Raw genomic sequence first — 55505 nt, 5'->3', positions numbered from 1 at the left:
GGTGTCTGGGCGGGCGGCCTCGTCGACGGCGTGCGGATACGGCCCTCGCGCGGCACCCATCTCGTCCTGCGCCCCGAGAGCCTCGGGCCGCTGACCGCGGGCCTGCACATCCCGATCCCCGGGGAGAGCAACCGCTTCGTCCTCGTCCTGCCCCAGGAGGACGGCCGGGTCTACGTCGGCCTCACCGACGAACCCGTGGACGGAGACGTCCCCGACGTCCCGGAGGCACCGGAGACGGACATCGGCTTCCTCCTCGACGTCCTCTGCTCCGTCCTGCACCTCCCGGTCCACCGTGCCGACGTCGTCGGCGCCTTCGCCGGGCTGCGTCCCCTGCTGGACACCACGGCGGAGCACGCGGACGCGGCTCCGAGGACCGCCGACCTCTCACGCCGGCACGCGGTGCTCACCTCCCCGGAGGGCGTCATCACGGTCGTCGGCGGCAAGCTCACCACGTACCGGCGCATGGCCGAGGACGCCGTCGACGCCGCCGTCCGCGTCCGCGGGCTGGCGGCCGGCCCGTCCCCCACCGCGTCCCTGCCCCTGGTGGGCGCCGCACCGCCGCACGTCCTCGCCGCCCTCCCCGCGCCCCGCCGGCTCGTGCGGCTGTACGGCACCGAGGCACCGGCCGTCCAGGCCCTCGCCGCGCGGGACCCCCGGCTCGGGGAACCGGTCCTGCCCGGATATCCGGTCACCGGCGCCGAACTGCTCTGGGCCCTGCGCCACGAGGGAGCGCTCGACGAGGAGGACGTACTCGACCGCCGCACCCGCATCGGGCTCGTCCCCGCCGACCGGGCCAGGGCCCTGGACGCGGTCCGCACGCTCCTGGACGGGGCGTTGTCACAGGGTGGTTGAACGGCGCCGGGTCACCGTCCGTGGACACCGACCTCGTGGAGCGAGTAGCCCCACTCGGTCCCCCGGTCCAGGAACCGCACGCGCAGGTGGCGGGCGGGTGACGGGGTGAACACGGCCGTGTCCAGGCCGCCGTCGCCGGAGGCGGTGGACCAGGCGGTGCGCCAGTCGGTGCCGTCGGTGGACAGCTCGATGCGGTACGACCTCCCGTACGCGCGTTCCCAGTCCAGGGTGACGCGCCCGACCCGGTGGACGGCGCCGAGGTCGATGCCCAGCCACTGGTCGTCGCTCCAGTCACTGGCCCACCGGGTTCCCCGGTCGCCGTCCACGGCGCGACCGGGCGCGTAGCTGGTGAACGGGTTCCATTCCGCCGAACTGGCCGTGGCCGCGGCGCCCTCGGCGAGGTTCGCCGCGGCCCGGTGCCGTTCGGAGGCTCCCCACGTGTCCAGGTAGGACTCGGCACCCCGGAAGAGGTCGTCCACCACGTCCTGCCCGCCGACCCGCCGGATGTCCTCGATCCAGTCGGGGACGAGGCCGTAATGCGCGGCACCGTCGGTGTTCAGGTCCCAGGTGCGCTCGCCGGTGCTCTGCCGGTCGAGGACGGAGCCGCCGTCGACGCTGCGGAAGGGGTAGGTGACCGGGTTCGGGGCGTTCGCGCCGCGCGGGGCCGGCCAGCCGCCGACGCCGTTCATGTCCGTGCCGTAGCCGTAGCCCACGCCGTACTTGTCGCGCAGCGCCCCGGTGCGGTCCGCCTCGGCGACGAAGCCTTCCGAGCCGTGCATGTACTGGGCGACGAACCCGCCCAGGCCGTAGACCCGTTCGGTCCAGTCCAGGTCCATCCAGCTGTGCGAGGAGAGGACACCCGGGTACGACTCGGCCTCGAAGATGTCGAGCACCCTGCCGGTGGCCTTGACGCTCATGTGGTCGATCTCGAGCATCATGTTGCGTTCCATCATGCCGCGCACGGCGTACTCGCCGAGTGCGCTGAGCCCGCGGGTGTTGCACCGCGCGTCCTCGTCGTACGCGGGGACCGACACGCCCTCCGGCAGCCTCTTCTCGGCGCCGGGCGCGGAGGCGAGACCGATGGGGTTGTCGTGCTGGGGACCAGCGCACCTCTCCGTGCGCCAGAAGGTGCCGGTGGACAGGAACTGCCCGACGTTGATCGCCGTACCGAGCGCCCCCGAGTCGAAGCGCACCCCGCACAGCGCGTTGTCGAACTTGTGGCACAGGAACATGCTGCGCACACCCAGCGCGTGCAGCTCGTCGAGTCCGGCGTCGATGTCGGCCCTGTCGCACTGCGCGACGTCCAGGATCTGCTTGCACCCGAAGGGTTCGGAGGTCTCGACTCCGAGGACGACCGCGAGCTTGCCCCGCGCGACGACGTCCCGGGCCTGGGCGCTGTCGGTGACGATCCGGAACCAGCCCTTTCCCGGTCCGCCGTACATCCCGTCGATGTATGCCTGCATGTCGTAGGTGAGCTTCGCCTGGAGCCGGATCGACGTCATCTCGTCGCAGTCGCGGTCCTTGAAGAAGTACACGGAGCAGATCACGCCGTTGGTGACGAGGTCGTTCACCAGCACCCGCTGGCCGCCGCGCCAGGCCCGTTCGATCCAGGCGTAGTAGTTCTGCTGGTGGGTCAGTGAGTCGTGTGCGGGCCAGTCCTCGAACGTGGGCCAGCCGACGGGGTCGTGTCTGCCGTCACCGCCGTTGGTGATGAAGTCGAAGACCGCGAGCGAGCCGTCGGGGTAGTGCTCGGGGCAGTCCTTGAGCGCGTCGGCGATCCCCTTGGCGGAGAACGCCTTGCCGCAGATGAGCCGGCCGCCGAAGGCCTCGTTGGACATGATGTGGTTGTGCGCGTCGACGAACCCGCGTACCTCACCGGAGGAGCCGGTTCCCCTGAACGGCTCGCCGGTGACGCCGATGGCCGAGTCGGGCGCGGGCCGGGCGACCGGATCCCACCAGTCGCCGTCGGCCGCCGAGCTGGGTGTCGGGCCCAGGGCCGCGGCCAGCACGAGGAGGAGCAGTGTGACGACCCCGAGGTGTCGTCGTGTGCGGTACGTCGTCATCACGCACGTCCCTCCGTCGCGGAGTTGACATGACCGGCACAAAGGCGTTGGGGCGAGGATCGCTACTGGCGCGTAAGGCGTCAAGGGTGCGCGCACCCGTCCGCCGGCCCCCGAGCGCCCGAGACCCACGCCAACGGCGGCCGCAAGGCCGTGTACCGGGACACCGGCGGGAACGAACTCGGCTTCGGCGGGGCACCCGCCCGAGCCGGGACGACCGCCGGCGGGAAGGGCGCGGGGACCCGCCGGTCCGTGCGCCCTTCCCCCACCGGACCCCGGCCCTACGCCATGAGCCGCGCGTCCGCCCTGTCGGCGTGGTCGGAGTCGACGCCGTCCCCGCCGTCCGTGACCCGGAGGGTCAGCCGCTCGACGCCGGTGACGTCGACGTCGATCCGCCGGGCCGCACCGGTGCCGTCGAGCACCTCCGTGGTCAGCACGCTCCTGCCGTCGGCGAGGACCTCGAAGGACACGCCGCCCTTGCCGCCGACCTCGTCGTCCACGCCCACGGCGGCGGTGCCGTCGGCGGGGTCGAGGCGGACGACCGCGGTGACGCCGTCCCGAAGTGGGCGGGGTTGGCGCACGGTTCCGCTTCCCCCGTCGTGACCGGCGGCGTGCGCCGGTGCGGCGAGGATACCGGCGGCGAGCACGAGGCCGAGAAGGAGGGCGAGGCAGGCGGGCAGCAAGGTCTGACGCGGGCCGCCTGACGACGTACGCGACGATCTGAGCACGGAAGGCCTCCGTCCAGGGGATGTGACATCGTTGTCACTCCATGTGAGATCCCTCCCCTGCCGGGGATCCTTCAACCGTGGCCTGTACAGGGGCAGCTGCCCGGGACTAACCCTTCCCGCCGGTCTCGTAGTGCAGGGAGATGGAGCGCAGGACGTCGGCGGAGGACACGTCGGTGCGGCCCTCGTCGTGGATCTCGGCGAGCTGGACGAAGGCGAAGGTGAGCGCGGACGTGATCTGCACGATGGCGGGGCCCAGCTTCTCGGTGACGATGTCCGCCACCTCGCGCGCGCTCGCGTCGGCCGGCAACTGGACGTGCGGCAGCATCTCCTCCAGGAGCGTGGCGACCGCCCCGTTCCCGGTCACGTCGGCGTCCGGGTTCTCACGCAGTCGCCGCCGCATCTCCAGGGCTTCGGTGAGGATGCCGACGCTCCGCTGCATGATCTCCCGCTGTTCCATGCGCACAGCCTAGACAGGTCCGGTGACGGGGCGGGCCGGAACGCGGGTGCCGCGGGGCGGCGGCTCCGGAGGGGACGCGACTGGCCCGGCCGTCCCCCGGCTGGATATCATCCGTTTCATATATGAACACCCGCTTCGCCCCCATGGGCGGACACCACGCGTGAGTGTCCTCGCCCGAGTGAGTGATCCATGTCCCGCACCGGCTCCACGGACGACGGCGACGAGCTTCTGGTCAGGCTCAGGACGCTGACGGCTCAGGCACGTGCGCAGGCGGAAGTGCAGCGCTCCCGGGTGGAACTGGCCATCGCCCTGCAGCGCGGCATGCTGCCGCGGGGGCTGCCGGTCGCCGACGGTGTGCGGCTGGCGGTGCGCTACGCGCCCGCGTACCAGGGTCTCAACGTGGGCGGCGACTGGTACGACGCGTTCACCATGTCCGACGGCCGGATCGGCCTGTCCATCGGTGACGTACAGGGGCACAACATCGAGGCGGCCGCCTTCATGGGACAGGTCCGGGTCGGCCTGCGGGCACTGGCCTCCGTCGACAGCGATCCTGGGGAGCTCCTCGCCCGGACGAACGAACTCCTGCTGTCCCTGAGCTCCGATCTGTTCGCCACCTGCACCTTCATGCGCCTCGACCCGGGGACCCGGCTGCTGGAGAGCGCCCGGGCCGGGCATCTGCCGTGCGTGTGGGCCACCGCGGACGGCCGGTCCGGGGTGACCCGGGACGAGGGAGGTCCGCCGCTGGGGATCCAGTCCGGCGCGGTCTACCCCGTCACCCGCTACCGGCTCGACACCGGCGGGGTGTTCGTGATGCTCACCGACGGGGTGGTCGAGGGCCCGTCCATGCCGCTCGACGAGGGCCTCGACCAGGTGGCGCGGCTGGCGGGCATCGCGGCCGTCGCCTGCCTGGACGCCGACGCGCTCGCCGCGGCCGTCATCAAGGGCGCGGAGCGGGTGGGACACGAGGACGACGCGGCCGTCCTCGTGATCGGGCACGACAGACTGGACAGTCCTCCATAGGGCCGACAGGACCGCTCGCCTCGCCTCGCCGTCGCGGTGGGGCCGGTGTGTGATGGCTTGTGTGGTGGCTCGCCAGGAACTTCGTACACCGGCCGTCTTCGTGCTCGAGACGCTGGCCGTCGCCGCCTGCTACTACGCCGGAGGGCGACTGGGGCTGCTGCGCGAACTGACCGTCGCGGGTGCGGTGGTCTCACCCGTCTGGCCGCCGACCGGGGTGGCCGTCGCCTGTCTGCTGGTCTTCGGGCTGCGCTGCTGGGTGGGGATCGCGCTGGGCGCCCTGTTCGTCCTCGCGCACCTCACCTCCCTGCATCCCGCCTCGGTGGGCGTCCTCGCCGGCAACACCGCGGCGCCGGTGTGCGGGTACCTCCTGCTGCGCGGGGTGGGCTTCCGCACCGACCTCGCCCGCTTACGGGACTGTCTCGCGCTGGTGTTCCTCGGCGCCTTCTCGGCCATGCTGATCAGCTCGTCCGTCGGCGCCGGCCTGCTGGTCGCCACGGGTGATCTCCCCGGGAGGAGCTTCTGGGGGGTGTGGCTGGCCTGGTGGGTCGGCGACGCGATGGGCGTCCTGCTCATCACCCCCGTGCTGCTCATGCTCCTCGGCGTGCGCGCCCCGCTGGACTGGTCGCGGTGGAAGGAGGCGGTGGGTCTGGCGGTGATCGCGGGCTGTGTCGTGCCGGTGGCCACGCGCAGCCCGGCGAGTCTGCTGTTCGCCATCTACCCGCTGCTGATCTGGGCGGCTCTGCGGTTCCAGCTGCCCGGCAGCATGCTGTGCGCCCTGTTCGCCTCCGTCATGGCCACCATCGCCGCGACCGACCGTCTCGGGCCCTTCGCGCACATGTCGGAGGTGGAGGTCATGGTCAATCTGCAGTCGTTCAACGGGGCGATGGCTCTGACGTCCTTGCTGCTGTCCGCGGTGATCACCGAGCAGCGCAACACCAGACGCTCCGTGGAGCGTGCCTGTCAGGAGCTGGTCGAGGTGCTGGAGCACCTGACGGCGGGGGAATCCGCGACCGGCCGGCCCCCGCGCGACGACGGCGGACGGTCGCGGAGCGCCGGCTGACTCCGCCCGGACCGCCTTCGTCGAGCACGAGGCGGCCCACCGCGACACGCCAGGGTGCCCACCCCACCGGGACCGCCACCCGGTGCCGACGTTCACCGGCGGGCGCGGGCACAGCGCGCTGAGCACGTCCGAGTACGCCGGATCCCTCGCCGCCCTGACCCGTTGTGCCCCTACCGCGACCGGCCGACGCCCCGGTCGCTCGCCGCCTCCCGCGCCGCGTTCGGCCGTGCGCAGGACACCGGATGCTTCCACGACCCGGAGCACCGGCCTCGGTCGTACGCCTCACCTGCTCAGGGACGCGGAGTCTCCCATGACGACCACCGGGTGCCGGTCGGGGTCGAGGGCCCGCAGGAGTTCCTTCATGTGGCGCTCGTGGAGGCTGACGCAGCCCTGTGTGGGCCCCTCGTGGTCGACGTGCAGCCAGATGCCGCCGCCCCTGTCGGCCCCGCGCGGACGGGTCAGGTCCAGCGGGGTGGTGCCCGGTTCGCGGTTGTAGTCGATGGCGATGACGTAGTCGAAGGACCCCTCCAGCGGCTCCCCCGCGAATCCCGTGCCGCTGACGCTGAACCCGTCCGACCGGTCGTAGGGCAGCTCGGTGCCGGGATCGGGCAGCAGTCCCCCGGCGTCGGTGAGGGTGAACACGCCGATCGGGGAGCGGAGATCGCCCGCCCAGTGGTCGTCGGTCCAGCCCTTCAGGGCGTTGCGTGCGGGCCACGCCGGACCCGCCTCCCAGCCGGAGCCGGTGTGCTCGTACAGCACCGCCTCGGAGCGGTTGGCGTCCCTGCCCCGGCCGGTGACGACGAGGACCTGGCGGGCGTTGCCGGGGATCCACGCCAGCGTCCGGGGGCCGAGGCCGGGGATCCTGGCGGGCGGTTGCGTCTCCGTCCCGGCGCCGGCCCGGCCCTGGGCGGTGTCCGCGGTGCCCGGCGGCCCGGCCGCCGGGAGGGTGGCGGCGGGAACGTCACGCGTCGTGGTACCGGTTCCCGTCCCGCACGCCGTCAGGGCGGCCGCGACGGCGACCAGGACGACGGCCGGCAACGACACACGGCCGCGTGCTCGGACGGGGACGCCGGTCCACCGCGCGGCCCGGGGCGGAGCGGGGGGACGCGGACGGTGCGGGCGGTCGATCGATGAAGCCATGCCCTCAGCCTGACTTCGACTCGCCGGATTCGCCTCAGCTCCCCGCGCGAGTCCCGTGAAGTCCCCCGTCCGCGTGCCCCCGTGAGGGAATCGTTCCGCGCGGAAAGCCACCCGCGCGGGTGACGGGCGCGCACCCCGCGTGGAGTACGGGTCCGCCGGACGGAGTACCGCGCGGGCGTGGTGCTACCGGTGGATCACGAGGGGCGAGCCGGGTTCGATCTCCACGTCCCCTTCGGCGGAACCGGTGACGGTGACGTCCGTCGGAGTGGCGCCGCCGCGGGCGCCGCCCATGGCGAGGAGGCCGGAGCCGTTGCTGGACCTGTCGGTGGTGACACCCGTGATCCGGGCGTCCGGCACCGCTCCGCCGCCCGGCTTGAACCGGATGCCGTCGTAGGTGGAGTCGTGGACGTCAAGGGCAGCGGGTCGTGGTCGGTCGCCGGCATGATGCCGTGACGGCGATGTCCGGGATCCGGGTGTTGTCGTCGATGCCGAGGACGAAGTTGCCCCAGGCGGAGCCGGGGCCGGGCCTGACGACGACACCGCTGAGGTCGGCGTCGGCGCCCGGCCCGACGGTGAGGTCGGCGGGATGGCCGTGGGACTCCCCGTAGGTGCCGGGGACCGTCGTTGGCGTTGGCCGCCACGAACGAGTGAATCGTGGAGGAGGCTTCGACGGGTTCGCCGCGTGCCGGGTCGGTGCCTTGGACGGGCAGTTCCTCCGGGTTGCCGCCGTGGACCTCGATCTGCGACAGCTGGGCGGCGTTCCAGCCGGTGTCGGCGCTCACCCGGACACGGATGTGGCGCACGTCCCGGGCCGTGAAGTCCACGGTGACGGTGCTGCCGCCGTCGGGATCGAACCGGTGGGGGCGGAAGGGAAGAGGCTGGTGACGGAGGAGCCGTCGGTGCTCCCCTCGACGGCGAGGGTCTGGGTGCGGGCCTCCCAGGTGGTGGGCGGCTTGAGCGCGACCTGATCGGCCTCCACGGAGCCGCCCGGGTCGACGCGGACCGACTGCGGGGACGCCCCGGCGGGCCCTTCCCGGTAGCTCAGTCGGCGTCCGCCGGTGATGTTCGCGGCGGGATGGCCGGCGTGGGAACCGCCGGCCGTGACGCTCTTGCCGAGCACCGGATCGGGGCCGCGGACCACTGTGCCTGCGGCGGTTGTCAATGGCATGCGCACAACGTCCTTGTCGGGGCGCCGGCCTCCCCGGCACCGCGGACGGACGTCAACCGGGGCCGCACAGAAGAAACGGTCAACCGCATGCGGCCGTACCATGGCTGGCCACCAGGGGAACCAACGGCCAGAAAAGAGACACCGTCATGTCCGAGAACTCGACCACCGCCACGGACCTCGCGTCGCAGTACACCGCTCAGGTCGCCGACGACCTCGAGCGCAACGTCAAGGAGCAGGAGCGGGTCACCGCGGAGATCGCCGCGCTGCAGGAGCAGTTGACCGTGCTTCGGCACGACCACGCGATCCTGGTGAACATGCAGCAGGCGCTGGGACTCGTCCCGGCGCCCGCCGAGCCCGCGGGCGCGCCCGACAGCGCGGACGCCACCGGGGCCGGGGCGGCGCCCGGCGGTGCGACCGTCCCGGCACCGCGCGGCAGGAGCGGTGCCAAGTCGGGCACGGACAAGCCGAAGCGGGCGAAGAAGGCGGCCGCGCGCACCGCGCCCGGCAAGCAGACGCGCAAGCCGTCCGCGGCGAAGGCGGAGCGGCCCGCGGCGCGGGCGGCCAAGGCATCGGACACCAAGGCGCGGGAGACCACGGCGCAGGAAGCACAGGAAACCAAGGCGCAGGAAAGCAAGGCACGGACGGCCGGGGCGGACGGGCCCAAGCTGGTGGAACTCGTCCGCCGGCATCTGAGCGAGCAGAGCGAGCCGCGTTCGGCCGCGGAGGTGGCGGGTGCGCTCACGGAGGCGCACCCGGAGCGCACCATCAAGACCACGGTGGTGCGCAGCACTCTGGAGGGTCTCGTCGCCCGCAACCAGGTCCAGCGCACCAAGCAGGGCTCGTCGGTCTTCTACACCCCCTCCGACGCCGCCGAGCAGGCGCCGAAGGTGGACGGCGACGGGTCCTGACGCCGCCTCACCTGCTCACCGCTCCGTGTGAGGCACCTCCACGGGCTCGAAGGTGATCCGGGTGCGGGCCCTGCCGCCGGCCCAGACGACCTCGACCGCCCCGCCGTCCACCAGCACGTGCTCGACGGCCTCCGGCAGGGGCGCGGTGTCGGGGTCCTCGGTGAGCGGCGCCGGGGCGACATGCACGGAGGTGCGCGGCTTCCGGTGAGACGCGGCACCCGGGCCCAGGTGGTCCAGGCCGTTCCCCGAGGGGCGCGGACGAGCACCGGGGACGGTTCGTCCCAGCCGTGCGCCCTGTACAGGGCGGACGTCAGGGACTCCTCGGGGCCGGTGGCCCAGCCGGTGTGGGTGACACGGGATCCCGCGGGCGCCCCCACCACCCGGTGCGCCCGCAGTTCGTACCGGCCGCGCGCCAGGTGACGCTCTCCACCCGCAGGCCCGGCACCATCGGCGGGCCTCCGGCGAACACGGGCCGGTGCCACGAGGCGGCCCGGCCCCAGCCGTCGCCCAGCAGGGCGCAGCGGGGGGTGCTCCAGCGCCGGGCCGCGGCGAGGAGTCCGTCCGCGACGGCCTCCGAGCGGGCGCGGGTGCAGCCGGTGCGGGGGCTGACGCCGAGGTCGTCGGCGGGCGGTTCGAACGGGATGCTCATGCCAGGTAGGCCAGCCTTTCGCGTCGGACGGGGTGGAGGAAGCCCTCGCCGGAGGCCCAGCGCGCGATCTCGGCGAGGGCCAGATCGGCCAGCCGGCGCCATTCGTTGCCCTGGGAGCCCGCGAGATGAGGGGTGAGCAGGACGTTGTCGCACTGCCACAACGGGTGTGAGGACGGCAGGACGTCGGGGTCGGTCACGTCGAGCACGGCGCGGATGCGGCCGGCCAGCAGCGCGTCGGTGAGAGCCTCCTGGTCGAGCACCGCGCCGCGCGCCGTGTTGATCAGTACGGCGTCGGGGCGCATGGCGTCGATCAGCTCACGGCCGACCAGCCCGCGGGTCTCGGGCAGCAGCGGAGTGTGCACGCTCACGGTGTCGCTGCGCCGGAACAGCTCCGCCGGACCGACCCGCTCCACGCCCAGTTCCCGGGCCCCGCCGTCGTCGACGAACGGATCGTGCAGCAGTACCTCGACGTCGTGCGGGCGCAGCAGGTCGATGACCCGGCGGCCGATGAGGGACGCCGACAGGATGCCGACCGTGCGGTGGTGGTTGCCGACCGTGCGGGGGGTGCGCAGCCAGTCCGGCTCGGTGCGCGAGGCACGGTACTCGCGCGCGGAATCCAGCACGCGTTTGCCGGTGAGCAGGATCATCGCGAGGGTGTACTCGGCGACCGGCACGGCGTTGGCCGCGGCGGCCGAGGACACCTCGATGCCGCGATCCCAGCAGGCGTCGGTGACGTGGCCGCGTACGCTGCCCGCGGTGTGCACGACGGCCCGCAGCCGGGGCGCCGCCCGCAGCACGTCCGCGTCGAGGGGCGGGCAGCCCCAGCCGGTGACCAGCAGGTCGACGTCGGCGAGCGCGGCGCGGGCCCGGGGCGTGGTCAGGTCGTCCAGCGCCGGGAGCGGGGCGAGGTCGCACAGCGCGGCGAGCGCGGCCAGGGAATCGGTGTCGAGGACGGCCGCGGCGGTGTCCGGGGACATGGCCAGTGCGGCGCGGGGGCGGGGACCGGGCGTGGACGCGGTCATGGCGGCGGGGACCTCCTGGTGCGTGCGGGGCCGCTTCACTGCGCCGGCGGTCGGACCGCGTGCCGGAGGCGCTGGAGGCGGGGAGGGGCGGCGGTACGGCGGGCAGTGACCCCATGATGACCACGGGGCGGTACCCGGGCGGGAGCGACGCGAAGCCGTCCCACGCGTACGGGCCGAAACCCGGCGGAAGGTCGACGGGTACCGGCTGGTGGTGCCGCTCGCGAGGCAGGCCCGCCGGGGGCGGGGCGGGAGTCCTGCCGCGCGATGCACTCGGCCGGCGGCCGTCCTTGGTGCGCGCCCCGGGCATCATGACCGCGGACGGCCGTCCCGTGTGCCTCCGGCATCCGAGGGAGCGGGCACGCCGGCTCGGGCCACGTGACACAACCGACAGGGCCGTCCGGGCCGTTCAGCCGCCGGCCGTCACCTCGACGGCGAGGTCGTTGTCGACGGTGTAGTGAGGGCGCAGGACGGATCCCCCGACGGTGACCCGCGGATACACGAAGACCCCCTTGCGGTCCGCCAGGTCGTCGAGGAGGCGGCAGACCCTGATCAGTGGGGCGTCGGCGGCGGGGCGGAGGAAGACGCCCCAGACCCGGGCGCCGCCGTCCTCGGCCACGAGTTCCCCGAAGGCGACGGTGAAGGAGAAACCGCCCCCGGCCCGCCGCACCGGGAAGCCGCGCACCGTGTCCTTGTCACCGCGCAGCCGCAGCACCCCCGCGGCCCCTTCGGAGAGCACGGCGCCGTGCAGGCGCGCGTGGACCGTCATCGTGCCGTCGGCGATGTCGACGCGGCTCGCCTCGGGGTGGGCGGTGCGCAGCCAGGCCCGTACCGCGAGGAACCCGTCGGTGGTGGCGTACGGCACCCTGACGGCCAGCGGCGACGGCCGGTCGCGCAGGCCGCCGTCGACGAGCGCGCGGACGTCCCGCAGGCCGGGGCGCAGCCGCTCGCGTTCGGCGTCGGGCCCGCGCAGCAGATACACGTCCCAGCGGCCCTCCGCGAGCGGGGGTGCCGGTTCCAGCACGGCGCGGACCTCGCCGTCGGAACCGGCGGGCTCGAGGGTGAGCGTGCGGCTCTCCTGCTCGGGGCGGCCCTTGGCGTGGCGCCGTGCCAGCAGCAGCCGCGCCCGCGTGGGCGACGGGAGCCGCAGCCGGAAGGTGATCCGGCCGTCGGCGTCGGCGGTGCAGTCGGTGCGCGGGTCCACGGCGCTCTCGGTGCTCATCGGCGTCCCTTCCGTACGGTGCGCAGCGCGCTGGTGGCGGCGGCGCGGGCGAGGTCACGGGCGGCGTGGCCCCCGGTGCGCAGGGTGTGCGCGAGCCCGCTGTGCGCGGGTGCGCCGCGGCCGCCGCCGCTCCTGGCTTCGACGGCCTCCCGGAAGAGGGCTTCGGCCCGGGCGACGACCGGTGCGGGGGCGAACCGGCGCGCGTTGCCGAGGGCCGCCCCGCCCATGCGGCGGCGCCGCCCGTCGTCGCGGACCAGGCCGAGGAGGGCGGCGCCGAAGGCCGCGGTGTCCCCGGCCGGCACCAGCCGGCCGTCCTCGCCGTCCTTGATGATCTCGCCGGGTCCGTAGGGGCAGTCGGTGCTCACCACGGGCAGTCCGCAGCGCATGGCCTCGACGATGGTCATGCCGAACGGCTCGAAGTCGGAGGCGGAGACGCCGATGGAGCCCTTGACCCACTCGGCTTCCATGGGGGTCGCCGCTCCCATGAGGAAGACGTTGTTCCACAGGCCGAGCGTCTCGATCCGGGTGCGCAGCCGGCCCTTCTCCTCCCCTCTGCCGTAGATGCGCAGCTGCCAGTCGGGGTGCTCGGCGACGACCCGGGCGAACGCGTCGATGATCAGGTCGTAGCGCTTGACCGGGACCAGCCGGCCGGCCGCGATCACGATCCTGCCGGAGCCGTCGGCCGCGGGCAGCGTGGGGTCGGGGACGCTGTTGGGGAGGGCTTCGACCCGCACACCGGGGAGCCGCATCTTGCGCCGGTAGGATTCCGCGTCCGCCTGCGTGACGGTGGTGATCAGGTCGAGCCGGCGGTAGGCGCGCCGCAGCACGGTGCGCAGCCCGGCGTGGTGGTTGTCGAGGGTGAGGTGTTCCTGGCCGACGCGTATCACGCGGTCCGGGGCCTGGAGGGCGAGGTGCACGTTGAGGCCCGGCCGGGTGCCGACGACGACGTCGGCGTCGATCGCCTCCAGGTACGCGCCGATCCGCCGGTCCGTCAGTTCGCTGTACTGGCCGTGGCGGTACTCGGCGGCGGGGAACACCTTGGCCGGTCTGCCGTGCAGGGGGTGGTCCTTCTCGTGCCGCAGATCCACCAGCGCCCGCAGCCGCACCCGGGGGTGCGGGGTGAGGCTGGGACGCTCCCGGTTCCGTAACACCGAGACGATCTCCACGTCATGCCGTTCGGCCAGCGCGCCGGCCAGGTTGAACGTGGTGGCGACCGTGCCTCCGATCGCATAGGCGTTGTGGATCAGGAATGAGATCTTCATGGCGGACTAGACCGCACGGAGCGTTCAGGCGTTGTCCGTTGTTATCACTCTGTGGCCGTGGCGGACACATGTGTTCAACTGCCGGGCCTCCGGCTCTGGATCGTCATGCCGGGGCGGCGGCGGTGCACGGTGAGGTAGGTCAGCCCCTCGGCACCGGCGGCGAGGCTCCGGGTGGAGCCGTGCGGGAGCCAGGTCAGGGAGCCGGCGGGGAGGGGGTGGGGGCCGTCGGGGGCGGTGAGGGTGCCGTGGCCGGCGAGGACGAGCAGGAGGACGTCGAGGTCGGGCTCGCGGTGGGTGTCGACCCGGTGCCCGGGCGGGAGGCGTACGACGTTGGCGTCGAGCTGCCGGCCGGACTCCGCGAGCCGCCACAGGGCGCCGGCGGACGCGTCGTCGACGGCGGCCAGCGCGGCCGTGTCGCACAGGATCCGCGGGAGCGGGACGTCATCCCCCGCAGTGCCGCCGGTCTCTGACGTCATGAGTGTCACCGTCCCCTGCGCGTGGACGCGCCGGCCGTCCGCGGTCGCTTTCCAAATGGGAATCTAACATGCCTATTTGGGCAGCGCGGTGAGCCAGTCCGTGAGGATGCGACCGGTCTCGGCGGGGCGTTCCTGCTGGAGCCAGTGGCCGCAGCCCTCGAGGATGTGGGAGGACACCAGTCCGGGGAGCGTGACGGGGAAGGCGCCGATCGCGTCGGCCATCCAGGTGGTGGACGCGTCGAGTGCGCCGCCGATGAACAGGGACGGCTGGGTGACGGGCGCGCCGTCGAGGCCGGCGAGGTCCTCCCAGTCACGGTCCATGGTGCGGTAACGGGCCAGCGCCCCGCTCATCCCGGTGCGTTCGAACTCCCCGGCGAAGACGTCGAGGTCCGTCTCGTTCAGCCAGGCGGGGAGCCCGCCGGTGGGGAACCGGTCGCGGAGCGTTCCACCCGGGCTGACGAAGTGGGGCAGGGGCGCGCCGGGTGCGGGCATCGTGTCGGCGGACAGCGCCGCGTACAACCCGGCGAGCCAGCCGCGTACGTCTGGCTCGATCTCGGCCTCGGCGCGGCCGGGTTCCTGGAAGTAGGAGACGTAGAACTCCTCGTCACCGCCCATCGAGGCGAAGACGGTGCTCGGCCTCGGGCCGCCGCGCGGTGCGTACGGGACGCTGAGCATGGCCACCGCGCGGAAGACGTCCGGGCGGATCAGTGCCGCGTTGGCCGCGACGGCCGATCCCCAGTCGTGGCCGACGACGACGGCGGTCCGCTCGCCCAGGGCGTGCACCACCGCGGCGGCGTCCGCCACGAGTTCCCGCATGCGGTAGGCCTCCGGTGCGGCCGGCCGGGAGGAGCGGCCGTAGCCGCGCACGTCGATTGCCGCCGCCCGGTAGCCGGCCGCCGCCAGGACAGGCAGCTGGTGGCGCCAGGAGTACCAGGACTCGGGGAATCCGTGGACGAGCAGCACCAGGGGGCCGCTGCCCTGCTCCACCACGTGGGTCCGGCCTGCGGGCGAGGGGACGAGCCGGTGCGTGAGATCGTTCGCCGGGTGTTGTGACATACGCGCTCCAGGGTGGTCCGGGGTCTCCGGGCTCTCCCGTCCGCACGGCGCCGGAGACCGTCCGTCGAGCATGGCCGCGGCGGCCCCGTCGGGACGAGTGATGTTGCCGGTCCGGCAAATAAGAGGGCGCGGCCGCTCACCTGCCGTGGGCGCCGGATCCTTCCACCGCCCAGCCGAGCGGGTACGGTTCCGGTTCGCCGGCGGGTGGCTCGCCGCCGGCCTCGTTGAAGGCGGTGAGCGCGTTGACCAGGGCCGCGCGCTGTCGCGGGGCCAGCCGCTCGACGATCGCCGCGATGTCGGTCCGGCGGCGCGCGGTGACCTCCTCGACCGTGCGGCGGCCCTCGTCGGTGAGCCGCAGCAGCGTCTCCCTGCGGTTGGCGGGGTTGGTCTGCCGGTCGGCGAGCCCGGCCGCTATCAGCCGGTCGACCATGCGCATCGCGGTGGACGGGGCGACGTGGAGCAGGTCGGCGAGCGCGACCAGCTTGGTGGCACCGCGGGTGGAGAGCACCATCAGCATCCGGAACTGCGGCAGCGTCACCCGTTCCTCGACGGCGGCGAGGGACTGCGCGGAGACGGCCACCAGCAGCCGTGAGGCGGTCAGCACCGCGCGGGTGACCGCCTCGACGTCGTCCATGGTCCCGTCGGGGGCCTCACGCTCCGGCATGTGTTCTTTGTACCTCTCCCGGGCCCGCCCACTCATCCGGTGGACGCGGGTCCGGGGTCCTGGTGCCGGTGGTAGCGGAGCAGGAGCATCGCGGCGTCGTCACCGGGCGGCCCTCCCGTGTGCCGGACCAGGTCCTGGCGCAGGGCCTCCAGGGCGCGGTGCGCGTCGGGTTCCTTCAGCAGGTGCGTGCGCTCGCCCAGCGGGTAGAAGCGCCCCTCCCGGTCGCGGGCCTCGGTGACGCCGTCGGTGTAGAGCAGCAGTTGCTCCCCCGGGGCGAACGCCACCCGGTAGGGCTCCGGCCCGTCGGCCCCGGGCGCGGACAGCCCCAGCGGCAGCGCGAACTCCGGCGGCTCCGGGAAGTCGGTGCTGCCGTCGCGGCGTACGAGCATGGGGGCCGGGTGACCGTAGTTGAGGAGGGTGACCTCCTGGTCGGAGCCGATCTCCGCGAGGACGGCGGTGACGAACCGTTCGCCCTCCAGCTCCCGGGCCACGCTGCGCTCCACCCGCTCGCCCAGCCCGACCAGGTCGGGCTCGTCGTAGGCGGCCTCCCGGAACGCGCCGAGCACCACGGCGGCCGTCTCCACCGCGGCCAGGCCCTTGCCCTGCACGTCGCCGAGGATGACGCGGACGCCGTGCGGCGAGGCCACCACCTCGTAGAGATCGCCGCCGATGCGGGCCTGTGCGACGGCGGACGTGTACGACACGGCCGCCTGAAGGGGGCCGGCGGTCAGCGGCACCGGCCGCAGCAGCACCCGCTGGGCGACCTCGGCGATCGACCGCACGCTCGCCAGCTCCGCCTCCCGGCGCGACCGGGCCACGGCGGCCGCGATGCCGACGCCGGTCACTCCGGCCACCGACGCCATGGCGGTGTAGCCGCGGGGCTTCACGAAAAGCCCGTTGTACAGACCCAGGCCGACGCAGAGCAGCAGTGCCAGCGCGCCGATCACCGCGGTGCGGCGCCAGCCGCCGGCCAGTCCGGCGAAGGCCGGCCCGAGGGACACCAGCGGCAGCAGACCGATCCCCGGGCCCGCCATGACGTCGACGACCGCGATCACCGCCATCACGGCCATGGGTGTCCAGGCCAGGATCCTCGGGCCCGATGGCGGTTCGTCGTCGGTCATCTTCCTGCTCCAGCGGTGTCGGGGGCACGCGAGGGCCGCCCCTGCCCTCCGCGGACGCCCCTCCCCGATCTTTAGACTATGCAAAGGTCGGGCAGGGGTCGTGTCCCCCGCAGCGGACCTTTATCCAATCGAGTCCCCGTGAATCAGGTGTGAACTGCGGCCCGGCCCCCTGTCGTTCCGTTTTTGCGCTGTGCAATGATCCTGGCGGGACCCCGGCGAGTCGGCCGAGAGGCCGTCGCGGGCTCCCGCACACGAGAGGAAGAACCCACGTGACCGCGCAGAGCCCGGACGCCGGCGGACCGCCGGACGAGCACGACGGTGCGCCGCCCGTGCCCGAGGACGTCTGGCAGCGGTTCCTCACCGACACCGAGCACGCCATCAGGGCCACCGCCCCCAAGGAGCCCTCCGCGCGCCAGCGGACCTCCGGCGCACGGCCTGAGCCCTTCGCCCGGCCCGATGCGCCGCGGACGGACGCCGGGGCCGCGTCGGTCGGTGATCTGTGGCGTCCCGACGATCCGTGGGAGGGTCCGTCCTGGCGTGACATGGACCGCCGCGCCAGACTGCGCCGCGTCGGACGCGTGGCGGGTACGGCGGCCGCGATCGCGCTGGCCCTCGGCGCGTGGTCGCAGTTGTCCACCGGGGCGGGCACCCCGGTGGAGGGGCCCGGCGGCGACAGCGTCCTGCAGCAGTCGGAGGTGGCTCCGGCGGACCTGCCCACGGCGACGTCCGAGCCGCCCGGGCCCGCCTCGCCGATCCCCTCCGGCCCCGCCGTCCAGGCCGGCTGAGGCGTCCCGGCCGTCCTGCCGGACGACCGGGACGTTCCCGTGCGCGGCGGAGCGGCTCAGCCGCCCAGTGCCGCGAGGACCACGGACCGGGCCTCCTCCTGCACCCGGTGGAGGTGGCCGGGTCCCTGGAAGGACTCGGCGTAGATCTTGTAGACGTCCTCGGTCCCGGAGGGACGGGCGGCGAACCAGGCGCTGTCCGTGGTCACCTTGATGCCCCCGATGGGCGCGCCGTTGCCCGGCGCCTCGGTGAGCACCGAGGTGACCGCCTCGCCGGCCAGGGTGTCGGCGGTGACCTGGGCCGGGGAGAGCTTCGACAGGCGGGCCTTCTCCTCGCGGGTGGCCGGGGCGTCGATGCGCTCGTAGGCGGGCTCGCCGAAGCGGGCGGTGAGCGCGGCGTAGTGCTCGGAGGGCGTCTTCCCGGTGACGGCCGTGATCTCGGAGGCGAGGAGCGCCAGGATGATGCCGTCCTTGTCGGTGGTCCACACCGAGCCGTCCCGGCGCAGGAAGGAGGCGCCGGCGGACTCCTCACCGCCGAAGCCGAGGGTCCCGTCGGCGAGTCCGTCCACGAACCACTTGAACCCGACGGGGACCTCGACCAGTTCGCGCTTCAGGTCGGCGGCGACCCGGTCGATCATCGCGGAGGACACCAGTGTCTTGCCGATCCCGGCCCCCGGCGGCCACTGCTCGCGGTGCGCGTAGAGGTAGCCGATCGCCGTGGCGAGGTAGTGGTTGGGGTTCATCAGCCCGGCGTCCGGGGTGACGATGCCGTGCCGGTCGGCGTCCGCGTCGTTGCCGGTGGCGATGTCGAAGCGGTCGCGCTGCCGGATGAGGGACGCCATGGCGTGCGGCGAGGAGCAGTCCATCCGGATCCTGCCGTCCCAGTCCAGCGTCATGAACCGCCAGGTGGGGTCGGTGAGCGGGTTGACCACGGTGAGGTCGAGCCGGTGCTGTTCGGCGATCCGGCCCCAGTAGGCGACGGACGCCCCGCCCAGCGGGTCGGCGCCGATCCGCACGCCGGCCGCGCGGATCGCGTCCAGGTCCAGCACCTGCGGCAGGTCCGCGACGTAGGTGCCGAGGAAGTCGTACCGGCCGGTTCCGGGTGCGGCGAGGGCGCGGGCGTACGGCATGCGGCGGACGTCCTTGAGGCCGCCGCGAATGAGGTCGTTGGCCCGGTCCTGGATCCATCCGGTCGCGTCCGAGCCCGCCGGGCCACCGCTCGGCGGGTTGTACTTGAACCCGCCGTCACCGGGCGGATTGTGGGACGGGGTGACGACGACACCGTCCGCGAGGCCCGTGGTGCGGCCCCGGTTGTGGGTGAGGATGGCGTGCGAGACCGCCGGGGTCGGGGTGTAGCCGTCCGCGCTGTCGATGAGCACCGTGACCCCGTTGGCCGCGAACACCTCCAGGGCGGTGACCCGGGCGGGCTCGGACAGCGCGTGGGTGTCGGCACCGAGGAAGAGCGGGCCGTCGGTCCCCCGGCCGGCGCGGTACTCGCAGATGGCCTGGCTGGTCGCGGCGATGTGGTCCTCGTTGAACGCGGCCGTCAGAGACGAACCGCGGTGTCCCGACGTCCCGAACGTGACGCGCTGCCCCGGATCATCGAGGTCCGGGTGCAGTGCGTAGTACGCCGTGACCAGCCGAGCGACGTCGACGAGATCCTCGGGGCCGGCCGGGCCGCCCGCTCGCTCGTGCTGCATGTGCCCACTCCTCCGCATGGGTTGATTCTTCGCTTGCGGAGACATCTTTGCCCGTCGGGGCCGAACCGCGCGAGTGGGCCCGGCGCCGCCCGGCCGCCCGGGGTCAGATCCGTCCGCCGGTCATCCTCGTGAGGGGGCCGTGGGTGTGGCGTTCCGCGCGACGGCCCACCGCGTACGAGGCGGCGGTCAGCGCGGTCAGGCCGGCCGCGGCACCGGCGGCGACGAGCCGGCGGTTGGCGATGACCGTCCAGGCCGTCTTGGCGCCGGCCGCGACCTGTCCCGAGGTGGCGACGACCGCGCGGCGGCCCGCCTCGACGCCCTTGGCGGCGGTCTGCGCGGCGCCGCTCGCCGCCTGGGCCGCGCGCCCGGCACCCGACGCGGCCGCTGACGTCGCGTCACCCGCCTTGCCTGCGGCACCGCGAGCCGCGTCCCCGGTGGAAGCGGTCGCCTTGTCCGTGGCCTCCCGGGCCTTGGCCGCGGCGGTACGGGTGGACGTGGTCTTCCGGTTCGCGTTCTTGTTCTCTTCGCTCATGGACACCGCATTGCCGCAGACTCCCGCGCCAAACACGCCCCATCAGGCGGCCCGGCCCCCGGCGCCGGGGGCCGGCCGGTCGGCGCTTCCGCTCCGTGCCCGGCCGGGCGCGGCGGTCGGCGCTTCCGTCCGCCGGCTGCGAGCGGGGACAGTGGGAGGGGCCCCGGCGGGCCCGGCAGCCGTCCGGGCGGACGCAGTCGGTGGTGGTCGTCGGGCGACCCGGGAAGGGGGTGTGGACGTGCGGCCCGGGAGCCGAGGGGTACGAGCCGTCGAGATGAGACCTGACCCCCCGCCCGCAGGGCTGAGTCCGCCCGCCGGGGGTAGGCGGAGTAGGGCAGGCACCAGAGCGGACATCCGCGGAAAGGAGCACCCATGCCGAGCATGGTGGAGCGCATCAAACAGTTCGCCAGGAGCCCTCAGGGGCGGCGTACGGCCGAGCAGGTGCGGCGGGCCGCCGCCGATCCCCGGCGCCGGGGCCAGGCACAGCGTCTGCTGGGCAAACTCCGCGGCGGTGGCCACCGTTGAGCCCCGGCACTCCCCCGCGCGCGGCCCGGCGACCGGCCGGGCCGCGCGACCGTGACCAGGAAGGACCACCATGACCGGATCGTCGGTCCGCGCAGTGGGCTGGGCGCGCTCGCTGCCGCTGGACAGCGAGGTGAAGGCGGCCCGGGACTGGGCACGCGGGCATCTCGACGCGGTGGGCTGGACCACCACCGCCCCCGAAACGGTGGACGCCGTGCTGCTGACCGTGTCGGAGCTGGTCACCAACGCCCACCGGCACGCCCACAGCAGCGCACAGTTGATCATGACCTGGGACCAGCAGTGTCTGCACATCTCGGTGCACGACACCTCGGCCGCCCTGCCGGCACCCCGGGGGCCGAGCACCGAACGCCTCGGCGGGCGCGGCATGCTCCTGGTGGACGCCCTGGCCGACGAGTGGGAGGCCCACCCCTGCCCCCACGGCAAGACCGTCACCGCCTGCTTCCGCGGGCCCCGGCCGGAGAAGCCGCGGGACTGAACGGCCCTCGTGCGGGAGGGGGCGGTCGCGCGGCCGTAGGATCGGCCGGTCCGAGCCTGCAAGGAGCCCCGCCCGGTGACCGCCGTCCTCCCGCCGCCCCGTACCTCCCCCCAGCTGCCGCCTCCGCGGGCCCTGACCCGGGTCGAGGGCGGTGAACGGCTGCACGCGCTGCTCTGGGTGGCGGGTCCCGGCCGGAGGATGATCAGCAGTGCGGTGCTCGGCGGGGGCATCGGCGAGCGGGCCTGGGTGCTCAACGCCCAGGTGGCCCACGGCTACCGGCGCACCGACCCGGACCGGCACCTCGCGGGCCTCGCCGCCGCCGCGGGCGCGCGGGGGCCGGGAGTGGGGCTGATGACGGCGGCGGACGTGTCGGCGTACGCCCACGCGCACGACGAGGGCGCGGACGCCTTCGTCACGGCCGGCATCGACGTGCGCGGCTGGGCCGCCGTGCCCGGCGCGGGCACGGGCGGGCCGCAGGCGCCGGGCACGATCAACATCGTCGCCGCCGTGCCGGTCCCGCTGAGCGACGCGGCCCTGGTCAACGCGGTGGCCACGGTCACGGAGGCGAAGGTGCAGGCTCTCGTGGGGGCGGGCCACGACTGTTCCGGGACTCCCACCGACGCGGTGTGCGTGATTTCCCACATTCCGGGCCCCGGCGAGAGGGAATACGCCTTCGCCGGGCCCCGCTCCCTGTGGGGAGCGCGACTGGCCCGTGCCGTCCACGGCGCCGTCCGCGCGGCCGTACCGGCGGCATGAGTACCGCACCCGTCCGCACGGCGCCGGTACCCGGGCCGGCGGCACGTGCGGGGATGGGACTCGTGCCTCGGGGTACGCAGCCGACCAGTGGGCACGGCGTCGTCGCCCGGCCCGGTTGCTTTCGCAGGTAAGGATGGGAGACCGTGACAGTTGAGTCCAGTCCCCCCGGCAGAGAGGTGGTGGGGTGCGCGCGACGCGTGCCTGCGCTTGTGATTCCTTCCCGCGGCTCACCCGCCCGACCGCGTGACACGGACATCCGTGTCGGTCCGACCTGGAAGGACGCTCCCTGCCCGGTGCTCGTTCTGGACGCGAACGGCACGCTCGTGGACCTGAACCCGCCGGCCCGTCCGATGATGACGGACCGCCGCGACTCGGGCACCGCACGGGACATGGTGCCGTCCTGGCTGGCGGCCGCGCACCTGCGCCTCACCGACGAGACCGGCGTCACGCCGGAGGGCCCGTCGGCCGCCGGGGAGATCGGTGACCGGTTCTTCGAGGCGTATCCCAGCCCGGCGGACGGGGGCGTCGCATGGTGGCTCGTCGACGGTACCGGCCGCCGTCGGGCGGAAGCATCCCTGCGGAGGGCCCGGCAGCAGGCGGAGGTCCGCGCCATGGTCTTCAGCACCCTGTTGTCGTCACTCAATGTGCCGCGCTGCGCGGAGGTCGCGGCACGGCTGGCGGCGGAACACCTCGCCGACGCCGCGCTGATCGTCCTGCCGCCCGTCGGGCGCCGCTGCACCGTGACCCATGCCCTGCGTGGCGAGCCCGTCGTGCCCACGTCGCTTCAACTCGATCCACGCGGCGTTCCGGGGCTGGTCGAGGCCCTCCAGGGGTTCCCGCCCGTGCCCGCGCGCTGGATCGACCCCGCGGCCCTTCCCGAGTGGGCCGTCCCGGCGGGCTTCGGCGGGCCGGTCGGTTCCGCCCTCGTCACGTCGCTTCCCGGCCACGGCGTGTCCGCCGGTGCGCTGATCCTGCTCCGCTCCAGTCCGGAAGGCACGTTCACCCAGGACGAGGAGGCGTTCGCCCGGCTCTTCGCCGCACGCGCGGGTGCCGCGCTGTCGGCCGCACACCTGTACAGCGAGCAGAGTGCGATCACCACCACGCTCATGCGGGACCTGCTGCCGCCGACACTGGAGAGCATCCACGGGGTGGAATACGCGGGCCGCTACCGCGCCGCCAGCGACCACGAGCGGATCGGTGGTGACTTCTACGACGTCCACCCCGGATGCGATGCTTCTCGGGAGACCTTCGTGGTGCTGGGCGACGTGGCCGGCAAAGGGCTGGAAGCCGCGGTCCTGACCGGGAAGATCCGCAACACGCTGCACGCGCTGCTGCCGCTGGCGTCCGACCACGAGCAGGTCCTCACCCTGCTCAACGGGGCGCTGCTCAGCTCGCACCACACTCGCTTCGCCACCCTGGTGCTGGCATCCGTCCGGCGGGAGGCGCGCCAGGTGCGTCTCCGGCTGACCAGCGCCGGGCACATGCCGCCGCTCATCGTCCGGGCCGACGGCCGCGTCGAAGAGGCGGCCACCCACGGCACCCTCGTCGGAGCGCTGCCCTCGCTCACGGTGCAGTCGGCCGAGGAAGTGCTCGCGCCCGGGGAGACCTGCCTGCTGTACACCGACGGCATCACGGAGGCCCGCGGCGGACCGCTGGGTGACGAACTGTTCGGGGAAGACCGACTGCGGCAGGCGTTGGTGGAGTGCGCCGGTATGCCGGGGGAGGCGATCGTGGAGCGGGTGCAGATGCTGGCCGCACAGTGGCTGAGGTCCGGCGGCCACGACGACATGGCCACCCTGGCCATCAGCGCGCCGCGCACGGCCCCGCCGGTGGGGGCGCACCCCAGCGCGGGCGGACATCCGGGGAGGACGGACTGAACGGGACCCGCCCGCCGGCCGATGTCCTGCGCGACAGGCTCTGGCGGGCGGTGCTCGAGGGCAGCGAGTACGACGCCGTCGACGTGGTGCGTACGGGGCTCGGCGCGGGCTGGGACGAGGAGGGCCTGCTGCTCGACGTCGTCGCGGCGGTGCAGGAGAAGATCGGTGTCGAATGGGCCGCCGACCGGATCACTGTCGCCCAGGAACATGCCGCCACGTCCATCAACGAGCGCGTGATCGCCGCTCTCGCCCACGGTCCCGCGGCCGGCAGACCCGTACCCCCGTACCGCGGCCGGGTGACGGTCACCTGCGTCGACGGCGAATGGCACGCCTTCCCGGCCCGGCTCGTCGCGGAGGTGCTGCGGCTGCGGGGCTGGCAGGTGGACTATCTGGGCGCCCAGACGCCGACGCCCCATCTCGTCGCCCACCAGCATCACACCAACTCCGACGCCGTCCTGCTCTCGGGGTCGATCCCCACGCATCTCCCGGCGGCGCACGCGGCCATCACCGCCTGCCAGGCGGTCGGGGTGCCCGTGTTGGCCGGCGGCAGGGCCTTCGGTGCGGACGGCCGGTTCGCGCGGGCACTGGGCGCCGACGCGTGGGCCCCGGACGCCCGCGGCGCGGCCGCCGTGCTGGAGGCCGGTCTGCCGCGTCACCCGGCGGTCCGGCAGGTGGTCGACGACCTTCCGCACCTGGCGGACCAGGAGTACACGAGGGTGGTCCAGTCCCGCAGCCGCCTGATCAGGCAGGTGCTGGCGGGCCTGGAGAATCGTGTTCCCGCGACGCGCGGGTACAACGACGCGCAGCGGGAGCGGACCGCGGAGGATCTGGTCCACATCCTCGACTTCCTGGCCACCGCGCTGTACATGGACGACGCCGAGGTGTTCACCGGATTCCTGGAATGGACCTCCCAGGTGCTCGCGGCGCGCGGTGTTCCGGTACACACCCTGGTGACGGGACTCGACATTCTCGCGGAGCAGTTGCACGACTTCCCCCGGGGCCTGCGTCTGGTCCGCGAGGGAGTGGCCTGTCTCCGCGGCCCGGCGGCCGATGCCGTGGTTCCCGGCACCCCTGTATGAGCGCGCCCCACCACCCCCGGCGTGCATCCCGCCGTCGCCGTCGTGGCGGCGCACCTCGGTGGGCCGGAGCCGCCGCGTGCCGTGCGGCTGGACTTCCGCGAGCCGCAGGGCGTCGACCCGCTGGGCCTGGCCGCGCTGCTCCTGCTCCTGCTCCTGCTCCTGCTCCTGCTCCTGCTCCTGCTCCACCGTCACACCAGTGCCGCGGGCGCGCTCCTGTTCCTGGACAACCGGCCGCAGATCCTCGAACGCCTCCTGCGGCAGACCAACGTCCTCGACCACCTCACCGGGCGGGGGCCGGCCTGCCGGCATCCGGCGACTGACGCCGGACCCCGGCCGGCGGGCGGCCGGTGCTCCGTCAGCCCGACCGACGCCGCCCCAGTCCGGCCAGGCCGCGCAGCAGTGGCCCGCGTCCCCTTTCGGGCACGGTCCACAAGGTCTGTCCGCGCACGCCCCAGCGCTCCAGCAGGGCGTTGGCGGCGAGGAAGCCGGTCGTCGCCGCGCGTTCCATGAGGGCCACGGGCAGGCCGGTGCGCACCAGGTCGCCCGCCACCACCAGCCCGGGGTCCGGCGTGCGTACCGTCGGCCGGTCCTCGTACCCCCCGACGGGGAACAGGGGGCAGTCGGACCGCCACAGGTGTTGGGCGTCGACGATCGTGGCGTGGGCCGTCTCCGGGTAGACGCGGCGCAACTGGTCGATCAGCCGCTTCTGCTCGGTCTCCGGTGAGTCCCCGGGATGCCGCGCGTACGCGTGGAGTTCGACCACGGACCCTCCGGTACGGGCGGCCCACCGGGCCGCTTCGTCCTCGTAGCGGTCCAGCACACTGATGTTGTCGAGGCCCTCGTATCCGCTCGTGCCCAGGAACGCCGGCCGGCCGGGGGCGACGGGCCGGTCCAGCCACAGGCGGGTGACCAGGAACGGCGGGGCGTTGCGCAGGCGTGCGACCCGTTCCCGCCACGCCTCGTCGCCCAGCCTGCCGGAGCGGGCGACGAGGGAACGCAGTCCCGCGGCGTCGAGGGCGAGGACGACGGTGTCGTGACGCCGCTCCGCCTCGGCGGTGGCGACCTCGAAGCCGCCGTCCCCGGTGGGGGCGATGTGCTCCACCGCCGTGCCGGTGCGGATGCCGGCGCGGTGCCCGCGCAGGTAGTCGGCCAGGGGTTCCCACAGAGCGGCCGGGAAGGGCGCGTCGGGCACGTCGAACAGCAGCCCCTCGGCGGAACCGAGGAAGTAGATGTGGAACATCAGGATCATCTCGGCCGCCGACAGCTGCCGGGGGTCGGCGAAGAAGCTGCGGGAGAACACCTCGAACGCCAGGTGGCGGGCGCTCTGCGGGAAGCGGACGGCGTCGAGGAAGTCGTGGGCGCTGACGCCGTCGAAGCGTTCGTACACCTCGGGCACGCGCACGTCGAGCAGCGGAAGGGCCGCGACCGGGTTCATGCGGCGCAGGTCGGCCGGGCGGAAGGACGGGCTGAGGGCGACGAAGCCGAGCGCACTCCACGGCGGGGTGCGCGGGACGTGGCGGAAGCTGTCGCGCAGACCGTCCCCGTGGTGCAGCGGGTAGTCGGCCAGGCCGGTGAGCCGCTCCAGTCCCGGATCGGTACGGCGCAACAGACCGCGCAGGTTGTAGTACTGACGGAAGAAAGCGTGGAATCCGCGGCTCATGGTCGCCGGGGTGCCGTCGGCCAGGGCGACCGGCCAGCCGCCGACCCGTCCGCCCAGGAAGGGTTCGCGCTCGTAGAGCGTCACGGCCACGCCGCGCTCGGCGAGCGCGGTCGCCGCCGCCAGTCCGGCGATCCCCCCGCCGACGACGGCGGTCGTCGGGCGGGCGCCCTCGATCCGGCGTGCCCCGGGCGGCGGCGCGAGCACGCGGGCGCGGCGGTCCCGGCCGTGCCGGGTGGCGTCGGGGCGGCCGAGGGGCGTCATGCCTCGGCCCCGTTCTCCGTGCGGGGCCTGCGGCCCACGATGGTGTGGGTGATGCCCGTCTGCCATCCCGGCAGGGGCAGGACGCGCACCGCGTCGAAGCCGGTCGCGCGCAGCCGGCCGGCGAACCGGTCCGCGGTGTCGAACTCCACGACGCTGCGGTGGAGATGGCGGTACAGCTCACCGTCACCGAGCACGCTGGCCACCGGCTGGACGACGCCGCGGCACACCGCGGTCCACACCGCGCGGTCCACGCGCCGTCCGCCGAGGGCGTATTCGTGCACGCCCAGTCTCCCGCCGGGGGCGAGCAGGTCGCGCACGGTGGTGAGCACGCCGTCGGGATCGGAGACGTTGCGGAAGAGATAGGCCGCGAACACCGCGTCGAACGGCCCCTCCACCCCGGCCCCGGCCAACCCCTCCGCCGCCGCCCGTACGAAGGTCACACCGTCCGGCCAGGGCTTGGCGGCGGCCCGTTCGAGCATGCCGGCGGAGGCGTCCACCGCGACGATCCGTGCGCCGGGCAGCGCCGCGGCGAGCGCGGCGGTCGACGCGCCGGTGCCGCAGCCGAGGTCCAGGACGCGCATGCCCTCGCCCCGCCGTGGCAGCCCCAGCCCCAGACGGCGGGCCGAGCGGCGCAGATGGGCGTGGTAGCCGGGGTTGGCGGCCACGAGGGCGTCGTAGCCGCGGGCCGCGTGGTCGAACGCGGTGGCGAGATCCTCGTCGCGCAGCAGCAGGGTCATACGGTCTCCTGGAGCAGAGGGGGTCCGGACGGGTGCGGGCGGCCCGGGTCAGGGGCCGTCGAAGGGGCGGCGGGGCAGGGTGGGCAGTTCCAGCGCCGAGCGGAGCATCGGGCCGATCGGGGCGTGCAGGCCGACGGCGAGGTCCTCGTGGAGCCGGGTACGGCCGTCGAGGAAGCGCAGCAGACGCCGCATCGGCACACGGGCGAAAAGGCGGGCGAACAGCGCGGGACCGTCGGCCCGTCCGCCGGCCAGGGCGCGCAGCAGCACGGCGTCCATGGCCCGGGACCGGGCCGAATGGGCGGGGGGCGGCACCGGGACGCGGCCGCGGTGCAGGGCAGTGGCGACGGCGCTCGTCTGACGCTGGATACCGGCGAAGGTGTAGCCGGTCGAGGGACGGGTGGCGCCGCCCGCGGCGCCGATGCGGAAGACGGACGCACCGACCCGGCGGGGCATAGGGGCGTCGGTCATCGGGATGACGCCCGTCTCGGTGGAGAGGATCCGCAGCGCACCCAGTCGGAGTACGTCCTCGGTGTAGTGCCGCATCGCCGCCTCGTAGCCGTCGGCGGTGAGCGGACGCGGGGAGAACTCGGTGTACTCCACCAGCGCCTCGCGGCGGCCGACGGGCAGGACGTATCCGAAGGACAGGCCGTCCGCCGGCTGGGGGGTGCGGAAGTCCATCAGATCCGCGGTCCGGGGGTCGAAGACCGGGCGGGCGGTGCGGACGAACCAGCCGTGGAAGTGCTGCAGCAGCGTGGTGCGGGCGGCCGGGAGGCTGCCCGGGGGACGTGAGTCGAACACCCAGCGGGTTCGCAGGAAGCGTGTCCGCCCGGCGGTGTCCCGCAGATGGACCAGGGCCCCGCCGGGCACGTCCTCCACGGTCTCGACGGCCGCCTCGAGCCGGCGCACGGCCATGCTGTCGGCGAGGTCGTGGGCGACCAGGTGCTCGAAGTCGTCGGACCGGATCATCTTGTAGCGCAGGGGCTCGATGTCCCCCTCGATCTCCCGGCCCGAGGGGGGACGTACCCGCAGGTGCCGCCAGGTCGCCGTGACGGCGGCGTCGAAGCGGCCCGCGCCCGCCTCCCAGAAGCACCACGTGCGGCGCGGCGGCCGCAGGGGGCCGGGCGGGGCGTCCACCAGCACGACCGACGGCGCCCGGGTTCCCGGCGCGGTCCGCGCCAGACGGTGGGCCAGGGACAGCCCGGCGGCACCCGCCCCGACGATCGCCACCTCGGCGTCCAGCACGACGGCACACTCCTCCCGATCCTGACGACCCGCACCTGGCCAGCATTCCTGTCTGTGTGCCCGATCGGATGCAGGTCACTCGAATGTGTGACGGACCGCCACCGGTGAGAAGGGGCGCTCAGGGGGAAGGCATGCGGCGGCAGTTCGTCGGACCAGTTCGCCCTCGTACTGCATCCGTGTGCGGTGCGCGAGCGGAAAGGGGTCGGGCACGGAACGATCGGCGTCAGGACGAGAGGAACCGGGATGGGGCGCACACAGACGGAGGATCACGACACGGCGGGGCCACGGCTCGTCGGGGGCCCGGTGTTGTCGGCACCGGGCCCGCCCGACGGCGCCTCGCCCGGCGTTCCGTACGACACCGAGCACATCGCCCTCCCGCCAGGGACCGAGGACGCGTCCGTCGTGGACCGGGACGTGGCGGGAGCGGTCGGCCGCGTGCTCGAGCACGTGCTGGCCGACCGGGTGGCCCGGGCGCGGGACGTGCACCCGCTGTTCGGCGACGACCTGGCCGGACGCGTCGCGCACTTCACCCGCGCGGGCGGCAAGCGCACCCGCTCGCGTTTCGTGTGGTGGGCGCTGCGCGCCTGCGGTGGCGGGGGCGCCGTCCCGGTCGCCGCGGCCCTGCGGATCGGTGCGGCACTCGAGCTCGTGCAGACCTGCGCGCTCGTCCACGACGACGTGATGGACGGCTCCGCGCTGCGCCGCGGGCGGCCCGCGCTGCACGTCGACGTCGCCGGCCAGTACGCGGACGCCGCACCGGGCGGGCGGGCCGGGCACCTCGGGGGCGGGGCCGCGATCCTCGCCGGCGACCTGGCGCTCGCCTGGGCGGACGACCTGCTGGCCGAGACCCCGCTGGAACGGCGCAGCGAACGGACGGTGCGCAGGCTGTGGAGCGACATGCGCACGGAGATGGTGGCCGGCCAGTACCTGGACCTGCACGGTCAGGCGACCGGGTCGCGGTCCCTGCCGCGCGCGCTGCGCGCCGCCCGCCTCAAGAGCGCCCTGTACTCGGTCGAGCGGCCGATCGCCCTCGGTGCCGCGCTGGCGGGTGCGGACGACGGCACCACGGCGGCCCTGTGCGCGGCCGGGCGCTGTGTGGGCACGGCGTTCCAGCTCCGTGACGACCTCAGCGACGTGTTCGGTGATCCCCGGACCACCGGCAAGCCGGCGGGTGGGGACATCAGCGAGGGCAAGCCGACGTGTCTGGTCGCCCTCGCCCACGCACGGGCCGAGGCCGCCGGCGACCGCCGGTCCTTGCGGGTGCTGGACCGTTCGCTCGGCCACGGCGCGCTCACCGAGGAAGGGCTCGAGGAGGTGCGGGAGGTTCTGACGAACACCGGGGCGCGGCGCACGGTGGAGGCGATGATCGACCGGCTGGTGGCCCAGGGGCTGCGGCATGTCGACGGTGCCCTCCTCGATCCGCACGGCGGGGAGCGGCTGCGGCTGCTGCTGGCCTCCGCGGCGGGTGAGGGACCCCCGCGGGACGCGCCCCCCTGCGGCAGCCGGCCGCGGCCGGTGCGGGCCGCCGGTGGCGAGGGGGCCGGCCGGTGAACCGCACCGTCGCGGGACGTACGGATCACGTCGTGGTCGTGGGCGCGGGACTGGCCGGGCTGTCCGCGGCCCTGCACCTGCTGGGCGCCGGCCGGCGCGTCACCGTCGTCGAACGGGACGCGCTGCCCGGCGGACGCGCCGGGCGCCTGGATCTCGACGGCTACCGGATCGACACCGGTCCCACGGTGCTGACCATGCCGGACCTGGCCGACGAGCCGTTCGCCGCCGTCGGGGACAGTCTGCGCGGGCGTGTGGAGCTCGTGCCGCTGCACCCGGCGTACCGGGCGGGTTTCGCCGACGGGAGCAGCCTCGACGTGCACACGGAAGCCGACGCGATGGCCGCGGAGGTCGAGCGGTTCGCCGGCTCCCGGGAGGCCGCGGGATACATGCGGCTGCGCGACTGGCTGGAACGGCTGTACCGGGCGCAGATGCGCCGTTTCATCGACGCCAACTTCGACTCCCCGCTGGGCCTGCTGAACGCCGACCTGGCCCGGCTGGCGGCGCTGGGCGGTTTCGGGCGGCTGGACGCGCGCATCGGGCGGTTCCTGCGGGACGAGCGGCTGCGCCGTGTCTTCTCCTTCCAGGCCCTGTACGCGGGCGTCCCGCCGGCCAGGGCCCTGGCCGCCTACGCCGTCATCGCCTACATGGACACCGTCGCCGGGGTGTACTTCCCGCGCGGCGGGATGCACGCGCTGCCGCGTGCCATGGCGGACGCCGCCGCCGACGCGGGCGCCGACCTGCGGTTCGGCCACGAGGTGAGCCGCCTGGAGCGCTCCGGCGACCGGATCACAGCCGTCATCACCGACCAGGGCCGGATCCCCTGCGACGCGGTCGTCCTGACCCCCGACCTTCCCGTCGCCTACCGGCTCCTGGGCCGCTCGCCACGGCGCCCCGTGCGGCTGCGGCACTCCCCGTCCGCGGTCGTGCTGCACCTCGGCACCGACCGGACCTGGCCGCAGCTCGCCCACCACACCATCTCCTTCGGTGCCGCCTGGCGCGGCACGTTCGGCGAACTCACCCGCGAAGGCCGGCTGATGAGCGATCCCTCGCTGCTCATCACGCGGCCCACCGCCACCGACCCGGACCTCGCCCCGCCGGGACGCCATCTGCACTACGTCCTCGCTCCGTGCCCCAACACCGACATCGGCCCGGACGCCGCCGCGTGGACGGACCTGGCCCCCCGCTACCGGGACGGTTTGCTGCGGGAGCTCGAGCGGCGCGGCCTGGCCGGCCTGGGGGCCGCCGTCGAGACGGAGTGCGTGGTCACGCCCGCGAGCTGGCACGCGCAGGGCCACGCGGCCGGTACTCCGTTCTCCGCGGCCCACACCTTCGCCCAGACGGGCCCGTTCCGGCCCCGCAACCTGGTCCGCGGCACCGAGAACGCCGTGCTGGCCGGCTGCGGCACCACCCCCGGCGTCGGCGTGCCGACCGTGCTGCTGTCCGGGAAGCTGGCCGCGGCACGGATCACCGGCGGTCCGGGACGGCCGCGTGTCCCCCTCACCGCGACGCAGGAGGCTTCCGCATGACCGACCGTGAACTGGACGCGGCGGGCGTCGGCGATCCGGCGCTGCGCGAGGCCTACCGCCGCTGCCGGGTGCTCAACGCCCGGCACGGCAGGACGTACTTCCTCGCCACCCGGCTGCTGCCCGTGGAGCGCCGCCCCGCCGTGCACGCCCTGTACGGCTTCGCCCGCTGGGCCGACGACATCGTCGACGCGCTCGGCACCGGCGCGGACACCACGCGCCGGGACGCCGAACTGTCCGCGCTCGAACGCGAACTGGACAAGGGTCTGCGGGACGGCGACAGTGCCGAACCGGTGGTGCGGGCCCTCGCCGACACGGCACGCCGCTACACCATCGACCACGCCCATTTCGCCGACTTCATGGCCGCCATGCGTGCCGACCTGGTGGTGACGGACTACGCCGACTACGCGGAGCTGCGCCGGTACATGCACGGCTCCGCCGCGGTCATCGGGCTGCAGATGCTGCCGGTCCTCGGCACGGTCGTCCCGCGCGCGGCGGCCGAGCCGCACGCGGCCGCGCTCGGGGTGGCGTTCCAGCTGACCAACTTCCTGCGCGACGTGGGCGAGGACCTCGACCGGGGACGCGTCTACCTGCCCGCGGACCTGCTCGCCGCGCACGGCGCCGACCGGGCGCTGCTCCGCTGGAGCCGGGACACGGGCCGCCGCGACCCGCGTGTCACCTCGGCGCTGAGGGAGTTCGAGGCACTGACCCGGGGCGTGTACCGGGAGGCCGCACCGGGGCTCGCGATGCTGGAACCGGTGTCCCGGCCGTGCATCCGTACGGCGTTCGTGCTGTACGGCGGCATCCTGGACGCCGTGGCCCGGGACGGCTGGTCGGTGCTGCACCACCGGGCGGTGGTCCCCCGCCGGCGGCGCGCCGTGGTCGCCGCCGACGGGCTCGCCCGGGTGGTCGCCGCCCGGCTGCGCGCCCGTGGCGGCGACGGGCCCCCGGACGTCCGTCAGCTCGATCCGTACCCGGCTGTTTCCGAGGGGGCCGCATGAACACCGGATCCACGGGCGGGCGCCGGCGTCTGCCGCTGTCCCTGCGCAGGCGTGCGGTGCCGTGGGACCGGCAGCGTCCCACCTGGCGCGAGGCGCGGCCGGCCGTCATCGCCGGGGCGCTCAAGCGGGCCCAGGCACGTCCGTCCGGCAACTGGTACGTCGTGGGCGCCTCCCGCGACCTGCGCGCCGGCCGTCCGCTGGCGCGGACCGTGGCGGGGCAGGAGGTGGTGCTCTGGCGGGACGCCGGGGGCCACCCGGTGGCAGGGCCCGGGATCTGCCCGCACCTGGGCGCGCCGCTGCGGGACAGTCCCGTCCGCTGCGGGACGCTGGTGTGCCACTGGCACGGACTGGCCCTGGACGGCGGTCCCTTCGCGGGGTGGGAGCCGTTCCCGGTGCACGACGACGGCGTGCTGCTGTGGATCCGCCTGGACGCGGTGGGCGGCGAACCGCCGCTGGACGCGCCGGTGGTCCCGGTGCGGCCGGACAGGGCCCTGACGGCCGTGTACACCGGGGTGGGCACCTGCGAACCCGAGGACGTCGTGGCCAACCGCCTCGATCCCTGGCACGGGGCCTGGTTCCACCCGTACTCGTTCGTCGACCTCACCGTGACCGGCGCGCCGGACGGCTCGGACGCGAGCGGGGACGCCTTCACCGTGGACGTGTCCTTCAAGGTGGCGGGTCGTCTGGTGGTGCCGGTGCGGGCCGAGTTCACCGCGCCCGAGCCGCGCACGGTCGTCATGCGCATCACGGAGGGCGAGGGGGCCGGCTCCGTGGTCGAGTCCCACGCCACGCCCCTGGGCACGGACCACCGGGGGCGGCCCCGTACGGCGGTCGTCGAAGCGGTGGTGGCCGGGTCCGACCGTCCGGGTTTCGCGCTGGCGCGCGGTGCGGCGCCCCTGCTGCGCCCGCTGGTACGGGCCGCCGCCGGCCGCCTGTGGCGCGACGACCTGGCCTACGCGGAACGCCGCTGGTCACTACGCTCCTCGGGTCGTTTCCCGGGCTGACCCGCCCGCCTCGGCCTCGGCCGGACCGGGCGGGCCCGCGACGCGCCGCGACCGGCCGCCGACGGGCCCGGTCCTGGCCGGGTAGACCACGGACGCGATCCGACCGGGCCGCACGTCCGGAGCAGCCCCACACGTCGTCGGCCGGTCACCCGGTCAGCGCTGAGTCGCACGCCGGCCCGAATCGACGCGGGACGTGGTCCGACCGCCGCCAGGCGGAGACGGGCCCCGGTCAGGACGGGTCCCGCGGTCCGGGGCCGGGGCGGAGGGGACGGAGGGGATGACCGCGGGCCGGTGTCACGGGTGGGTCGCGGTCCGGTCGGCCTCGCCGCCCGCGCCGAGGAATCCGGTGTGCCGCATGGGGTCCTCGGCCTCCAGCCGGGACAGTTCCCGGCGGGCCACCAGGAGCACGACCGGGGGCAGCGCGGCCCGCGCCGCCTGCGCGAGGCGCAGCCACCGGGGCACGTAGACGGCCGTGCTGCGGCGTTCCACCGCCGCCGCGAGCCGGGCGGCGACCTGCTCCACCGAGTACAGGCGCCGGGCGGGCGGCGGCATGTGGCCGCGCAGCTCCCGCAGGACGGGATGACGGTCGGCGTCGCGGATCATGTCGGTGTCGGTCCAGTTCAGGTACCCGATGCCGACGGCCACGCCGTGGTGTGCCACTTCGGCGCGCAGGGAGTGGGCGAAGGCCTCCACGCCCGCCTTGGAGGCGCAGTAGGCGCTCATCATCGGGGCGGCGCCGATCGAGGCCAGCGAGGCGACCTGGAGGTAGTAGCCCTTGGTCGCCAGCAGATCCGGCAGGAAGGCGCGGGCCGTGGCCGCACTGCCCGTCAGGTTGACGTCGATCACCCGCCGCCACTGGGCCGGATCGGAGGTGACGAACGGGCCGCCCTCGGCCACACCCGCGTTCGCCACCACCGCGGAGGGAGCGCCGAGGCGTGCCCTGACCAGGCCGGCGGCCTCGTCCAGCGCGGCCTCGTCGGTGATGTCGACCTCGCACACCAGCGCATCCGTCGGCAGGCTCGCCGCCACGGCCGCCAGACCCGCCCCCTCGTGGCCGAGCAGGGCGATCCGGGCGCCGCGCGTGGCGAGGTCGCGGGACACCGCCGCGCCGATACCCCGCGCGGCACCCGTCACCACGACGGTGCGGTCACGGAGCGGGGAGCCGCTCATCGTCCGTCCCCGTCCCCGTCGCGGCGCGTGCCGGGGCGGGCCGTGTGGTCGGGATGGCCGACGGTGCGGCGGGCCTCCTTCATCTCGGCCTCGTACAGATGGTCCCGGCCCTCGGCCAGTTCCTCGACGGCGGCCTGTTCGAGCTCCCTGAAGGGCTGGTAGTACGTGGTGTCGTACGCCTCGACGATCTGGAACGTCCAGTGGCCCGGGATCACGTTGCGGCCCAGCACCTGGGTCCGCACCGTCTCGGCCCAGTCCGCGTGCCCGGCCTTGTGCAGCAGTTCGACCGCCCGGTCCAGTTCGAGGTCGGCGGTGCCGGTGAGCTGGTGGAAGCTGTAGAGGTGGCCCCGGGCCCGCTCGGTCGTCTCCAGTGCCTTCGACAGCGATCCGAGCGCCTCCACCGTCTCGTCGCTGACGCCCTCGGGGCGCCGGTGGGCGTGGTCGGGGCGGTCGTCGTGTCCGGTCATCGTCTCGTCTCCGCCTGTGGTCGTTGGTGTCGCGGGCCGCCGGGGTGGTGTGCTGCGGCCGCTCCGGTACGCCCGGTCATCCGTCCGCGGCCCTTCGGTCGGCGTCCGGTTGCCTGCGTCCGGTGCGGTCGCGCCGGGTCAGCAGTCGCTGTGCCCCGGCCAGGGACGGGGCCAGATGCCGGCGCAGGGCGGCGCGGGCGGCGTTGGCGCCCGGCGCGCCGTGCACGCCGCCGCCCGGATGGGCACCGGCGGACGCCAGGTACAGGCCCTTGACGGGGGTCTCGGGGCGTCCGGTGCCCGGGGCCGGGCGGAAGAACAGCTGCTGGTGCATGGCCGCGGTGCCGCCGTTGATGGCACCGCCGTGCAGATTCCGGTCGAGCGACTGGAGCGTGGGCGGGGCAAGGATGCGCCGGGCCCGGATCCCGCTCCGGAAGCCGGGCGCGAAGCGTTCCACCTGGCGCTCGACGCGGTCGGCCATGATCTCCTGCTCCGCGGCGGTCCATGCTCCGGTCAGGGATTCCCCGCCCGCGTCGCCCACGATGTCGTGGGGCACGTGCGTGTACGCCCACGCGGACTCGGTGCCCCGGGGGGAACGGGAGGGGTCGGAGGTCGTCATCTGGCCGAACAGGCAGAAGGGCCGGTCCGGGACGCTGCCGGTGGCGAGCTGGGCGGCGAACCGGGTGAGCTCGTCGAGGCCGTCCGCGAGGTGGACGGTTCCGGCGCCCGCGGCCTGCTCGCAGCTCCAGGGCACCGGTCCGTCGAGCGCCCAGTCGACCTTGAAGGTGGCGAAGTCCCACTGGAAGCGCCGCAGGTCGGTCAGTACCTGGGCGGGCAGGTGCTCGGGGGCGACGAGCTCGCCGTACAGCGCGGGCACTGCCACGTCGGCGAGGACAGCACGGCCGGCGGCGACCGTGTCACCCCCGGCGGTTCGCACCCCGACCGCCCTTCCGCCGCGCACGACGACGCGGTCCACGCGCTGCCCGCAGCGCAGCACCCCGCCGAGCGACTCCAGACGGCGCGCCAGGGCCTCGGTGAGGGCTCCGGAGCCGCCGGCCGGTACGGGGAAGCCGTACGTCTGCCCGAGCATCGACATCAGCCAGCCGAAGCCGCCGCTGCCCGCGGCCTCCGGTGCCAGGTCCGCGTGGAGCGCGTTGCCGGCCAGCAGCAGCCCTCCGCCCTCGCCGCGGAACTCCTCCTCCGCCATGCGGCGCACCGGCAGGACCAGGGTGCGCGCCATGCGCAGCCCTCCCGTGCCGCGCAGCCTCACAGCGAGCCGCAGGCCGGAACGGACGGGCGGGAAGGGAGTGAACAGGGCGTCCAGGAGGTCGGGCCGGAGGCTCTCCCACATGTCGTGCAGGCGGCGCCATGCGGCCCCGTCCCCCGGCGCGAAGGCCTCCAGGGAGTCGGCGGTGACGTCGACACGGCGGTCGAGCACCGCGCACCGGCCGTCGCTCCGCGGATGCGCGACCACGTGCGGAGCATGGCTCCAGCGCAGTCCGTGACGCTCCAGGTGCAGCCCGGAGACGACCGGGGAGGCGGCGGCCAGCGGATAGAAGGAGCTGCAGAGGTCGCTGACGAAGTCGGGGTCGGCACCCCGGTCGTGGCGCACGGCGCCGCCGGGTTCCGGCTGTTCCTCCAGTACCTCCACACTCCAGCCGGCGTCGGCGAGCAGGTTCGCGGCGACCAGTCCGTTGGGCCCGGCCCCGATGACCACGGCGTCAGGCACGGGCGCCTCCCACGCCGGGGTCCGGCGCGACGACCTGGCCCATGGGCCGGCGCCGCTCCTCCTCCGCCGCCTCGGCCTCACAGATCCGCGCGAGCCGGGCGAGCATGGCCCGGTGGCGGACCTGGATGAGGCCCTCCACGGCCACGTTGTGCAGCTTGCCGCCCGCGCCCCGCAGCGGATGCTCGTCCACGATCACCAGGCAGTGGTCGCCCCAGGGCCGCACCTCCAGGGCGATCCGCGCCGTGCCGAGCGGTCCGGCCTTGGCCTCGAGTTCCAGGGCCTCGCCGGGTACGCAGCGCCGGACGACGGTCTCGTTGGACAGGCGCACGGGGCCGAACCGCACCTCGTAGGCGATCGCGGAACCGAGCTCCGGCCAGTGCCCGCGGACGGGCTCCGACGACGAGGTCCCCACGACCCACTCCGCATAGCGGGTGCCGTCCTCGAGCACGGTCCACACGGACCGCGGGCTCGCTTTGATCAGACGATGGCGTACCGCCACTTCGACCTCCTGTGTCCATGAGCGACACCAGCCAGCACTGAGTGCCCCCTCTGGCGCGCGTCAACCGGCGGCGGGGCGAGGAGCGCGCACGGCCGGGTCAGGGCGTGTCGCGGGTCGGTGCCAGGGCCCAGCGGATGCCCGCGGTGACGGCGGTGCCGAGCGGACGGACGCACACGCTCTCGGCCGGCGGGACGCGGGGCAGCCACAGGGCGCGGGAGGCCCAGCCCGGCAGGAGGGAGACGGCATTGGCGGCGAGGACGCCGTACGGCAGCCGGGCGAGCAGCGGGACGGGCGGGTTGAGCAGCAGGAAGCGGGCCGTGCTGCGTGCCTCGGGGGTGGCGCGCAGTTCCGGGCGGTAGGCGGCCAGCCGCTCGTCGAGTCCGGCGCGGTCGACCGGCGGGTCGGGTATGCCGAGGGCGGTGGCGATGCGTGCCATGTCGGCGACGTATCCGTCACAGCCCTCCTCGTCCAGGGGATGCGCCCCGTAGCGCTGGTGGGCGCGCAGGAAGCTGTCGACCTCCGCGATGTGCACCCAGCACAGCAGGTGGGGGTCGGCGGCCCGGTACTCCTCACCGTCCGCGGTCGTGCCGCGCACCGTCTCGTGGACGGCCCGGACCCGGTCGACGGCCCGCTGGGCGGCGTCGGCGGTGCCGTAGGTGGTGACGGCGAGGAAGGTGCTGGTCCGCTGGAGGCGTCCCCAGGGGTCCCCGCGGAACCCGGAATGCCCGGCGACGGCGGCCATCGCCAGCGGGTGCAGCGACTGCAGCAGCAGGGCCGACAGACCGCCGATGAACATCGAGGCGTCCCCGTGCACCCTTCTGACCGGCCGCTCGGGGCCGAACCAGCGCGGCCCGGGTGTGCCGTGGATGCGGGCGCGGTTGTCCGGGCCGTCCGGCCCGGCCACCCTGGAGAAGATCGCGTGCCCGATCCGGCCGCGCAGCGCCGAGCCGCCTTCCGTCAGCAGTCCCATGGCTCGCTCCGCCCTCTTCGCGCCCGCGACGGCCGTGGACGCCCTATGGCTACGTCTGCCCCGCCCTCCTCGGTGTCCACACCGCTCAGGGGACGTCGCCCCACCAGTCGTACACCCGGCCTCCGGGACTGCGGGGTACGTACACCGACCGTCCGCCCGCGCCGTAGCGGCCTATCTCGGTGCGCAGGCCGACGCCGTCCCTCAGCTCCGTCTCGCCGCGGCCCGTGACATCCAGCAGGAGGCCGTCGAGCGGCCCGCCGGCCAGCTCCACGTACGACCGCCCCTCCCGCGGGCCCGGGTCGTCGTGGTCCGCCCCGTAGACCCGGCCGCGCATGAACTCCAGCTCGTCCATACCGGCAGGGTGGCATCAGCCACTGACAATCGGCCCCGGGACGCACGACGGGGGCTACGCCGCCGGACCGCCTGTGCACGCCGCCCACGGCGCCGGTGCCCGGCCGTCGCTCCAGGCGAGCAGGGCGTCGCGGGCGACGCACAATATGCCGCACTGCGCGGCGTACCCCTCGGCCGGTTCGGTGAAGTCGCTGGTGGTGACGACGAGGGCCACGTCCGCCTCGTGGACGGTGAAGCAGGTGCCGCCGAAGCGCTGCAGGTCCTGCGATCCGACCTTGTTGTCGTCGCCGTAGCGCTTGCACTGGATGACGAGGCGGCGGCCCTCGGGGCACACCGCCGTCACGTCGGCCCCCAGGTCCCCGGCGCCGCCGACGACCTGTACCTGTGAGCAGCCGTCGCGTGCGCACAGGGCGGCTATCGCCTCCTCGAACTCCTCCGGGCTCAGCGCGTCGAAGTCGTAGCCGGGCTCGTATCCGGACGTGTGGCCCGTCTCCTGGCCCAACGCCCGGCCGGGCCCGTGGCCGTCGGCGTGAGCCGTGGGTGGCGCCGGTGCAGGTGCCGTTGCCAGAGCCGGTGCCGGTGCCTCGAGGGCGTCGAGTGCCGTCGTCGTCGCCTGCTCCAGTGCCTCGCCGGCCCGGCGGGCGATCCTCGCCGCGGACAGCCGCCGCCGTCTGCGCCCGTGGGCCAGGACGATCGCGAGGACCACGCAGACGAGCACGAAGGCCCATACCGGGCGCTGTCGCACGACCCCGGACAGCGCGCGCAGCGCGAGGCCGCCCGTGACCAGGGCCGTGGCGAGCAGGCCGAAGAACATGGCTGTCGCGCGCAGGTCGAAACGGCGACCGCGGGGCAGCGGTCGTGTAGGGCGCTCGGGCGTGGTCACCGTGGTGATTCCCTTCTCTGGCAGCCGGCAGACGTGCCCCCGGAAGTCGGGGCCGCCGAAGATCACGTACGCCGTCTGCCCGGGATCGGTGCGTTCACCGGCGTGCCGCTCATGGGCGCGGGTAGGTGCGGTGTGTGCTGACTGTGGCAACCAGGGAGGCGGACGGTGGACTGGCGGGGATTCGCTCAGCAGATGGCTTCGATGGCCCGTGACCTTCTGGCCGAACACACCCTCGAGTCCACGCTGCAGCAGATCTCGAGGTCGGCGGTGGACCTCGTCGAGGGCTGCGACGCGTCCGGGATCCTCGTGCTGCGGGGCGACCAGGTGAGTTCGCTGGCGCCCACCGAGCAGCTCGTGACCGACAGCGACCGTCTCCAGGGGAGTCTGAAGGAGGGGCCCTGCTTCGACGCGGCCCGGCCCGACCGCTCCGAACGGGTCTTCCGCATCCCCGACTTCACCGCGCGGCCCGATCGCTGGCCGGCCTTCGTGCCCCGCTGCCGGGAACTGGGGGTGGGCAGCATGATGGGATTCCTGCTGTACACGCGGGAGGAGGAGCTCGGAGCTCTGAACATGTACTCCCGCAAGCCGGGGATGTTCACCGAGGACAGCGAGACAGCGGGCTGGCTGCTGGCCTCCCACGCGGCGGTCGCGTTCTCCACCGCCCTGACCGACGCCCAGATGCAGGAGGCCATCGCCACCCGTCATCTGATCGGTGAGGCGATGGGCATCCTGATGGGGCGGCACCAGGTCACGGAGGACCAGGCCTTCGACATCCTGCGTACGCAGTCCCAGCGCACCAACACCAAGCTGCGTGACGTGGCGCGCCGGGTCTGCGAGACCGGCACCGCGGAGCAGTGAGCGCGCGGCCGCCGGCCCCGTGCGGAGGGCTCAGCGGCCGCCCGCCCAGGTGTGGGCGACATCGATCACGAGGTGGCCGGGCAGTTCCAGCACGCGGAACGGCAGCCGTGCGCGCACTCCCAGACCGACCTGGGTCTCGCCCTCGAAGCTGCCGGCGAACCGCGCGTCCCTGAAGGTGCGGTATCCGGTGAGGTCCACGCCCGGCAGGGGGCGTCCGGCGCGCGCGGGGTAGGTGGGCTCGCCGCTCTCGGGGGCGTAGGAGGGCGCGGCCACCCGCACCTCGAGGACGGCGCCGCCGGCGACGGGGACGGGCCGGCCCGATCCGTCCTGGTACAGCCGGTCGACGTACCGGACGGAGTAGCCGAGGTCGCCGCGCCCCGCCCCCGGCAGGTCGACGACCATCCGGTCGAAGCAGTCGTGGCGGCCGGTCCTGATGTCGCGCACCGGCGTGGTGGTGCTGTCGGTGTCGGTCCTGGCGAGGCTTCCCCAGCCGGTGGGGCAGGCCGTGGCCCGGGTGGGTGCCCCCTGGGTGGCCACCGCCGGTACGGCGGCCGCCGCCAGGGTGGTGCCCACGAGCAGGACAGTCGCGCAGATTGTTCTGGGTTTAAGCATTTTCGGCCCCCTGGGCTCGCATCCTTCTGATATCGGGTGAGACGAGCGGGATGCCCCAAAGGTTGCGGCTCCTGTCCGGCCGGTCGCCGTACCGCCGGGCATGGCACATCCTGGTGGGAGCGAACGAATCGATGTCCCGTGCGTCCGCACCGGGAGGGCGCGACATGGACCAGGCAGCCGCCGAACCGCGCGGGGAGCGGTCGGAAGGCATGCCCGGGCGGGGGGCCGGGGAGTTCAGGAGCGCGCACCCGGAGGGCCGTCTGGAGGACGCGCTCGCCGCACCCGTGGTGGCGGCGATCCAGGACACCGGTGGCTACGGCGGCCTGGTGTACCTGCGCTCGCGGGACCGGCGTTCGCTGGTGCTCTGCGTGGTGTCCGGCGTCCCCCGCTCGCTGCTGAGGCCGTGGTGGCGGGTACCCGTGGGCGGTGCGCTGCCGATGTCGGAGGCGTACCGCAGGGGCGAGTACCTGTGGCTGCCGGACGAGCGGGCGGCGATGCTGCGCTTCCCGCAGTTCACCGCCGCGCTGCCGTACTCGTTCGGCCACGCCTACCACCCGGTGCGGGTCGGCGGCGAGAACGTGGGCGTCCTCGCCGTGCTGCGTTCGGCCACCCGGGACCCGGCGGACGAGCCGACGGTGCGGGCGGCACTGCGCGAGGCCGGGCGGGACATGGAGGAGCGCCTGACCGAGTTCGCCCGCCGGATACCCGGCCGGGAGGGCGCGGACGCCGTCGCGTACGGCATCGACTACGACGACCAGCCGGTGAACGTGCGGCTGCCCACTCCGTCCGTCCGGGCCGTGGAGGTCGGCATCATCGAGTGGGACCTGGACAGCGACCGGTGGTCCGGGGACGACGACGCGCTGTCCCTCCTCGGCGTCAGCCGGGAGGAGTTCGGCGGCACCATGGCGGAGGTCGAGGCCCGCGTCAGCCCCGACGACCTGTACGAACTGAGGGCGAGCCGGCGGGAGGCGCAGGAGACCGGACAGGTCCGGGCCCGGCACTTCAGGGTGATGGACGAGGAGGACACCCGGGTCCGCTACCGGCCGTTGGAGCTGTGGGGCCATGTCGTACGGGTGGAGGGGGCCGCCCGGATCCTGGTGGGCGCCCTCGTCGACGCGGCCGGCGGGCTCACCGCGGCGGAGGCCGCGGAGCGGTTGCCCGACGGGCTGTTCTCCCTCGACCAGGACGGCCGGGTGATCTACGCCAACCGCCGCTGCCAGGAGCTGCTGGGAAGCGAGCTGGAACAACTGCTCGGCCACTACCCCTGGGAGGTGCTCACCTGGCTGCACGACCCCGCCTACGAGGACCGCTACCGGGCGGCGATGCTGTCGCAGGAACCGGTGTCATACCTGGTGCGCGACCCGGACGGCGTCTGGCTGGGGTTCGTGCTCTATCCCGGTGTGCACGGGCTGACGGGCCGGGTCTTCCGCACCAACGCCCCCGCGGGGGCGGAGCCCGGCCGGTCCCTGGCACCGGTCGGCGGGGGCGCGGAGGCGCCGTCGGAGCTGGTCGCGCCGACCCGCGCGGGGGCGCTCTACCACGTCGTGCAGATGGCCAGTGTGCTGACCGAGGCGGTCACCGTCCGGGACGTCTGCCGGGCCGTGGCCGAGCAGCTGCTGCCCGGGTTCGGCGCGCAGGAGATCGCCCTCTACACGATCCGTGACGGGCGGATGTACCTGCTGTGGGAGTCCGGCTACCCCGAGCACTTCCTCGACGCGTTCGAAGGGGTTCCGCTCGACGCGAACCTGCCCGGCGTGCACGCCCTGACCACCCGGCTGCCGCTCTTCTTCGAGTCGCCCGAAGCGCTGGTGAACGCCTATCCCGGGCTCGCTCTGGACAGGATGCGCGCCTGGTCGTTCCTGCCGCTCATCGCCTCCGGACACCCGGTCGGCTCCTGCATCCTCGGCTGGTCCTCACCGCACCGGTTCACTCCCGAGGAGCGCAGCGCGCTGACCGCGCTGGGCGGGCTGGCCGCGCAGGCGATGGAGCGGGCCCGGCTCTACGACGCGGAGTCCGCCGTGGCGCGCGGACTGCAGGAGGGCCTGCTGCCGCACCGGCTGCCGGCCATCGAGCGGATGCGCACCACGGGCCGCTATCTGCCGGGGACGCAGGGCATGGCCATCGGCGGCGACTGGTACGACGTGATCAGGACGGGGCGGGGGGTGGCCCTGGTCATCGGTGACGTCGAGGGGCACAGCGTCGGCGCCGCGGCCGTCATGGGGCAGCTGCGCAGCGCGGTGCACGCCTTCGCGGCGAGCGGCAGGCCGCCGCAGGAGGTCATCACCCACACGAACCAGCTGCTGGCCGAGCTGGAGACGGACGTGTTCGCCACTTGCTGCTACGTCGAGCTCGAACCGGCCACCGGCCGTGCGCTGGCCGTCCGGGCGGGGCATCCCCCTCCCCTGCTGCGCCATCCCGACCGCCGCACCGAGAGCCTGGACCTGCCCGGCGGTGTGATGCTCGGTGTGCAGCCGGACGCCGTCTACCCGGTCACGACGCTGACGCTGGCCCCCGGCAGTGTGCTCGCCCTGTACACGGACGGGCTCGTGGAGACGCCGGGCAGTGACATCGAGACGGGCATCGAGGAGGTCCGGCTCTGTCTGGCCCACAGCCGCACCGACTCCGTCGAGGAGCTCGCCGACCAGCTGATCCGGACGGCCCGCAGGACCGAGGACCGCCCGGACGACGTGGCCCTGCTGCTGACGGCGTACGACTGAGCACCGGGCGCCGGCACCGGACGGCGTGGCGGGCCGGGTCTCACAGGCAGTAGCGCACCAGCCACTCGTCCGGGTCGTAGTCGCGGCGGGCCGGGTCGTCGGGCACGGCCGGCCGCTCCTCGACCATGTCCTCCACCCGGACCGGCTCCGGGAGATGTCCGAATCGGGCGTGACGTGCGGCGGCCGCTCCGTCCGCGTCCTCGTGCGTGCGCACCGTCCCCTGGCTCACGGCAACTCCCCTCTGCGGCCGGCCGGTGCTCCCCCTCGGACAACACCGCGGCCTCCCGGTCGAGTTTCCCACACCGGCGCCCGGAAGCACCGTTTCGTGCGCCCGCGAAGACGAACGCGAAGCGGCAGGACCCCCGGAGGGTCCTGCCGCCGTTCACGTGCCGTGGAGGGTCAGGCCCCGCGCCTCACGCTCCGCAGGACGAAGAATCCGAAGATCACCAGTATGCCGCCCAGCGCGGCGGGCCAGAGCTGGGCCCCGGTCTCGGCGAGGCTTCCGGTCTCGGCCTGTGCCTCGGTCCCGTCCTCGGTCCCGAGCTCCGGGAGGCTGCCGGGCACCTCGGCGGCCTGGGCCGCCTGACCGCCGTCGTCCTTGCCGCCCTGGTCGCCGTCCTGGTTCCCGGTGCCGGCGTCCCCGCCGTCGCCGGCCGGGAGGGAGGCCTTCACATCGGGCTGCTCGGGCTGTGCGGTGCCGTCGCCGCCCGCGGGCTCCTCGGCGGCAGGGCTCTCGGCCGGGTTCTCGGCCGGGGCCTCCGACGGCTGCTCCTGTCCCCCGTCACCCTTGTCGCCGCCGTCACCCTGGTTGGCGCCGTCACCCTGGTTGGCGTCGCCGCCCGGCTGGTCGCCGCCGTCGCCCTGGCCCGGGTCGTCGGGTGCGGCCGTGGGCTCCTCCGGCTGCTGCGGCTCCTCGCTCGGTTCGCCGCCGTTGTTGCCCCCGTCGCCGTCACCGTCGCCCCCGTTGCCGCCGTTGCCGCCGTTGCCGCCGTCACCGTCGCCCCCGTTGTCGCCGTTGCCGCCGGCACCGCAGGTGCGGCCCTCGTTGATGCAGTCGACCATCTCCTTCATCAGGTCCTCGTCGAAGACGTTGATGAAGTCGCCGTGGTCCGTGATCGGCTTGTGCAGCTGCTCCGGGAAGGAGTCGACCGCGAACAGCGGCGTCGTCCTGCCGCCGTCCTCGAGGCTCGGCGCGTCGACGTCGTAGACGATGCGCTGCACCAGCTGCGGCACGGGCCGGAAGCCCGACGGGCAGTTGCCCTCGGCGTCCATGAACGCCATGTGCGTACGGTGGTTGGCGCTGTCGATGTTGCGCCCGTCCCAGCAGCTCTGGAAGTCGAAGGTGCGCACCACGTCACTGCCCTGGGGGCACAGCGGGTACTTGTCCGTCAGCTGCCGGTCCTCGAAACCGGTGCAGCTCCAGGACGCGTTGGCGTTGGCGGGGCCGTTGACGAACGACTTGGCGTCGCCGGTGATGATGCGCAGCAGCCGGGGCATGGCGGTGACGTCGCCCCGCGGGTTGCCCACGAAGGTCAGCGTGACCTCCTTGGGCGTGACGATCTCACCGGCGTTGCCCTCGATGCCGCCGCCCGGGGAGTTGGCGTCCTGCTCCTGGGTTCCGTTCTGCAGGCGCAGCACCGGCCAGTAGTAGGACGACTTGTCGCCCTGGTTCTCGCAGCTCGTGTCCGCCTGCGCCAGATCCTCGTCGCTGGAGAAGGCGTTGGTGGCCTGGTTGCCGATGTAGTCGTGGAAGTGGTGGGCGCCGTTGCTGACACCCGGGGCGGCGATCACGTTGTCCGAGTTGAACACGCCGTTCGCGTTGACGCCGCACTCGGTGGTGAAGGTGCCGCGGGAGGCGTTCTCCGTCTGCTTCGGCTGGGAGACGTTGGGCTGGACGCTCTCGATGTCGACGTAGTCACCGGCGACAGGACCGTTGCCGGCCTGGCCGCCGTTCCCGCCCTGGCCCTGCTGGTCCTGACCACCTTGCTGGTCCTGACCCTGCTGGTCCTGTCCGTCGCCGCCGTCGCCCGCCTGCTCGCCGCCGCTGCCGTCACCTTCCTGGCCGGCGTCCTGCTCGGCGGGGGCGTTGCCGGACTCGCGCACGGCGCAGGCGGCGAGTTCCTCGAGGCCCTCGGGCCGGTCGCCCACCCGGTCGATGGCGGTCGCGATGCGAGCGAGGGTCGCGGAGCGCTTCTCCTCCAGCGGCCCCGCAATCGCGTTGTCCGCGAACGCCGGGTCCTGGCGGAGGGCGTCGGCCGACTCGCCGAGCCGCTTGTAGGCCTCGGCGATCTGCGCGTCGAGGCCGGCGAGTTCCTTGTCCACCTCCGCCCGTGCCTCCTGGGGCACCGACGTCAGCTGGGTGGCCACGTCCGGGCAGTCGATCGTGGCGCCGGCGAGGACCCGCGCCTGATCGGCGCCCGTCCCGCCCTCCTCCGTCGCGGAAGCGTAGACGTTGGCCGCCATCATCCCGCCTCCGCCCAGGATCAGGGCGAACGCGGCCAGAGTCGCGCGCTGTTTGGGGCGTCTGCGTGTGTTGCGTGGCAAGGCAGTACTCCTACGCTTCTGTCGCGGGGGGTCGGCATGGGCTTCCCACGCCCCATACGCAGGCGGACCGCCGTGTGTTCAAACGCCTCACGATTTCTTTCCGGAATCCCGGAGAACACGAGTCCCATGACGCCGGTCCCCGCCGGACCCGGCGCGCCCGGCGGGGACCCGATGCCGGGAAGGTGACGTTCCGGCAGGTCAGCCGAAGTTCACGTCACTGCAGAGGAAGTACGTCTGGTCCATGTGCGAGGCCTGCCAGATCGTGTAGACGACGTGGCGGCCGCTGAGACCCGACGTGCTCACCGGTATGGAGTAGTTCTGGCTGGGGGCGTACGCGCCGGTGCGGGCCACCAGTTGCAGGTCGTCCCAGCCGAGCGGCTGCGTGGTGGGGTCGAAGCCCTGCCGGGTGACGTAGACGAGGAAGTAGTCCGCGCCGTGGCTGGCCTGGTCGTAGAGCCGGACGGTGAAGTCGTCGTTCACGTCCGTCGTCTTCCAGGCGCCCACCGAGTCCATGGAGTTGTAGCGCCCGCCCTCGGTGCGCCCGCCGCTGCACAGCTGACCGTCGGGGACGACGGCCTGGAAGTTCCCGGCGGAGCCGTTGCGGTACAGACCGTTCCAGTTCCACATGGCGTTGGGGTTGTCCTGCCAGGCCTGCCAGCACATCGGGTCCTGCTGGGCCATCGCCGGGTTCTGGAAGTCACTCCCCCAGCGCTGCCAGCAACCGTAGTTGCGGGACGCCGGATCGACCACGGAGCCGTGCGCCACGGCGGTGCCGCTCCAGGGGATCAGGGAGAGCAGCGCGGCCACCGCGACGGTCAGGGCGAGCAACAGGCGGGACCGGAGCACTGATACAGCATGGCCATGCCAAACCATGAGTTCCTTCTTTCCGCTGTGGGGGTTGCGGGGGGCGGTGAGCGCCACCCACACCAATCCATGGGAGCGCTCCCAGTGCACAGGCTGCGCTTCAGGAAGCGGAGCGGCAACGTGCATTCGCGCCACTTCCCGGCGGGCCGTGGCGCGTTCGATGCGTTCGACGGAAGAGAGCCGCGACCCCTCAGAGCCGGTCGGGGTCCGCGGTCGTGCGCCCGAGGCAGACGACCGAGTCGTCCATCGGTGCGTCGATCTCCTCGAAGCCCATGCGGTCGTAGAAGGCCCGGGCCGGCTTGTTGGCGACCGCCATCACGAGATGAACGGACGGCACTCCCCCGTCCCGCAGGGCCGTGAGGAAGGTCCGCATCAGCCGCCGGCCGTAACCGCGCCCCTGCCACTCGGGCAGCAGGTCGATGTGCAGATGGGCCGGCCAGGCGGCCAGCCCGGGGACGACCATCCGCTCCGGGTGGTGCAGCAGCCAGGCGATCTCCTCGTCCGGGGTCGCCGGCGGCCCGGACGGTTCGGGATGGCGGTCGGCGACCAGAGGGAGCCATGCCGCACGGAAGGTCCTGGCGAAGCGGGCCGTGTCGGCGGTACCGACGATGTAGCCGACCGCCCGGCCGCTCCCGTCGTCCAGGACGAAGGCGAGCTCGGGCTCCAGATGGACGTACGGGGCCGCGAAGGTGTCCGGAAAGACGGTGGGATCGCTGTAGTGGGGGCGGCTGTCCTGCCCGTTGTGCGCGGTGCGGATGCAGATGTCGTCGAGGGCCGCCCGGTCCTCGCGGTGGTAGGGGCGGATCCTTGGGGACTCGGTCATGTCTGGCATCCTGCATTCTTGGGAGCGCTCCCACAACCTCTTTCCACTCAAGGCCGGGTGACCGGCCTGGCGTGACATGACGGTCACGGGTTACTCGGGGGCCATGAAGCTGCATATCCCGGGGCTGAACGACAAGCAGGCCCAGAAGGGCACCACGGACGAGGCCCGCCCGGGTCACGGGGGAGAGCGCGCGGCGCCGGACGGGGCCCGTCCGGGTCAGGAGGCGGAGCGCGCGGCACCGGACGACCCCGGGCCCAGTGACGAGGTGGAGCGGGCGGCGCCCGATTCACCGGCCAAGCTGCCGAAAGGGGCGTGGGGCGCGGCCCTGAAGGGCAGCCTGCGCGAGTTCAAGGACGACGAGCTCACCGACCGGGCCGCGGCCCTGACGTACTACGGCGTGCTGTCGCTGTTTCCGGCGTTGCTGGCCCTGGTGTCGATTCTGGGCCTCACCGGCAGGTCCACCACGGACAAGGTGCTGGAGAACCTCCAGGAGCTCACCGCCCCCGGCGCGGCCCGGGACATCATCACGCAGGCGGTGGAGCAGCTCCAGGGCAACGCGGGCATCGGCTCGGTCGTGGCGATCGTCGGTCTGGTGCTGGCCATCTGGTCGGCGTCCGGCTATGTGGCGGCGTTCATGCGCTCGGCGAACGCGGTCTACGACATGCCCGAGGGGCGTCCGGTGTGGAAGGTGCTCCCGGTACGGCTCGGGGTGACGGTCGCGCTGATGCTGATGGCCGTCGTCAGTGCCCTGATCGTGGTCTTCACCGGCGGGCTGGCCCGTCAGGCGGGCGATCTGCTCGGTCTCGGCGACACCGCGCTGACCGTGTGGTCGATCGCCAAGTGGCCGGTGCTGATCGTGCTGGTCGTCATCATGATCGCACTGCTGTACTGGGCGGCCCCGAACGCCAAGGTCCGGGGGTTCCGGTGGATCACTCCGGGCAGTTTCCTGGCGCTGCTGATCTGGCTGGTCGCCTCCGCCGGGTTCGCCGTCTACGTCGCCAACTTCGGGTCGTACAACAAGACGTACGGCACGATGGCGGGTGTCATCGTGTTCCTGATCTGGCTGTGGATCACCAACCTGGCCATCCTGCTCGGGCTGGAGTTCGACGCGGAGATCGCCCGGCAGCGGGCCATCGCCGGGGGCCATCCGCCGGAGGCGGAGCCGTACACGCAGCCGCGCGACACGCGCGCCTGGGACGAGGAGGACCGGCGGCGGATGGACGAGACCTGACCTTTCCGGCGGACCCTGGCGGATCGTCCGACGGCCCGACCGCACCGGCGGTCGGGCCGTTTCAGTCCGCCAGGCCGGCCGCGAGCGTGGCGCCCAGTTCCCAGCACCGTTCGACGGCGGCCTTGTCGGGCTCGCCGGTGACCGTCACGGTGTCGGCCGCGCGACGCCAGCCCAGGCCCGTCGTGACCGACTCGATGCCCCGCACCGCGCCCGTGACGTCGTTGCCGCCGTGCACGTAGTACCCGAAGGGCCGGCCCCGGGTGGTGTCCAGGCAGGGATAGTAGATCTGGTCGAAGAAGTGTTTGAGCGCCCCCGACATGTAGCCGAGGTTGGCGGGGGTGCCGAGGAGGTAGCCGTCGGCGTCCAGGACGTCGGAGGCGGTGGCGGACAGCGCCGCCCGCCGCACCACCCGGACGTCCTCGATCTCCGGGGCCGTCGCACCGGAGAGGACGGCTTCGAACATCGCCTGGCAGTGGGGCGAGGGCGTGTGGTGGACGATCAGCAGAGTCGGCACACCCCGACCCTGCCGTGCCGGCCGCCACGCCCGCAAGCCGGGCCGGAGCCGCGCCACGTGCGGTGCCCCGTTGTCACGACGGGACGGGGGTGGCACGATGCCCCGCATCGGTACGCGGAGACGGGGTGCGTCTTGGTCGACGAGGAACACGAGTCACCGGCGGCGGCGGTGTTCGACGCGCTGGGCAGCGAGTACGAGAAGGCGTTCGCCTCCTCGGCGGCTCACCGCGCGTCGCTGGACTGGCTGCTGGAACGGCTGGCGCCGGGCAGCACGGTGCTGGACGTGGGCAGCGGCACGGGCCGGCCCACGGCTCAGGCGCTCGCCGGCGCGGGTCACCGGGTGCTCGGGGTCGACGTGTCCCCCGTGATGGTGGAGATCGCCTCCCGCCAGGTGCCCGAGGCCGAGTTCCGTTGCGAGGACATCCGCCGGATGACGCTCGAGGACGCTTCCCTGGACGCTGTATGTGTGTACTTCGCGACGCTGCAGATGTCCCGGTCGGAGCAGTCGGGGCTCCTCCGCCGGCTGGCGCGGGCGCTGCGCCCGGGCGGTCTGCTCGCGCTGGCCACCGTGCCGCTGGACGTCGAGGAGTTCGACGGGGTGTTCATGGGGCAGCCCGTGCGGGTCACCAGCTTCGCGGCCGAGGACCTCATCGCCCTCGTGCGCGCGGCGGGCCTGACGGTGCAGTCGGAGAGGAGCGTGATGTTCACCCCGACCCACCCGGACGCCCGCCCGGAACCGCACCTGTTCCTGCACTGCCGCCGCGAGGGGCCGAACCCCGCGGGCTGACACCCCGGGCCCGCGTACCCGCCCGGCGTGACCGCGGCAACGCGGTGGCTACGGCAGGGGTTTCGGCTCCTTCTGCGCGGCCTGGAGGTCCGCGAGGAGTTCCGCCTGACCGGCGAGGACGCCGGACAGGATGGTGCGGGCCACCCGCAGCAGCTCCGCCACATGCGGGCTGGTCAGCGAGTAGTACACGGTCGAGCCCTCCTTGCGGCCGACCACCAGGTTCGCCCGCCGCAGCACCGCCAGTTGCTGGGAGAGGTGCGCCGGTTCGATGCCCACCTCGGGCAGCATCTCCGCGACCGCGTGCTCGCGCTCGCTGAGCAGTTCCAGCACACGGATCCGGGCGGGGTGCCCCAGGGTTTTGAAGAACTCGGCCTTCAGCTGGTACAGCGGCGTGGTCATCGTGCCGTCCCCTTTCCGGCGCGGCAGCACGGCCCGGGCGGCCGGTCCTCGGTCCATCGCCTCATCCGTTCGTCGACACCCGCCTCGACGTTTTCCGACATTAGCAACTTCATACATTCCCGCCGTCCGGCGGTGGTCCCCGGCGGCCTCACAGGGGAAGCGTGATCCAGACGCTCTTGCCACGGCCGTCGGCGTCACCGCGGACCACGGCGGTGCCGCCCAGGCCTCGGGTCAGTTCGACGACGGTGGCCAGACCGCCCGGCCCGGCGCCGTCCGCCCCGTACAGCCGGGGCCGGCGGGGGTGGCGGTCGTGCACGGCGAACACCAGGCACTCGGGGCTCGCCGCGTAGATCACCGTGGTCTGCGGGGAGACCTCGGACGCGTGCCGGACGCTGTTGGTCACCAGCTCGCTCAGGATCAGGAGCGCCGGGCCCACCGCCGGGTGGTGTGCGCCTATGCCCCACTCCGCAAGGGCCTGTTCGGCTGTCTCGCGGGCGAGGCGCACGGCACCGGGCTCGGTGGGCAGGGTCAGTACGTGGCGGTACGGCAGCGTGTGCGGAGCGGGTGTCATCGATGCTCCGCCCGGGGCGCCGCGGCCCGGTGTCCGGTCGCCCGCAGGACCCCGTCGCGTTCCAGGTGGGCACGGGCCGCGGCGATCGCCTCGGGCGTGGTGACGTACTCCCGGCCCTCGTGGCGCAGCAGTTCCAGGACGCCCACCGAGGCGAGGGCCCGGCGGTGGGCCGGGCGGACACCGGAGGCCAGGACGAGGATCCCGCGCCGCCTCAGTTTCGTCACCGCGTCCTTGAGGACCAGGGCGCCGGTGGCATCGACGACGCTGACGTGGGACATGCGCAGGACGACCACGCGCACGTCGGCGAGTTCGGCCAGCTCCAGCAGGAAGCGGTGGGCGGCGGCGAAGAACAGCGGGCCGTCGATGCGGTAGGCGACGATGTGCTCGGCCAGCAGCTCGTGCTCCTCCTCCGTGTGGTCGCCCCGGTCCAGCGGCAGCGGGGCGAGCCGGGCCTGGCGGGCGACCGCGCCCAGCGCGAGGACGGCCGCGACGCCCAGACCGATGATCACCGCCTGGACCAGGTCGAGCACGAGCGTGGCGGCCGCGGTCAGGACGAGGATCAGCGCGTCGGAGCGGGTGGCGCGGGTCATCGCGCGCAGCGAGCCGACCTCGACCATCCGGACCGCGGTCGCCAGCAGGACTCCGGCGAGGGCGGCCAGCGGGATCCGCGACACCAGCGGGGCGGCCGCGAAGACGATCACGGCGAGGACGGCCGCGTGGGTGAGGGAGGCCAGCCGGGAGGTCGCGCCGGTACGGACGTTGACCGCGGTGCGGGCGATCGCGCCGGTCGCGGGGACGCCGCCGAACAGCGGGGCCGCGATGTTGGCGAGGCCCTGGCCGAACAGCTCGCGGTCGGGGTCGTGCCGCTGTCCGACGGTCATGCCGTCGGCGACGGAGGCGGACAGCAGGGACTCCAGTGCGGCGAGCGCCGCCACGGCCAGGGCGGGCGCGAGGAGGCTGCCCAGGGCTCCGGTGTCGACGAAGGAGAGCGAGGGTGCGGGGAGGCCCGGGGGCAGGTCGCCGATCGGCCGTGCCCCGTCCAGCCCGGCGGCCTGCGTCACGGCCGTGGCCGCGATCACCGCCAGCACGGAGAACGGGACGGTGGGCTTCCAGCGCGCGCCGAGCAGCATCACGCCCGCCACCGCGAGTGCCAGGGCCAGCGCGGTCCAGTTGGGGGCGCGGAGGAATTCCTGTCCGGCCCGCCAGGCCACCACCAGGACCCGCTCGCCCTCGGCCCCGGGCACGCCGAGGGCGTTGGGGACCTGCTGCAGCCCGATCACACAGGCGATGCCGAGCGTGAAGCCCTCCACCACCGGCGCCGGCACGTACCGCATGCTGCCCCCGGCCCGGAGCAGCGCCAGCCCGACCAGGATCACGCCCGCCATCAGGCCGACGGTGAGCACGCCCCCGGGCCCGTGGTCGGCGACGATCGGCACGAGCACCACCGTCATCGCCCCGGTCGGCCCGGAGACCTGGAGATGGGAGCCGCCGAACACGGCCGCCAGCGCCCCGGCGACCACGGCGGTGGCCAGCCCCGCCTCGGCGCCGAGCCCGGAGGAGACACCGAATCCGAGCGCGAGCGGCAGTGCGACGACCGCGACCGTCAGGCCGGCGAGCAGGTCACGTCGGGGATGGCGGCGTATCTGGTCCAGGTCGGCGCGGGTGGGCAGCAGCGAGACGATCCGGGACCGGATCCCGGCCGGCGGCGGTACGGACACGGCCCCTCGACTTCACTCTCGACTGGATGACGAGGCAAGCATGTAGGCAATTGCGAAAATTTGCAATTCTTCAGATCACAGTCCGGTCCGGTCCGTCCGGTCGGCCGAGGGGCCGCCGTCGTGCGCTCAGCCCGTCATCCGCTTCCGCCACGACGGCTCGACCCGCCGCCACTCGGCCTCCCACTCGGCCAGGCGCCGCCACTGCAGCCGGGACCGGACGAGCCATCCGCCGAGCAGGACCAGTCCCCCGGTGGCGACGGTGACCGTGACGCCGGCCATGACGATCTGGAACCCCGCCTCGGCGCCCTCGGGCGGTGCGGACACCAGCCGGCCCGCGGTGTCGTTCCACACGGTCGCCTCGGTGCCCGCCCTGCTCCCGGGTTCGACCTCCGCCCGGCCCGTGCGGGCGGTGCCGTCCGGGGCCGTCCACCGCACCTTCGCCCAGACGCCGCCGTCCCCGTCCTCCGCCACGGGTGCCGGCAGCGCGTCGCGGGCGTCCTCGACCAGTACGGCCGTCACGGGGCGGGTCCGCTCCCGGCGGTCCTCGAGGGACCGGTCGACGACGCCTGCGGCCGCCAGCCCGGCGAACGCCCCGACCAGCAGGGCGAGGACGAGCGTGGCGAGCGTCAGCCAGGCCTCGACCAGATCGCTGCGGCGGCGCAGCGGGTTCCTCCGCCACCGCCACAGCCGCACTCGGCGCGGCCTCGCACCCTGTGTCCTCGCCATGGGAGGTCACCTCCTCGCGCGGGTACCGGCGGCGCCATGTCTCCAGGGTGGACCCTCCGGCTCCGGTCCGGTATGGGCCGGACGACCCTGCGGCCGCCCGCGCGCCGGAGGGCGGGCGGCTCGGGCCGGGGCCGGGTCAGACCGTCGGCTGGACGGGGACCACCTCGTGCTGCGGCACGCCCAGCACGACCTTGAGCGCCCCGGTCTCGCCGGCGTTGCCGAAGACGTCGTACGCCTCCTGCATGTGGCCGAGCGGGAACGTGTGGGTGACCAGCCGGCGGGTGGGAAGCCGGCCGGCGGACGCCATCCTCAGCAGGGTGGGAGTGGAGTGGGTGTCGACGAGTCCGGTGGTGATGGTGATGTTCTTGATCCACAGGTCCTCGAGGTGCAGCGTGGCGGGAGCGCCGTGCACGCCGACGTTGGCGAGGTGCCCGCCGGGCCGCACGATGCGGGCGCACAGCTCGAAGGTCTCGGGAACGCCCACCGCCTCGATGACCACGTCCGCGCCGAGCCCGCCGGTGAGGTCCTCGACCAGTTGCTCGGGGGCCTCGCTCGCGTCGGCCACGGCGTCGGCGCCGAACTCCTTCGCCGCCTGCAGCCGCGAGGCGGCCAGGTCCACGGCGACGATGCGCTCGGGAGCGAACAGCCGGGCGGTGGCGATCGCGGCGAGCCCGACGGGACCCGCTCCCACCACGACGACGGTGTCACCGGGACGGACCCGCCCGTTGAGCACGCCCACCTCGTAGGCGGTGGGGAAGATGTCGGCCAGCAGCACGGCGTCCTCGTTGGCCACGGCGCCGGGCAGCGGGTACACCGAGAGGTCGGCGAACGGGACACGGACGTACTCGGCCTGGGTCCCGTCGACGAGGTGGCCGAGGATCCAGCCCCCGCCGCCCCGGCACTGGCCGTACACGCCCTCACGGCAGTAGCCGCAGCGCCCGCAGGCGGTGATGCAGGAGACCAGCACCCGGTCTCCGGGGCGTACGGTGCGGACGTCGGCGCCGGTCTCGACGATCTCCCCGACGGCCTCGTGGCCGAGGACGGTTCCGGGGCGGACCTCGGGCACGTCGCCCTTGAGGATGTGCAGGTCCGTCCCGCAGATGGTGACGGCGTCGACGCGCACGATGGCGTCGCCGGGTTCCTGGACGGCCGGGTCGGGGACCTCTTCCCAGGCGGACTGCCCGGGGCCGTGGAAGACGTAACCCTTCATGCCTCTCCTCACCCTTCTCGCTCTGCGGCGGTCTCGGGCACCGGGCGCGCCCCGCCCGCCTGCGTCGGCGTGACCCCGGATGGGTGCCGGGACCCCGCCCCGCACTTCCAGTCTGGGCGCAGGACGGCGGATCCGCTCGGGCCGGACGGCCCCCGCCCGGGGCCTAGCTGTGCTGTTCCGGGACGTTGGTGACACGCATGCTGGGTGCTTGAACGGGTGAGGGCCTTCTGGGTTCGGTGTGGATTGCGACATCTACGCCCGACCGCCAGGAGGCCCTCGTG

At 73.9% G+C, this 55505-nt stretch carries 54 protein-coding genes and 2 pseudogenes (1 of these 56 running past the window's edge); 18 read left to right on the top strand and 38 right to left on the bottom strand.

Features of this window, described 5'->3' with window-relative positions; genetic code table 11:
• Positions 1-852, top strand: partial view of a glycerol-3-phosphate dehydrogenase/oxidase gene (locus F1615_RS14185; RefSeq protein ID WP_149549328.1) — the 3' portion only. It extends 729 nt beyond the left edge of the window; the window shows 852 of its 1581 coding nt (coding positions 730-1581); its start codon lies beyond the left edge, outside the window; its stop codon occupies positions 850-852.
• Positions 853-863: 11 nt separating this feature from the next.
• On the opposite strand, the gene F1615_RS14180 is transcribed toward F1615_RS14185, so the two are convergent.
• From F1615_RS14180 to F1615_RS14170, 3 genes and pseudogenes are all read right to left on the bottom strand, one after another.
• The gene (locus F1615_RS14180) at positions 864-2915 is read right to left on the bottom strand and encodes a discoidin domain-containing protein (protein ID WP_149549327.1); all 2052 of its coding nucleotides are present in this window, start codon (positions 2913-2915) and stop codon (positions 864-866) included.
• Positions 2916-3193: 278 nt separating this feature from the next.
• Positions 3194-3427, bottom strand: a pseudogene (locus F1615_RS37095) (NPCBM/NEW2 domain-containing protein); the annotation flags it as partial.
• Between the two features lie 319 nt (positions 3428-3746).
• Entirely contained in the window at positions 3747-4097 is a 351-nt protein-coding gene (locus F1615_RS14170; protein ID WP_149549326.1) for a hypothetical protein, read from the bottom strand.
• Between the two features lie 189 nt (positions 4098-4286).
• Between F1615_RS14170 and F1615_RS14165 the strand changes: the two genes are divergently transcribed.
• Positions 4287-5117 (top strand): PP2C family protein-serine/threonine phosphatase, encoded by an 831-nt coding sequence (locus F1615_RS14165; protein ID WP_149549325.1) that lies wholly within the window; start codon positions 4287-4289, stop codon positions 5115-5117.
• A 52-nt stretch (positions 5118-5169) separates the two neighbouring features.
• Positions 5170-6177, top strand: coding sequence for an MASE1 domain-containing protein (locus F1615_RS14160; RefSeq protein ID WP_208818314.1), 1008 nt, complete (start codon positions 5170-5172; stop codon positions 6175-6177).
• Positions 6178-6459: 282 nt separating this feature from the next.
• Here F1615_RS14160 and F1615_RS14155 read toward each other — a convergent pair whose 3' ends face one another.
• The 3 genes and pseudogenes from F1615_RS14155 to F1615_RS14145 all read right to left on the bottom strand — a co-directional run bounded on the left by F1615_RS14155 (position 6460) and on the right by F1615_RS14145 (position 8485).
• Positions 6460-7317, bottom strand: a complete 858-nt coding sequence (locus F1615_RS14155; protein ID WP_244328727.1) for a L,D-transpeptidase family protein — start codon at positions 7315-7317, stop codon at positions 6460-6462.
• Positions 7318-7500: 183 nt separating this feature from the next.
• A pseudogene (locus F1615_RS14150) lies at positions 7501-7728 on the bottom strand (hypothetical protein); the annotation flags it as partial.
• 367 nt (positions 7729-8095) lie between these two features.
• Positions 8096-8485, bottom strand: coding sequence for a hypothetical protein (locus F1615_RS14145; RefSeq protein WP_149549323.1), 390 nt, complete (start codon positions 8483-8485; stop codon positions 8096-8098).
• Between the two features lie 146 nt (positions 8486-8631).
• On the opposite strand from F1615_RS14145, the gene F1615_RS14140 reads away from it, so the two are divergent.
• Positions 8632-9393, top strand: coding sequence for a hypothetical protein (locus F1615_RS14140; protein WP_149549322.1), 762 nt, complete (start codon positions 8632-8634; stop codon positions 9391-9393).
• 15 nt (positions 9394-9408) lie between these two features.
• Here the strand turns inward: F1615_RS14140 and F1615_RS37090 are convergent, their stop codons facing one another.
• The 9 genes from F1615_RS37090 to F1615_RS14100 all read right to left on the bottom strand — a co-directional run bounded on the left by F1615_RS37090 (position 9409) and on the right by F1615_RS14100 (position 16862).
• Positions 9409-9579 carry a hypothetical protein gene (locus F1615_RS37090; RefSeq protein WP_167533746.1) on the bottom strand — a complete coding sequence of 57 codons (171 nt, stop codon included), beginning with the start codon at positions 9577-9579 and terminating at the stop codon, positions 9409-9411.
• A 124-nt stretch (positions 9580-9703) separates the two neighbouring features.
• Positions 9704-10042: a hypothetical protein gene (locus F1615_RS37085; protein WP_149549321.1), complete on the bottom strand. Its 339-nt coding sequence runs from the start codon at positions 10040-10042 to the stop codon at positions 9704-9706.
• A complete protein-coding gene (locus F1615_RS14130; RefSeq protein WP_149549320.1) occupies positions 10039-11064 on the bottom strand; it encodes a hydroxyacid dehydrogenase in 1026 nt (341 codons plus the stop codon). Before F1615_RS14130 ends, F1615_RS37085 begins: the two co-directional genes overlap by 4 nt.
• A 406-nt stretch (positions 11065-11470) precedes the next feature.
• Complete coding sequence (locus F1615_RS14125; protein ID WP_149549319.1) at positions 11471-12283, bottom strand: transferase; 813 nt, start codon at positions 12281-12283, stop codon at positions 11471-11473.
• Positions 12280-13545: a glycosyltransferase family 4 protein gene (locus F1615_RS14120; RefSeq protein WP_149549318.1), complete on the bottom strand. Its 1266-nt coding sequence runs from the start codon at positions 13543-13545 to the stop codon at positions 12280-12282. Before F1615_RS14120 ends, F1615_RS14125 begins: the two co-directional genes overlap by 4 nt.
• A 74-nt stretch (positions 13546-13619) precedes the next feature.
• The gene (locus tag F1615_RS14115; protein ID WP_149549317.1) at positions 13620-14021 is read right to left on the bottom strand and encodes an AraC family ligand binding domain-containing protein; all 402 of its coding nucleotides are present in this window, start codon (positions 14019-14021) and stop codon (positions 13620-13622) included.
• A gap of 72 nt (positions 14022-14093) precedes the next feature.
• The gene (locus tag F1615_RS14110; RefSeq protein ID WP_149549316.1) at positions 14094-15077 is read right to left on the bottom strand and encodes an alpha/beta fold hydrolase; all 984 of its coding nucleotides are present in this window, start codon (positions 15075-15077) and stop codon (positions 14094-14096) included.
• A gap of 136 nt (positions 15078-15213) precedes the next feature.
• A complete protein-coding gene (locus F1615_RS14105; RefSeq protein WP_149549315.1) occupies positions 15214-15741 on the bottom strand; it encodes a MarR family winged helix-turn-helix transcriptional regulator in 528 nt (175 codons plus the stop codon).
• A gap of 32 nt (positions 15742-15773) precedes the next feature.
• Entirely contained in the window at positions 15774-16862 is a 1089-nt protein-coding gene (locus F1615_RS14100; RefSeq protein WP_149549314.1) for a PP2C family protein-serine/threonine phosphatase, read from the bottom strand.
• A 269-nt stretch (positions 16863-17131) separates the two neighbouring features.
• Between F1615_RS14100 and F1615_RS14095 the strand changes: the two genes are divergently transcribed.
• On the top strand, positions 17132-17647 hold the full coding sequence (locus F1615_RS14095; protein ID WP_149549313.1) for a hypothetical protein: 516 nt from the start codon (positions 17132-17134) through the stop codon (positions 17645-17647).
• 56 nt (positions 17648-17703) lie between these two features.
• Here the strand turns inward: F1615_RS14095 and pgm are convergent, their stop codons facing one another.
• On the bottom strand, positions 17704-19344 hold the full coding sequence (gene pgm, locus F1615_RS14090; protein WP_149549312.1) for a phosphoglucomutase (alpha-D-glucose-1,6-bisphosphate-dependent): 1641 nt from the start codon (positions 19342-19344) through the stop codon (positions 17704-17706).
• 103 nt (positions 19345-19447) lie between these two features.
• Positions 19448-19876, bottom strand: coding sequence for a hypothetical protein (locus tag F1615_RS14085; protein WP_149549311.1), 429 nt, complete (start codon positions 19874-19876; stop codon positions 19448-19450).
• A 372-nt stretch (positions 19877-20248) separates the two neighbouring features.
• On the opposite strand from F1615_RS14085, the gene F1615_RS35610 reads away from it, so the two are divergent.
• The 5 genes from F1615_RS35610 to F1615_RS14065 all read left to right on the top strand — a co-directional run bounded on the left by F1615_RS35610 (position 20249) and on the right by F1615_RS14065 (position 24606).
• Entirely contained in the window at positions 20249-20401 is a 153-nt protein-coding gene (locus tag F1615_RS35610) for a hypothetical protein (RefSeq protein WP_167533744.1), read from the top strand.
• A gap of 70 nt (positions 20402-20471) precedes the next feature.
• A complete protein-coding gene (locus F1615_RS14080) occupies positions 20472-20894 on the top strand; it encodes an ATP-binding protein (protein ID WP_149549310.1) in 423 nt (140 codons plus the stop codon).
• Between the two features lie 75 nt (positions 20895-20969).
• Positions 20970-21650 carry an adenosylcobinamide amidohydrolase gene (locus F1615_RS14075; RefSeq protein WP_149549309.1) on the top strand — a complete coding sequence of 227 codons (681 nt, stop codon included), beginning with the start codon at positions 20970-20972 and terminating at the stop codon, positions 21648-21650.
• A gap of 293 nt (positions 21651-21943) precedes the next feature.
• Positions 21944-23527, top strand: coding sequence for a SpoIIE family protein phosphatase (locus F1615_RS14070; protein WP_149549308.1), 1584 nt, complete (start codon positions 21944-21946; stop codon positions 23525-23527).
• The gene (locus tag F1615_RS14065; RefSeq protein WP_149549556.1) at positions 23524-24606 is read left to right on the top strand and encodes a cobalamin B12-binding domain-containing protein; all 1083 of its coding nucleotides are present in this window, start codon (positions 23524-23526) and stop codon (positions 24604-24606) included. The genes F1615_RS14070 and F1615_RS14065 overlap by 4 nt, the downstream gene beginning before the upstream one ends.
• A 355-nt stretch (positions 24607-24961) precedes the next feature.
• On the opposite strand, the gene F1615_RS14060 is transcribed toward F1615_RS14065, so the two are convergent.
• From F1615_RS14060 to F1615_RS14050, 3 genes are read right to left on the bottom strand one after another with little or no spacing between them, the layout of a single operon-like run.
• A complete protein-coding gene (locus F1615_RS14060; protein ID WP_149549307.1) occupies positions 24962-26527 on the bottom strand; it encodes an FAD-dependent oxidoreductase in 1566 nt (521 codons plus the stop codon).
• Positions 26524-27264 carry a class I SAM-dependent methyltransferase gene (locus F1615_RS14055; protein WP_149549306.1) on the bottom strand — a complete coding sequence of 247 codons (741 nt, stop codon included), beginning with the start codon at positions 27262-27264 and terminating at the stop codon, positions 26524-26526. The genes F1615_RS14060 and F1615_RS14055 overlap by 4 nt, the downstream gene beginning before the upstream one ends.
• Positions 27265-27312: 48 nt before the next feature.
• The gene (locus F1615_RS14050; protein WP_149549305.1) at positions 27313-28506 is read right to left on the bottom strand and encodes a lycopene cyclase family protein; all 1194 of its coding nucleotides are present in this window, start codon (positions 28504-28506) and stop codon (positions 27313-27315) included.
• Positions 28507-28749: 243 nt separating this feature from the next.
• Between F1615_RS14050 and F1615_RS14045 the strand changes: the two genes are divergently transcribed.
• Genes F1615_RS14045 through F1615_RS14030 form a run of 4 tightly spaced genes read left to right on the top strand, consistent with a single transcriptional unit; the run spans position 28750 to position 33585 of the window.
• On the top strand, positions 28750-30057 hold the full coding sequence (locus F1615_RS14045; RefSeq protein ID WP_149549304.1) for a polyprenyl synthetase family protein: 1308 nt from the start codon (positions 28750-28752) through the stop codon (positions 30055-30057).
• The gene (locus tag F1615_RS14040) at positions 30054-31583 is read left to right on the top strand and encodes a phytoene desaturase (protein ID WP_149549303.1); all 1530 of its coding nucleotides are present in this window, start codon (positions 30054-30056) and stop codon (positions 31581-31583) included. The genes F1615_RS14045 and F1615_RS14040 overlap by 4 nt, the downstream gene beginning before the upstream one ends.
• Positions 31580-32581 (top strand): phytoene/squalene synthase family protein, encoded by a 1002-nt coding sequence (locus tag F1615_RS14035; RefSeq protein WP_149549302.1) that lies wholly within the window; start codon positions 31580-31582, stop codon positions 32579-32581. The genes F1615_RS14040 and F1615_RS14035 overlap by 4 nt, the downstream gene beginning before the upstream one ends.
• Positions 32578-33585, top strand: a complete 1008-nt coding sequence (locus F1615_RS14030; RefSeq protein WP_149549301.1) for a DUF5914 domain-containing protein — start codon at positions 32578-32580, stop codon at positions 33583-33585. The genes F1615_RS14035 and F1615_RS14030 overlap by 4 nt, the downstream gene beginning before the upstream one ends.
• 294 nt (positions 33586-33879) lie before the next feature.
• On the opposite strand, the gene F1615_RS14025 is transcribed toward F1615_RS14030, so the two are convergent.
• The 7 genes from F1615_RS14025 to F1615_RS13995 form a co-directional block, all read right to left on the bottom strand.
• Positions 33880-34755: an SDR family oxidoreductase gene (locus F1615_RS14025; protein WP_149549300.1), complete on the bottom strand. Its 876-nt coding sequence runs from the start codon at positions 34753-34755 to the stop codon at positions 33880-33882.
• Positions 34752-35222, bottom strand: coding sequence for a hypothetical protein (locus tag F1615_RS14020; protein ID WP_149549299.1), 471 nt, complete (start codon positions 35220-35222; stop codon positions 34752-34754). Before F1615_RS14020 ends, F1615_RS14025 begins: the two co-directional genes overlap by 4 nt.
• Positions 35223-35298: 76 nt before the next feature.
• The gene (locus F1615_RS14015; RefSeq protein WP_149549298.1) at positions 35299-36948 is read right to left on the bottom strand and encodes a phytoene desaturase family protein; all 1650 of its coding nucleotides are present in this window, start codon (positions 36946-36948) and stop codon (positions 35299-35301) included.
• Positions 36941-37447: an SRPBCC family protein gene (locus F1615_RS14010; protein ID WP_149549297.1), complete on the bottom strand. Its 507-nt coding sequence runs from the start codon at positions 37445-37447 to the stop codon at positions 36941-36943. The genes F1615_RS14015 and F1615_RS14010 overlap by 8 nt, the downstream gene beginning before the upstream one ends.
• A gap of 97 nt (positions 37448-37544) precedes the next feature.
• The gene (locus F1615_RS14005) at positions 37545-38417 is read right to left on the bottom strand and encodes an oxygenase MpaB family protein (protein ID WP_149549296.1); all 873 of its coding nucleotides are present in this window, start codon (positions 38415-38417) and stop codon (positions 37545-37547) included.
• Between the two features lie 85 nt (positions 38418-38502).
• Positions 38503-38769: a hypothetical protein gene (locus F1615_RS14000; protein ID WP_149549295.1), complete on the bottom strand. Its 267-nt coding sequence runs from the start codon at positions 38767-38769 to the stop codon at positions 38503-38505.
• Between the two features lie 54 nt (positions 38770-38823).
• Positions 38824-39651 carry a restriction endonuclease gene (locus F1615_RS13995; RefSeq protein WP_425385638.1) on the bottom strand — a complete coding sequence of 276 codons (828 nt, stop codon included), beginning with the start codon at positions 39649-39651 and terminating at the stop codon, positions 38824-38826.
• A gap of 192 nt (positions 39652-39843) precedes the next feature.
• Here F1615_RS13995 and F1615_RS13990 point away from each other — a divergent pair, with 192 nt between their 5' ends.
• Positions 39844-40509, top strand: a complete 666-nt coding sequence (locus F1615_RS13990; RefSeq protein WP_149549293.1) for a GAF and ANTAR domain-containing protein — start codon at positions 39844-39846, stop codon at positions 40507-40509.
• Positions 40510-40539: 30 nt separating this feature from the next.
• Here F1615_RS13990 and F1615_RS13985 read toward each other — a convergent pair whose 3' ends face one another.
• A complete protein-coding gene (locus F1615_RS13985; protein WP_208818312.1) occupies positions 40540-41121 on the bottom strand; it encodes an AMIN-like domain-containing (lipo)protein in 582 nt (193 codons plus the stop codon).
• A gap of 164 nt (positions 41122-41285) precedes the next feature.
• Between F1615_RS13985 and F1615_RS13980 the strand changes: the two genes are divergently transcribed.
• Positions 41286-43838, top strand: coding sequence for a SpoIIE family protein phosphatase (locus F1615_RS13980; RefSeq protein ID WP_149549292.1), 2553 nt, complete (start codon positions 41286-41288; stop codon positions 43836-43838).
• 40 nt (positions 43839-43878) lie between these two features.
• Here F1615_RS13980 and F1615_RS13975 read toward each other — a convergent pair whose 3' ends face one another.
• The 4 genes from F1615_RS13975 to F1615_RS13960 form a co-directional block, all read right to left on the bottom strand.
• Entirely contained in the window at positions 43879-44067 is a 189-nt protein-coding gene (locus F1615_RS13975; RefSeq protein ID WP_149549291.1) for a hypothetical protein, read from the bottom strand.
• A gap of 170 nt (positions 44068-44237) precedes the next feature.
• Positions 44238-46301, bottom strand: coding sequence for a DUF1996 domain-containing protein (locus F1615_RS13970; RefSeq protein WP_167533756.1), 2064 nt, complete (start codon positions 46299-46301; stop codon positions 44238-44240).
• Positions 46302-46580: 279 nt separating this feature from the next.
• Positions 46581-47255: a lytic polysaccharide monooxygenase auxiliary activity family 9 protein gene (locus F1615_RS13965; RefSeq protein ID WP_149549553.1), complete on the bottom strand. Its 675-nt coding sequence runs from the start codon at positions 47253-47255 to the stop codon at positions 46581-46583.
• Between the two features lie 181 nt (positions 47256-47436).
• Positions 47437-48069 carry a GNAT family N-acetyltransferase gene (locus F1615_RS13960; RefSeq protein WP_149549290.1) on the bottom strand — a complete coding sequence of 211 codons (633 nt, stop codon included), beginning with the start codon at positions 48067-48069 and terminating at the stop codon, positions 47437-47439.
• A gap of 103 nt (positions 48070-48172) precedes the next feature.
• Between F1615_RS13960 and F1615_RS13955 the strand changes: the two genes are divergently transcribed.
• Positions 48173-49300: a YihY/virulence factor BrkB family protein gene (locus F1615_RS13955; RefSeq protein ID WP_149549289.1), complete on the top strand. Its 1128-nt coding sequence runs from the start codon at positions 48173-48175 to the stop codon at positions 49298-49300.
• Positions 49301-49361: 61 nt separating this feature from the next.
• Here the strand turns inward: F1615_RS13955 and F1615_RS13950 are convergent, their stop codons facing one another.
• On the bottom strand, positions 49362-49814 hold the full coding sequence (locus F1615_RS13950; RefSeq protein WP_149549288.1) for a flavodoxin family protein: 453 nt from the start codon (positions 49812-49814) through the stop codon (positions 49362-49364).
• Positions 49815-49946: 132 nt separating this feature from the next.
• Here F1615_RS13950 and F1615_RS13945 point away from each other — a divergent pair, with 132 nt between their 5' ends.
• On the top strand, positions 49947-50600 hold the full coding sequence (locus F1615_RS13945; RefSeq protein ID WP_149549287.1) for a class I SAM-dependent methyltransferase: 654 nt from the start codon (positions 49947-49949) through the stop codon (positions 50598-50600).
• A gap of 48 nt (positions 50601-50648) precedes the next feature.
• On the opposite strand, the gene F1615_RS13940 is transcribed toward F1615_RS13945, so the two are convergent.
• From F1615_RS13940 to F1615_RS13920, 5 genes are all read right to left on the bottom strand, one after another.
• Positions 50649-50999, bottom strand: a complete 351-nt coding sequence (locus tag F1615_RS13940; protein WP_037939260.1) for an ArsR/SmtB family transcription factor — start codon at positions 50997-50999, stop codon at positions 50649-50651.
• 148 nt (positions 51000-51147) lie between these two features.
• Complete coding sequence (locus F1615_RS13935) at positions 51148-51570, bottom strand: ATP-binding protein (protein ID WP_149549286.1); 423 nt, start codon at positions 51568-51570, stop codon at positions 51148-51150.
• Complete coding sequence (locus F1615_RS13930; RefSeq protein ID WP_149549285.1) at positions 51567-53288, bottom strand: SulP family inorganic anion transporter; 1722 nt, start codon at positions 53286-53288, stop codon at positions 51567-51569. Before F1615_RS13930 ends, F1615_RS13935 begins: the two co-directional genes overlap by 4 nt.
• Positions 53289-53414: 126 nt before the next feature.
• Entirely contained in the window at positions 53415-54014 is a 600-nt protein-coding gene (locus F1615_RS13925) for an Rv1733c family protein (protein WP_149549284.1), read from the bottom strand.
• Positions 54015-54150: 136 nt separating this feature from the next.
• A complete protein-coding gene (locus F1615_RS13920) occupies positions 54151-55224 on the bottom strand; it encodes a zinc-dependent alcohol dehydrogenase family protein (protein WP_149549283.1) in 1074 nt (357 codons plus the stop codon).
• Positions 55225-55505 lie beyond the last annotated feature (281 nt).

It is taken from the genome of Streptomyces marokkonensis, assembly GCF_008312835.1.
GTDB classification, from domain to species: domain Bacteria; phylum Actinomycetota; class Actinomycetes; order Streptomycetales; family Streptomycetaceae; genus Streptomyces; species Streptomyces marokkonensis_A.
The sequence above is the reverse complement of the archived record's forward strand: the minus strand, read 5'-3'. Positions and strand labels throughout refer to the sequence as shown.

Coding starts and splice junctions, on each gene's coding strand:
- F1615_RS14180 (WP_149549327.1), bottom strand. CDS start 2,915: ATGACGACGTACCGCACACGACGACACCTCGGGGTCGTCACACTGCTC.
- F1615_RS14170 (WP_149549326.1), bottom strand. CDS start 4,097: ATGGAACAGCGGGAGATCATGCAGCGGAGCGTCGGCATCCTCACCGAA.
- F1615_RS14165 (WP_149549325.1), top strand. CDS start 4,287: ATGTCCCGCACCGGCTCCACGGACGACGGCGACGAGCTTCTGGTCAGG.
- F1615_RS14160 (WP_208818314.1), top strand. CDS start 5,170: ATGGCTTGTGTGGTGGCTCGCCAGGAACTTCGTACACCGGCCGTCTTC.
- F1615_RS14155 (WP_244328727.1), bottom strand. CDS start 7,317: ATGGCTTCATCGATCGACCGCCCGCACCGTCCGCGTCCCCCCGCTCCG.
- F1615_RS14145 (WP_149549323.1), bottom strand. CDS start 8,485: ATGCCATTGACAACCGCCGCAGGCACAGTGGTCCGCGGCCCCGATCCG.
- F1615_RS14140 (WP_149549322.1), top strand. CDS start 8,632: ATGTCCGAGAACTCGACCACCGCCACGGACCTCGCGTCGCAGTACACC.
- F1615_RS37085 (WP_149549321.1), bottom strand. CDS start 10,042: ATGAGCATCCCGTTCGAACCGCCCGCCGACGACCTCGGCGTCAGCCCC.
- F1615_RS14130 (WP_149549320.1), bottom strand. CDS start 11,064: ATGACCGCGTCCACGCCCGGTCCCCGCCCCCGCGCCGCACTGGCCATG.
- F1615_RS14125 (WP_149549319.1), bottom strand. CDS start 12,283: ATGAGCACCGAGAGCGCCGTGGACCCGCGCACCGACTGCACCGCCGAC.
- F1615_RS14120 (WP_149549318.1), bottom strand. CDS start 13,545: ATGAAGATCTCATTCCTGATCCACAACGCCTATGCGATCGGAGGCACG.
- F1615_RS14115 (WP_149549317.1), bottom strand. CDS start 14,021: ATGACGTCAGAGACCGGCGGCACTGCGGGGGATGACGTCCCGCTCCCG.
- F1615_RS14110 (WP_149549316.1), bottom strand. CDS start 15,077: ATGTCACAACACCCGGCGAACGATCTCACGCACCGGCTCGTCCCCTCG.
- F1615_RS14105 (WP_149549315.1), bottom strand. CDS start 15,741: ATGCCGGAGCGTGAGGCCCCCGACGGGACCATGGACGACGTCGAGGCG.
- F1615_RS14100 (WP_149549314.1), bottom strand. CDS start 16,862: ATGACCGACGACGAACCGCCATCGGGCCCGAGGATCCTGGCCTGGACA.
- pgm (WP_149549312.1), bottom strand. CDS start 19,344: ATGCAGCACGAGCGAGCGGGCGGCCCGGCCGGCCCCGAGGATCTCGTC.
- F1615_RS14085 (WP_149549311.1), bottom strand. CDS start 19,876: ATGAGCGAAGAGAACAAGAACGCGAACCGGAAGACCACGTCCACCCGT.
- F1615_RS35610 (WP_167533744.1), top strand. CDS start 20,249: ATGCCGAGCATGGTGGAGCGCATCAAACAGTTCGCCAGGAGCCCTCAG.
- F1615_RS14080 (WP_149549310.1), top strand. CDS start 20,472: ATGACCGGATCGTCGGTCCGCGCAGTGGGCTGGGCGCGCTCGCTGCCG.
- F1615_RS14060 (WP_149549307.1), bottom strand. CDS start 26,527: ATGACGCCCCTCGGCCGCCCCGACGCCACCCGGCACGGCCGGGACCGC.
- F1615_RS14055 (WP_149549306.1), bottom strand. CDS start 27,264: ATGACCCTGCTGCTGCGCGACGAGGATCTCGCCACCGCGTTCGACCAC.
- F1615_RS14045 (WP_149549304.1), top strand. CDS start 28,750: ATGGGGCGCACACAGACGGAGGATCACGACACGGCGGGGCCACGGCTC.
- F1615_RS14035 (WP_149549302.1), top strand. CDS start 31,580: ATGACCGACCGTGAACTGGACGCGGCGGGCGTCGGCGATCCGGCGCTG.
- F1615_RS14030 (WP_149549301.1), top strand. CDS start 32,578: ATGAACACCGGATCCACGGGCGGGCGCCGGCGTCTGCCGCTGTCCCTG.
- F1615_RS14025 (WP_149549300.1), bottom strand. CDS start 34,755: ATGAGCGGCTCCCCGCTCCGTGACCGCACCGTCGTGGTGACGGGTGCC.
- F1615_RS14020 (WP_149549299.1), bottom strand. CDS start 35,222: ATGACCGGACACGACGACCGCCCCGACCACGCCCACCGGCGCCCCGAG.
- F1615_RS14005 (WP_149549296.1), bottom strand. CDS start 38,417: ATGGGACTGCTGACGGAAGGCGGCTCGGCGCTGCGCGGCCGGATCGGG.
- F1615_RS14000 (WP_149549295.1), bottom strand. CDS start 38,769: ATGGACGAGCTGGAGTTCATGCGCGGCCGGGTCTACGGGGCGGACCAC.
- F1615_RS13990 (WP_149549293.1), top strand. CDS start 39,844: ATGGCTTCGATGGCCCGTGACCTTCTGGCCGAACACACCCTCGAGTCC.
- F1615_RS13985 (WP_208818312.1), bottom strand. CDS start 41,121: ATGCTTAAACCCAGAACAATCTGCGCGACTGTCCTGCTCGTGGGCACC.
- F1615_RS13980 (WP_149549292.1), top strand. CDS start 41,286: ATGGACCAGGCAGCCGCCGAACCGCGCGGGGAGCGGTCGGAAGGCATG.
- F1615_RS13970 (WP_167533756.1), bottom strand. CDS start 46,301: ATGGCGGCCAACGTCTACGCTTCCGCGACGGAGGAGGGCGGGACGGGC.
- F1615_RS13965 (WP_149549553.1), bottom strand. CDS start 47,255: ATGGTTTGGCATGGCCATGCTGTATCAGTGCTCCGGTCCCGCCTGTTG.
- F1615_RS13960 (WP_149549290.1), bottom strand. CDS start 48,069: ATGACCGAGTCCCCAAGGATCCGCCCCTACCACCGCGAGGACCGGGCG.
- F1615_RS13955 (WP_149549289.1), top strand. CDS start 48,173: ATGAAGCTGCATATCCCGGGGCTGAACGACAAGCAGGCCCAGAAGGGC.
- F1615_RS13940 (WP_037939260.1), bottom strand. CDS start 50,999: ATGACCACGCCGCTGTACCAGCTGAAGGCCGAGTTCTTCAAAACCCTG.
- F1615_RS13935 (WP_149549286.1), bottom strand. CDS start 51,570: ATGACACCCGCTCCGCACACGCTGCCGTACCGCCACGTACTGACCCTG.
- F1615_RS13925 (WP_149549284.1), bottom strand. CDS start 54,014: ATGGCGAGGACACAGGGTGCGAGGCCGCGCCGAGTGCGGCTGTGGCGG.
- F1615_RS13920 (WP_149549283.1), bottom strand. CDS start 55,224: ATGAAGGGTTACGTCTTCCACGGCCCCGGGCAGTCCGCCTGGGAAGAG.